The sequence below is a fragment of the Bacillus sp. GW823-FHT06A10 genome, from assembly GCF_058795375.1.
In genome coordinates, this window is record NZ_JBXAHT010000001.1 from 2,838,210 (window position 1) to 2,895,880 (window position 57,671).

The 57,671-nt window shown below is 35.9% G+C and carries 58 protein-coding genes (1 of these 58 only partly in view); 17 read left to right on the forward strand and 41 right to left on the reverse strand.

The genetic code is table 11. The annotated features are described in order from the left end of the window. Positions 1–113 precede the first annotated feature (113 nt). Positions 114–494, forward strand: a complete 381-nt coding sequence (locus AC1Q8M_RS14330; RefSeq protein ID WP_141532479.1) for an Hsp20/alpha crystallin family protein — start codon at positions 114–116, stop codon at positions 492–494. A gap of 48 nt (positions 495–542) precedes the next feature. On the opposite strand, the gene AC1Q8M_RS14335 is transcribed toward AC1Q8M_RS14330, so the two are convergent. Together AC1Q8M_RS14335 and AC1Q8M_RS14340 are read right to left on the reverse strand one after the other, a co-directional pair. Beyond that, entirely contained in the window at positions 543–1,781 is a 1,239-nt protein-coding gene (locus AC1Q8M_RS14335; protein ID WP_000676814.1) for an MDR family MFS transporter, read from the reverse strand. 66 nt (positions 1,782–1,847) lie between these two features. After that, on the reverse strand, positions 1,848–2,255 hold the full coding sequence (locus tag AC1Q8M_RS14340; RefSeq protein WP_000965149.1) for a hypothetical protein: 408 nt from the start codon (positions 2,253–2,255) through the stop codon (positions 1,848–1,850). A gap of 137 nt (positions 2,256–2,392) precedes the next feature. Between AC1Q8M_RS14340 and AC1Q8M_RS14345 the strand changes: the two genes are divergently transcribed. Further along, positions 2,393–3,595 (forward strand): serine-tRNA(Ala) deacylase AlaX, encoded by a 1,203-nt coding sequence (locus tag AC1Q8M_RS14345; RefSeq protein WP_000400374.1) that lies wholly within the window; start codon positions 2,393–2,395, stop codon positions 3,593–3,595. Positions 3,596–3,639: 44 nt separating this feature from the next. Here AC1Q8M_RS14345 and AC1Q8M_RS14350 read toward each other — a convergent pair whose 3' ends face one another. Then, on the reverse strand, positions 3,640–4,083 hold the full coding sequence (locus AC1Q8M_RS14350) for an NUDIX domain-containing protein (RefSeq protein WP_098360614.1): 444 nt from the start codon (positions 4,081–4,083) through the stop codon (positions 3,640–3,642). A 104-nt stretch (positions 4,084–4,187) separates the two neighbouring features. Between AC1Q8M_RS14350 and AC1Q8M_RS14355 the strand changes: the two genes are divergently transcribed. Then, positions 4,188–4,769, forward strand: coding sequence for a DUF6434 domain-containing protein (locus AC1Q8M_RS14355; RefSeq protein ID WP_001247912.1), 582 nt, complete (start codon positions 4,188–4,190; stop codon positions 4,767–4,769). Positions 4,770–4,777: 8 nt separating this feature from the next. Here AC1Q8M_RS14355 and AC1Q8M_RS14360 read toward each other — a convergent pair whose 3' ends face one another. The 6 genes from AC1Q8M_RS14360 to AC1Q8M_RS14385 all read right to left on the reverse strand — a co-directional run bounded on the left by AC1Q8M_RS14360 (position 4,778) and on the right by AC1Q8M_RS14385 (position 11,310). Further along, on the reverse strand, positions 4,778–5,869 hold the full coding sequence (locus AC1Q8M_RS14360) for an acetyl-CoA C-acyltransferase (protein WP_001078010.1): 1,092 nt from the start codon (positions 5,867–5,869) through the stop codon (positions 4,778–4,780). Then, positions 5,862–7,325, reverse strand: a complete 1,464-nt coding sequence (locus tag AC1Q8M_RS14365) for an acyl-CoA synthetase (RefSeq protein WP_000513156.1) — start codon at positions 7,323–7,325, stop codon at positions 5,862–5,864. Before AC1Q8M_RS14365 ends, AC1Q8M_RS14360 begins: the two co-directional genes overlap by 8 nt. Positions 7,326–7,391: 66 nt before the next feature. Further along, positions 7,392–7,967, reverse strand: a complete 576-nt coding sequence (locus AC1Q8M_RS14370) for a biotin transporter BioY (RefSeq protein WP_001093335.1) — start codon at positions 7,965–7,967, stop codon at positions 7,392–7,394. A gap of 123 nt (positions 7,968–8,090) precedes the next feature. Continuing rightward, positions 8,091–9,704 (reverse strand): long-chain fatty acid--CoA ligase, encoded by a 1,614-nt coding sequence (locus AC1Q8M_RS14375; RefSeq protein WP_061660267.1) that lies wholly within the window; start codon positions 9,702–9,704, stop codon positions 8,091–8,093. Positions 9,705–9,873: 169 nt separating this feature from the next. Then, entirely contained in the window at positions 9,874–10,662 is a 789-nt protein-coding gene (locus tag AC1Q8M_RS14380) for a helix-turn-helix domain-containing protein (protein ID WP_090977375.1), read from the reverse strand. 444 nt (positions 10,663–11,106) lie between these two features. Beyond that, positions 11,107–11,310, reverse strand: coding sequence for a hypothetical protein (locus tag AC1Q8M_RS14385; protein ID WP_033693195.1), 204 nt, complete (start codon positions 11,308–11,310; stop codon positions 11,107–11,109). A 152-nt stretch (positions 11,311–11,462) separates the two neighbouring features. Between AC1Q8M_RS14385 and AC1Q8M_RS14390 the strand changes: the two genes are divergently transcribed. Then, positions 11,463–12,269 carry a GNAT family N-acetyltransferase gene (locus tag AC1Q8M_RS14390; protein ID WP_098366047.1) on the forward strand — a complete coding sequence of 269 codons (807 nt, stop codon included), beginning with the start codon at positions 11,463–11,465 and terminating at the stop codon, positions 12,267–12,269. 171 nt (positions 12,270–12,440) lie between these two features. Then, a complete protein-coding gene (locus AC1Q8M_RS14395; RefSeq protein WP_000160410.1) occupies positions 12,441–12,653 on the forward strand; it encodes a CsbD family protein in 213 nt (70 codons plus the stop codon). A 25-nt stretch (positions 12,654–12,678) separates the two neighbouring features. On the opposite strand, the gene AC1Q8M_RS14400 is transcribed toward AC1Q8M_RS14395, so the two are convergent. The 3 genes from AC1Q8M_RS14400 to AC1Q8M_RS14410 are packed head-to-tail and all read right to left on the reverse strand — an operon-like array spanning position 12,679 to position 14,236. Further along, the gene (locus tag AC1Q8M_RS14400) at positions 12,679–12,927 is read right to left on the reverse strand and encodes a DUF2164 domain-containing protein (RefSeq protein ID WP_000981066.1); all 249 of its coding nucleotides are present in this window, start codon (positions 12,925–12,927) and stop codon (positions 12,679–12,681) included. 19 nt (positions 12,928–12,946) lie between these two features. Next, entirely contained in the window at positions 12,947–13,399 is a 453-nt protein-coding gene (locus AC1Q8M_RS14405; RefSeq protein ID WP_000404003.1) for a peptidoglycan recognition protein family protein, read from the reverse strand. A 15-nt stretch (positions 13,400–13,414) separates the two neighbouring features. Further along, positions 13,415–14,236 (reverse strand): protein phosphatase 2C domain-containing protein, encoded by an 822-nt coding sequence (locus tag AC1Q8M_RS14410; RefSeq protein ID WP_002041632.1) that lies wholly within the window; start codon positions 14,234–14,236, stop codon positions 13,415–13,417. A 126-nt stretch (positions 14,237–14,362) separates the two neighbouring features. Between AC1Q8M_RS14410 and AC1Q8M_RS14415 the strand changes: the two genes are divergently transcribed. Then, a complete protein-coding gene (locus AC1Q8M_RS14415; protein ID WP_000251344.1) occupies positions 14,363–15,172 on the forward strand; it encodes a YitT family protein in 810 nt (269 codons plus the stop codon). Positions 15,173–15,191: 19 nt separating this feature from the next. Here the strand turns inward: AC1Q8M_RS14415 and AC1Q8M_RS14420 are convergent, their stop codons facing one another. Further along, entirely contained in the window at positions 15,192–15,563 is a 372-nt protein-coding gene (locus AC1Q8M_RS14420; RefSeq protein ID WP_000800772.1) for a VOC family protein, read from the reverse strand. A 234-nt stretch (positions 15,564–15,797) separates the two neighbouring features. Here AC1Q8M_RS14420 and AC1Q8M_RS14425 point away from each other — a divergent pair, with 234 nt between their 5' ends. Further along, complete coding sequence (locus tag AC1Q8M_RS14425; protein ID WP_000087652.1) at positions 15,798–17,330, forward strand: BA3702 family sensor histidine kinase; 1,533 nt, start codon at positions 15,798–15,800, stop codon at positions 17,328–17,330. Positions 17,331–17,374: 44 nt separating this feature from the next. On the opposite strand, the gene AC1Q8M_RS14430 is transcribed toward AC1Q8M_RS14425, so the two are convergent. From AC1Q8M_RS14430 to hutP, 12 genes are all read right to left on the reverse strand, one after another. Continuing rightward, positions 17,375–17,983 (reverse strand): alpha/beta hydrolase, encoded by a 609-nt coding sequence (locus tag AC1Q8M_RS14430; protein ID WP_000975455.1) that lies wholly within the window; start codon positions 17,981–17,983, stop codon positions 17,375–17,377. A gap of 24 nt (positions 17,984–18,007) precedes the next feature. Further along, entirely contained in the window at positions 18,008–18,946 is a 939-nt protein-coding gene (locus AC1Q8M_RS14435; RefSeq protein WP_098366048.1) for a ring-cleaving dioxygenase, read from the reverse strand. Positions 18,947–19,286: 340 nt separating this feature from the next. After that, a complete protein-coding gene (gene putP / locus AC1Q8M_RS14440; protein ID WP_000687592.1) occupies positions 19,287–20,765 on the reverse strand; it encodes a sodium/proline symporter PutP in 1,479 nt (492 codons plus the stop codon). A gap of 296 nt (positions 20,766–21,061) precedes the next feature. Then, complete coding sequence (locus tag AC1Q8M_RS14445) at positions 21,062–21,484, reverse strand: CcdC protein domain-containing protein (protein ID WP_098366049.1); 423 nt, start codon at positions 21,482–21,484, stop codon at positions 21,062–21,064. Positions 21,485–21,662: 178 nt separating this feature from the next. Next, positions 21,663–23,237: an FMN-binding glutamate synthase family protein gene (locus AC1Q8M_RS14450; RefSeq protein ID WP_000005147.1), complete on the reverse strand. Its 1,575-nt coding sequence runs from the start codon at positions 23,235–23,237 to the stop codon at positions 21,663–21,665. Between the two features lie 67 nt (positions 23,238–23,304). After that, entirely contained in the window at positions 23,305–24,432 is a 1,128-nt protein-coding gene (locus tag AC1Q8M_RS14455) for an alkene reductase (RefSeq protein ID WP_000204598.1), read from the reverse strand. Between the two features lie 563 nt (positions 24,433–24,995). Further along, on the reverse strand, positions 24,996–25,457 hold the full coding sequence (locus AC1Q8M_RS14460; protein ID WP_014482101.1) for a CarD family transcriptional regulator: 462 nt from the start codon (positions 25,455–25,457) through the stop codon (positions 24,996–24,998). 261 nt (positions 25,458–25,718) lie between these two features. Beyond that, positions 25,719–26,690, reverse strand: coding sequence for a formimidoylglutamase (hutG, locus tag AC1Q8M_RS14465; RefSeq protein WP_000399837.1), 972 nt, complete (start codon positions 26,688–26,690; stop codon positions 25,719–25,721). After that, positions 26,669–27,940 (reverse strand): imidazolonepropionase, encoded by a 1,272-nt coding sequence (gene hutI, locus AC1Q8M_RS14470; RefSeq protein ID WP_098360613.1) that lies wholly within the window; start codon positions 27,938–27,940, stop codon positions 26,669–26,671. The genes hutG and hutI overlap by 22 nt, the downstream gene beginning before the upstream one ends. Positions 27,941–27,952: 12 nt before the next feature. Beyond that, a complete protein-coding gene (hutU, locus tag AC1Q8M_RS14475) occupies positions 27,953–29,611 on the reverse strand; it encodes a urocanate hydratase (protein WP_000416938.1) in 1,659 nt (552 codons plus the stop codon). Positions 29,612–29,634: 23 nt separating this feature from the next. Further along, positions 29,635–31,152, reverse strand: coding sequence for a histidine ammonia-lyase (hutH, locus tag AC1Q8M_RS14480; RefSeq protein WP_000631871.1), 1,518 nt, complete (start codon positions 31,150–31,152; stop codon positions 29,635–29,637). A 103-nt stretch (positions 31,153–31,255) separates the two neighbouring features. Then, positions 31,256–31,696, reverse strand: a complete 441-nt coding sequence (gene hutP, locus AC1Q8M_RS14485) for a histidine utilization transcription antiterminator HutP (protein WP_000926516.1) — start codon at positions 31,694–31,696, stop codon at positions 31,256–31,258. Between the two features lie 196 nt (positions 31,697–31,892). Here hutP and AC1Q8M_RS14490 point away from each other — a divergent pair, with 196 nt between their 5' ends. Further along, positions 31,893–32,840 (forward strand): class I SAM-dependent methyltransferase, encoded by a 948-nt coding sequence (locus AC1Q8M_RS14490; protein ID WP_492334157.1) that lies wholly within the window; start codon positions 31,893–31,895, stop codon positions 32,838–32,840. A 13-nt stretch (positions 32,841–32,853) separates the two neighbouring features. Here the strand turns inward: AC1Q8M_RS14490 and AC1Q8M_RS14495 are convergent, their stop codons facing one another. Continuing rightward, a complete protein-coding gene (locus AC1Q8M_RS14495) occupies positions 32,854–33,426 on the reverse strand; it encodes a DJ-1/PfpI family protein (RefSeq protein WP_016512444.1) in 573 nt (190 codons plus the stop codon). After that, positions 33,423–34,010: an AAA family ATPase gene (locus AC1Q8M_RS14500; RefSeq protein ID WP_140157222.1), complete on the reverse strand. Its 588-nt coding sequence runs from the start codon at positions 34,008–34,010 to the stop codon at positions 33,423–33,425. The genes AC1Q8M_RS14495 and AC1Q8M_RS14500 overlap by 4 nt, the downstream gene beginning before the upstream one ends. A gap of 245 nt (positions 34,011–34,255) precedes the next feature. Between AC1Q8M_RS14500 and AC1Q8M_RS14505 the strand changes: the two genes are divergently transcribed. Beyond that, positions 34,256–34,552 carry a hypothetical protein gene (locus tag AC1Q8M_RS14505; RefSeq protein ID WP_000262400.1) on the forward strand — a complete coding sequence of 99 codons (297 nt, stop codon included), beginning with the start codon at positions 34,256–34,258 and terminating at the stop codon, positions 34,550–34,552. Positions 34,553–34,655: 103 nt separating this feature from the next. Further along, on the forward strand, positions 34,656–35,096 hold the full coding sequence (locus AC1Q8M_RS14510; RefSeq protein ID WP_000889372.1) for a DUF2621 domain-containing protein: 441 nt from the start codon (positions 34,656–34,658) through the stop codon (positions 35,094–35,096). A gap of 31 nt (positions 35,097–35,127) precedes the next feature. Here AC1Q8M_RS14510 and AC1Q8M_RS14515 read toward each other — a convergent pair whose 3' ends face one another. Both AC1Q8M_RS14515 and AC1Q8M_RS14520 read right to left on the reverse strand, forming a co-directional pair. Beyond that, positions 35,128–36,183 (reverse strand): hypothetical protein, encoded by a 1,056-nt coding sequence (locus AC1Q8M_RS14515; protein ID WP_098360611.1) that lies wholly within the window; start codon positions 36,181–36,183, stop codon positions 35,128–35,130. A gap of 51 nt (positions 36,184–36,234) precedes the next feature. After that, entirely contained in the window at positions 36,235–37,305 is a 1,071-nt protein-coding gene (locus AC1Q8M_RS14520) for a hypothetical protein (protein WP_139213268.1), read from the reverse strand. Positions 37,306–37,588: 283 nt separating this feature from the next. Between AC1Q8M_RS14520 and AC1Q8M_RS14525 the strand changes: the two genes are divergently transcribed. Next, positions 37,589–45,151 (forward strand): DUF7619 domain-containing protein, encoded by a 7,563-nt coding sequence (locus AC1Q8M_RS14525; protein WP_098360610.1) that lies wholly within the window; start codon positions 37,589–37,591, stop codon positions 45,149–45,151. A gap of 61 nt (positions 45,152–45,212) precedes the next feature. Here the strand turns inward: AC1Q8M_RS14525 and AC1Q8M_RS14530 are convergent, their stop codons facing one another. The 3 genes from AC1Q8M_RS14530 to AC1Q8M_RS14540 all read right to left on the reverse strand — a co-directional run bounded on the left by AC1Q8M_RS14530 (position 45,213) and on the right by AC1Q8M_RS14540 (position 46,683). Then, complete coding sequence (locus AC1Q8M_RS14530) at positions 45,213–45,719, reverse strand: CcdC family protein (protein ID WP_001028640.1); 507 nt, start codon at positions 45,717–45,719, stop codon at positions 45,213–45,215. Positions 45,720–45,809: 90 nt separating this feature from the next. Beyond that, positions 45,810–46,517 (reverse strand): cytochrome c-type biogenesis protein CcdA, encoded by a 708-nt coding sequence (ccdA, locus tag AC1Q8M_RS14535; RefSeq protein WP_001152676.1) that lies wholly within the window; start codon positions 46,515–46,517, stop codon positions 45,810–45,812. Between the two features lie 16 nt (positions 46,518–46,533). Continuing rightward, complete coding sequence (locus AC1Q8M_RS14540) at positions 46,534–46,683, reverse strand: hypothetical protein (RefSeq protein ID WP_002152557.1); 150 nt, start codon at positions 46,681–46,683, stop codon at positions 46,534–46,536. Between the two features lie 322 nt (positions 46,684–47,005). Here AC1Q8M_RS14540 and AC1Q8M_RS14545 point away from each other — a divergent pair, with 322 nt between their 5' ends. Both AC1Q8M_RS14545 and AC1Q8M_RS14550 read left to right on the forward strand, forming a co-directional pair. Next, the gene (locus AC1Q8M_RS14545) at positions 47,006–47,914 is read left to right on the forward strand and encodes an EamA family transporter (RefSeq protein ID WP_000947044.1); all 909 of its coding nucleotides are present in this window, start codon (positions 47,006–47,008) and stop codon (positions 47,912–47,914) included. 132 nt (positions 47,915–48,046) lie between these two features. Next, the gene (locus AC1Q8M_RS14550) at positions 48,047–49,192 is read left to right on the forward strand and encodes a M20 peptidase aminoacylase family protein (RefSeq protein ID WP_000253676.1); all 1,146 of its coding nucleotides are present in this window, start codon (positions 48,047–48,049) and stop codon (positions 49,190–49,192) included. 47 nt (positions 49,193–49,239) lie between these two features. Here the strand turns inward: AC1Q8M_RS14550 and AC1Q8M_RS14555 are convergent, their stop codons facing one another. The 3 genes from AC1Q8M_RS14555 to AC1Q8M_RS14565 form a co-directional block, all read right to left on the reverse strand. After that, complete coding sequence (locus tag AC1Q8M_RS14555; RefSeq protein WP_000482759.1) at positions 49,240–50,184, reverse strand: ABC transporter permease; 945 nt, start codon at positions 50,182–50,184, stop codon at positions 49,240–49,242. After that, positions 50,177–51,088, reverse strand: a complete 912-nt coding sequence (locus tag AC1Q8M_RS14560) for an ABC transporter ATP-binding protein (protein ID WP_000180622.1) — start codon at positions 51,086–51,088, stop codon at positions 50,177–50,179. The genes AC1Q8M_RS14555 and AC1Q8M_RS14560 overlap by 8 nt, the downstream gene beginning before the upstream one ends. A 90-nt stretch (positions 51,089–51,178) precedes the next feature. Continuing rightward, on the reverse strand, positions 51,179–51,754 hold the full coding sequence (locus AC1Q8M_RS14565; RefSeq protein ID WP_000050627.1) for a hypothetical protein: 576 nt from the start codon (positions 51,752–51,754) through the stop codon (positions 51,179–51,181). A 169-nt stretch (positions 51,755–51,923) separates the two neighbouring features. Between AC1Q8M_RS14565 and AC1Q8M_RS14570 the strand changes: the two genes are divergently transcribed. Then, positions 51,924–52,523, forward strand: coding sequence for a YgaN family protein (locus AC1Q8M_RS14570; RefSeq protein ID WP_016512443.1), 600 nt, complete (start codon positions 51,924–51,926; stop codon positions 52,521–52,523). 90 nt (positions 52,524–52,613) lie between these two features. On the opposite strand, the gene alsR is transcribed toward AC1Q8M_RS14570, so the two are convergent. Then, positions 52,614–53,516: an acetoin biosynthesis transcriptional regulator AlsR gene (alsR, locus tag AC1Q8M_RS14575; protein ID WP_000423235.1), complete on the reverse strand. Its 903-nt coding sequence runs from the start codon at positions 53,514–53,516 to the stop codon at positions 52,614–52,616. A 153-nt stretch (positions 53,517–53,669) separates the two neighbouring features. Between alsR and AC1Q8M_RS14580 the strand changes: the two genes are divergently transcribed. Both AC1Q8M_RS14580 and AC1Q8M_RS14585 read left to right on the forward strand, forming a co-directional pair. Then, positions 53,670–54,035, forward strand: coding sequence for a CidA/LrgA family holin-like protein (locus AC1Q8M_RS14580; protein ID WP_000872365.1), 366 nt, complete (start codon positions 53,670–53,672; stop codon positions 54,033–54,035). Next, a complete protein-coding gene (locus tag AC1Q8M_RS14585) occupies positions 54,032–54,709 on the forward strand; it encodes an LrgB family protein (RefSeq protein ID WP_000578965.1) in 678 nt (225 codons plus the stop codon). Before AC1Q8M_RS14580 ends, AC1Q8M_RS14585 begins: the two co-directional genes overlap by 4 nt. A gap of 12 nt (positions 54,710–54,721) precedes the next feature. Here the strand turns inward: AC1Q8M_RS14585 and AC1Q8M_RS14590 are convergent, their stop codons facing one another. Beyond that, positions 54,722–55,135 (reverse strand): NUDIX hydrolase, encoded by a 414-nt coding sequence (locus tag AC1Q8M_RS14590; protein ID WP_000442982.1) that lies wholly within the window; start codon positions 55,133–55,135, stop codon positions 54,722–54,724. Positions 55,136–55,276: 141 nt separating this feature from the next. Between AC1Q8M_RS14590 and AC1Q8M_RS14595 the strand changes: the two genes are divergently transcribed. Further along, the gene (locus AC1Q8M_RS14595; RefSeq protein WP_000625226.1) at positions 55,277–55,477 is read left to right on the forward strand and encodes a DUF3903 domain-containing protein; all 201 of its coding nucleotides are present in this window, start codon (positions 55,277–55,279) and stop codon (positions 55,475–55,477) included. A gap of 367 nt (positions 55,478–55,844) precedes the next feature. On the opposite strand, the gene AC1Q8M_RS14600 is transcribed toward AC1Q8M_RS14595, so the two are convergent. The 4 genes from AC1Q8M_RS14600 to AC1Q8M_RS14615 form a co-directional block, all read right to left on the reverse strand. Continuing rightward, positions 55,845–56,600, reverse strand: coding sequence for a sulfite exporter TauE/SafE family protein (locus AC1Q8M_RS14600; protein ID WP_000974667.1), 756 nt, complete (start codon positions 56,598–56,600; stop codon positions 55,845–55,847). A gap of 98 nt (positions 56,601–56,698) precedes the next feature. Then, positions 56,699–56,845, reverse strand: coding sequence for a BC1881 family protein (locus AC1Q8M_RS14605; RefSeq protein WP_000644411.1), 147 nt, complete (start codon positions 56,843–56,845; stop codon positions 56,699–56,701). Positions 56,846–57,084: 239 nt separating this feature from the next. Then, on the reverse strand, positions 57,085–57,633 hold the full coding sequence (locus tag AC1Q8M_RS14610; RefSeq protein WP_000943756.1) for a hypothetical protein: 549 nt from the start codon (positions 57,631–57,633) through the stop codon (positions 57,085–57,087). Positions 57,634–57,656: 23 nt separating this feature from the next. After that, on the reverse strand, positions 57,657–57,671 hold the final stretch of the coding sequence (locus tag AC1Q8M_RS14615) for an NERD domain-containing protein (RefSeq protein ID WP_098662177.1). Its footprint extends 1,005 nt past the window's final position; 15 of the gene's 1,020 nt are visible here — the last part of the coding sequence; its start codon lies off the right edge, out of view; its stop codon occupies positions 57,657–57,659.

The window sequence follows — 57,671 nt, forward strand, 5'->3', positions numbered from 1 at the left end:
CACATACCGTGCACATTCAACATAAAATGTTTGTATTTCATCATTTATTCTTCACCTCTGTTTCATTCATGCATAACATGATATGAATTGATATTTTACGGAGGGTGTCTTACATGGGCAAGAAAAAGAAGAATTGTCTTTTTCATGTTGATGGTTTCGAAGAATGGATGGATCAATTTTGTTCCGATTCTTATAGTAACTTTAGCTTTCCAAATCAAATTCACATCGATCTTTGCGAAACCGAAGAAGAATATATTTTGGAAACAGATGTACAAAATGTCACGGAACAAAATGTACTCATTAAAAAGTTAGAGACAGGCCTAGCTATATGCATACTTCATAAAAACATTTACTTACAACGAACAATCCCTTTACCTACTACTATCATTTATAAAAAGATGCTAGCCTGCTTAGAAAACGGATTTTTAGCCATTCATATTTCCAAAAATGAAGTTGCTGATAAGCATGAAAAAAAAGTTCTTTTTTCAAATTAAGAGTTAATATAATTCAAACTAAGCCCCAGTTGGTTACTGGGGCTTATGTTATTTCGCATGCATTTCTATATTAGAATTTCTATCATATCTTTTTTTCGATAAACCTTTTGTAACTAAAAGCACAGGAAATGCCACAGTTGAAAATATAGCTAGTGCTGAAAATACCGCAAACCCATTTTGGTACCCGTAGTAATCGAGAAGTACTCCTCCGAACCACGGACCTATTACTACTCCAATTCCCGAAAAGCCCATCGCACCGAAGTATGTTCCTTTTAGATGCGCAACAGCAATATCATCAATAAATACATCCGTCATCGAAAACATTAAGACTTCTCCAATTGTAAAAATAATTGTACAAACGGCAGCACCTAGCATAGATTCTACTATTCCAAAGCCAAATAATCCCCCGCTCACAAATAAAGTCCCAACCATAATTGATGTTAACGGTGTATACTTTTTGCACATTTGAATAACAGGGTATTGGATAATCACTACAACAATTGCATTTAAAGCGAGCATATATGAGAATAGCTTCACCCCATCCTCAAATATATGTGCATTTGCAAAATATTGAGATACTGTCGTCGTTAAATGGGAAAAACCGCAATTACTCAAAATAATACCGACTAAAGCAACTAAAAATACTATATCTTTTCGCAATATACGTATTGCATTTAGCATTGTAACAGTTTTTTCTGTACTCACTTTCTTTTTTTCCATTGGATACTTCTTAAATTGGAACGCTAATATAGCTGTATATAGAATATATACCCCAGCTGCTACTAAAAAAGGAATTGTTGATTTTGCACTTCCAATCTGTAATCCAACAATTGGTCCAATTGCAACTCCAACATTTATTGCACCGTATCGTAAGTTATAGACGAGTAACCGATACTCAGGCTTTGTTAAATCTGATAATAATGCTCTTGATGTTGGCTCAAAAAACGACCTACATAATCCATTTAAAGCGTTTAATAAAAAGAAACTTAAAACATGATCCGCAAGTGAAAAACCTATAAACACAAAAACCCAAACGATCATGGACCAGAGCATAATCGTTTTCCGGCCAAATCGATCTGATAAATTCCCTCCGATAAAACTAGCAAAAACACCAACAAGTGCACTCGTTCCGATAATAGCACCAGTCATTCCAGCTGATACACCTTTAACAGTCGTTAAATAAATCGCTAAAAAAGGGATACTCATTGAAGTTGCAAACCTAGCAAACAATGTACCTAAAATAATACTCATTCCAAGCGGATGAATATGCTGTAACTTCCCCTTCATCGTTAAACCTACTCTCTCTATTTTCACAAAAAAAGAAAGCAAAGGATCTGCTTTCTTTTCCTTTTTCTATACTTGAGCTGTTGATACCCGAGTTGTTCTCGTTATGTCCATATCAATTCCATATGTGAACTGTAATTCTTTACACACATCTTTAATTAAGATTGCGACATTATACTTTTCATTAAATTGTAAAACTATGTTTTCTACTTCTTCATATGTATACTTATATTCCCCTGTAATGACACTTTTTAGATCAAAGCATTCGTTAATACAAAGTTGTACAAGTAGCTGGTCATATTTCTCTATTACATCTTCTTTCTTCCAAAGTAACTCTTTTACATATAATCGATCAAACTTCACACTTTCTCGATTACAATCCGTTAAAATCCGGGTCATTTCGTTTAATTCTCGATATAATTCGGAAATATTTCTACTTAAACTAAGCAGTTTATCTACGCCGTTTTCATATAACATATTTATTCCACCCCCGCATTTTCTTTCCCTTATTATAGCAAGAAAATTCTAAAAATAGTTTCTTTCTTCTGAAATATTAGGAAACTAATTTCAATTGCATTACAATGAAACTAGTTAATGCGAGGGGAGAAAGAAAATTGGAGCACAAATTATATTACACTGACGCTTATAAGCAAGACTTTACTACTAAAATTATAAAGCAAGATTATGATAAAGACGGTAACTTATACGTTGTTTTGAATGAAACAGCATTTTATCCGACAGGTGGCGGACAACCATATGATACTGGTACATTAAATGATATCAATGTAATCAATGTAGAAGAGATAAACGGAGAAATTCGTCACTACATTGCAGAACAATTACATACAGAAGACGTAGAAGGTAAAATCAATTGGGAGCGCCGTTTTGATCATATGCAACAACATGCAGCTCAGCACATTTTATCTGCTGCTTTTTGGGACCATTTTAACATGCCTACAATTGGATTCCATCTTGGTAAAGAAACAGTAACAATTGATTTAGAAACAGAAAATCTTCATGCAGAAACGGTTGAAAAAGCAATACAAATTGCAAACAAAATTGTTTTTGAAAACCATCCAATCCGCATCCAGTGGATGAACTTAGAAGAAGCGAAAACGTTGCCCCTTCGTAAAGAACCGACTATGACAGAAAATATACGGGTTGTTATTATCGAAAACTTTGACTACAACGGTTGTGGTGGAACGCATCCGAAACGAACTGGTGAAGTTGGTCCTATTCAAGTACTAGGATGGGAGCGCAATAAAGGTGGTATACGCTTAACGTTTATCGCTGGTTGGCGTACACTTAAATTAATGGGACAACAGCAACAAATTATGAAAGATGTTTCTAAACAATTAAACAGTAGCGAAACTGATATTCCAGCAAAAGTGGCGCAACTGCTTACTTCTCAAAAAGAAAACGAAAAAGCAATACAAACAATGAATGAAAAATTATTATTTGCAGAGGCAAATGAACTACTTCTACAGCCTATAAAAATTCATGCTGACATACTTATTTCTAAAGTATTTACAAATCGTTCTATGCAAGAAATCGCAAAGCTTTCCGCTATTATTACAGAACAACAAGAGCATGCAATTACGTATTTCGTCATCGAAAATGATGACAAACTACAATGTATTCTCGCTTGCGGAAAATCAGTATCACTCGATATGAATGCTCTTTTAAAAGACGCTCTTCCTACAATCGAAGGAAAAGGTGGCGGAAATAAGAAGAGTGCTCGCGGTGGCGGGAAAGCAATTATGAGCGGAGATGAATTTTTAAATCAGCTTGTTTCTTCTTTACAGTCGGCGGTGTAAAGCATTTTTAGTAAGGATAGCTAATAGCTATCCTTACTCTATAGTTACAGGCCAATATTTTGTTTCAATCCTTGGTAACTCCCTGCATTTGAAAAACCTTCACTTATAAGAGTTATAAAAGTTTCCGAAAAACCATAATGACTTAAATCTTTAATCGGCACCATTTGCACATCATGAATTGGATTATGATCAAATTCATTAGAGGGTAACATAATTTCCCCTGTAAGCTTTTCAAGTAGAAATGTAATATGTAATAAAGATGGACTGGCATCCAGTTTATCACAAACATAGAGTAGCTTCTTAATTTTAACTTCTAATCCCGTTTCTTCTCTCATTTCTCTAATCATCGCCTCTTCTAACATTTCACCATTCTCCACTCTTCCTCCAGGTAAAGACCAATTCCTATTAGCAACTTTTTGCTTTACTAGCAATAATTTTTCACCTTCAATTAAAATTCCCGTAACACGAACTTGCATTACATTTTCCATATGTAATCTCCTCTTCCCATTATATTTACAAATTAACCCTTCCATAAAAAGAACATACGTTTTATAATTGAAGAAAATTATGGAAGAAAGTAGTTGTTACATTCATGCGTCCAACTTTAACAAAGTCTATATCACTTGAAGATTTCCAAAACTATTATTGGTTAAAAGCAGAACTCCAAACATTTTGTCGTGAGAATGGGTTGCCAGCTAGTGGCTCTAAGATCGAAATAACCGAGCGTATCTCACATTATTTAACTACTGGTAAAATATTAAAAAACAGCTCTGTTCAAAAGGTGAGTAAAGCTTCCCTATCCTATAAAGACCTTTCTCTTCAAACGATTATTACTAACAATCACCGCTGTAGCGAAGATGTTCGTGCTTTTTTCAAAGAAAAAATCGGAACAAACTTCCGCTTTACAGTAGCTCTTCAAAAATTTTTCAAAGAGAATGTTGGAAAAACATATGAAGACGCGATAGCTTTTTGGCATGAAGAAAACGAACGAAAAAAAGACCCTACATACAAAACAACTATCGGTACACAATTTGAATACAATCGCTTTACTCGTGACTTTTTCGAAGATCCAAATAATAAAGGGAAAGCAAAAGCTGATGCGATTGCTGCTTGGAACGAAATGAAAGCGAAGCCTGGTAGCAATATTTATGTTCCTCAAAAAGTAGAAAACTAGTTACCTCGCTAGTCTTCTACTTTTTCAAATAATAGCGCAATCCCTATCCCGCCTCCAATTCCTAATGTAGCAATTCCATATTTCATAGACTCTCTTTGTGCCTGATAAAACAAACGTGTTACAAGCATAGCACCAGATGCACCGTACGGATGACCGAGCGCAATTGCTCCACCATTTACATTTACTTTTTCGTACGGAATTTGTAACTCTTTTGCGCAAGCAACAACTTTTGAGGCGAATGCTTCATTTATTTCAAAATAATCGATGTCCTCTACTTTTACATTCATTTCGTTTAATAATTTGTTCACCGCAAATATCGGACCAGTCCCTGGAAGCTTGGGATCCACTCCCACTACAGCACTACGAACGAAACGAAGTACAGGCTTGTATCCTAACTTTCGGGCTTGTCCCTCTTCCATTACAAGAACAGCACATGCCCCATCATTTACACCGCATGAATTACCTGCCGTTACTGTTCCATTTTGTAAAAATGCGGGCTTTGTTCTTTTAATGATTCGTTCATAATTCATTTCTGGCTTTATAGATTCATCTAATAATCCATTAAAAGAAAATATTTCATCATGTATATATCCTTTTTCTAACGCTTGCAGTGTCCGCTTATAACTAAGACAAGCATACTCGTCTTGCATTTCTCTCGTTATATTATAACGCTCCGCAACATATTCAGCCGCTACTCCCATGTCAGGATCACCAATTGTTTCAGGTGAAAATCTTGCTCTTTTTTGAAAAGGTGACGTACTTGTACTCTCTACTCCCCCGGCGATATAACACTTACCTGCCCCGCCTTGAATGAGATGACACGCAGTTCGAATTGCTTCTAAACCAGAACCACATTGCCGATCAATCGTTACACCAGGAATATGATAGCCAAGTCCCACCTCTAAAGCAGATAATCTCGCAACATTCCCTCCTGGCCCAACAACATTACCTAATATGACATCATCTATTTCCCTCTCAATCCCTTTACTTAAAAACGTAAGAAGCGGCGTTGTTAATTGCTGAACTTCATACTCTTTTAACATCCCATTCTTCTTACCAATAGGTGTTCTTTTCGCCTCTACAATAACTGCTCTATTCATATATTTTCTCCCGGTTTTCAATCATACTTTTTGCTTCCATACGAGCGATTTTCCCACTATTTGTATAAGGTATTCCATCTACAAAATGCCATTCTTTCGGTATTTTAAAAGAGGATAATCTCTGTAAGCAAAAACTCTTTAATTGTTGTTTCGTAGCACTTCCTTTTACGATCGCGACGGGCTTTTCACCCCAGTAACTATCTTTCACACCAATTACAACTATTTCATCAACAGCTGGGTGTTCATGTAATACACTTTCTATTTCTTCTGGATAAATATTGATTCCTCCAAATAAAATCATATTCTTCTCTCTACCAACAATATATATAAAGCCTTCTTCATCTTCATAGCCTACATCTCGCACTGTCATCCAACCTTCTGCATTCAACTCCCGTGTTAAAACCCCATCTATTATGTATCCCATAAAAAACTGATCACTTTTCACATAAACAGTTCCTATTTCACCTTTTTGTACTTCTTCGCCTGCTTCATTACATATTCGAACTTGCACATTATGACAAGGTTTTCCTACTGAATTTGGCCTTCTTTCGCTTTCTGCATCGACTAGTGCTGTTACAAAACTTAACTCTGATGCACCATAAAATTCATATCTTTTCGCATAAGGAAATATATTCTTTATTTTTTCTTTCGCTTCAGCTTCCCATTTCGCTCCTGACGAAATAATTTTCACTTTATTTTCTATTAATCTACTTTCTTTATATAAAGATTCAAGCATTGTCGGAACTGTATACATAACTGATATATTTTCAGTTTCTAACTTATCTAATACTTGATTTGGAAAGAACTTTCTCATAATGTGCACTGTTTGTCCTACATATAATGCACTTATTGCCCCGTATAAGAAAAGAGAATGAACGAGCGTCCCAGCTATTAAAATCGAATCCTCCCTTTTCATATGAAAATCATGTACATTACAATCAAAACTATGAACCCACGATTGTTGTGCACGTAAAAATGCTTTTGCTGTTCCTGTTGATCCTGATGTAAATCCCATATAAAAAGGAGCATGTTGTACACTTTCTACAGTGGAATATGTAGGAAGATATTTCTCTATCATTCTTTTCCACTCATCAATTTCAATTACTCTTCCTTCTTCATCCAATAGATCATTCACCTTATATCGTTCTGTCACAATCATATCCGGATTACTAATTTCAATTCTTTCTCTGAGCTCATCTTGTTTCCACTTTATATCTAACGGAACACAAACCCACCCGGCCATAGCGGCACCAGAAAATAGTTGTAAAAACTCTATACGATTTTCTAATAGGATTGCTATCGTTTTATTCTTCGATTTTTTTTCATTTAACCAGCTTGCTACTTTACAAACTGATTCAAACCACTCTTTATATGTTAAAACTCTATCATTTTCCTTTATCGCTATTTTATTTGGTTGTAAAGAGGCATGCTTTTTATATTCTTTTGTAATCCCCATATGAGACGTCCTTTCTTTGCAATAATAATAAAAAGAAACACGCAATTAACGTGTTTCTTCCCTTTATCATCCCGCATTTGTATATTTTCCATTCTTTAAAGCGGGCGTAATAATATGTTTCAATGAACGATGTAATTTTGTTACGAGAACTGCCGCAATAATTGCTTTTATACAATCCCCTGGTAAAAACACAGCACTCACTTTCATTGTCTCCCATACAGAAACTTCCATTAAGAACGCTTGTACAGTAATACCAAATACATAAACTACGAAAATACCACCAATTATATTAATACATAATACTTTTATAATAGAAACTTCACGTAAACGCTCAATTAAATAACCAATAACAAACGCCCCAATGATGTAACCAAGTAAATATCCTGCACTTGGTCCAACAAATACACCAAGGCCACCGCGTCCACCAGCAAGCAATGGTGCTCCAACTCCTACAATAAGTAAGAAAATAAGCTGACTTAACGCACCTAGACGTGATCCTAACAACCCACCCGCAAGCATAACACCGAGTGATTGCAATGTAATTGGAACTGGTGTAATAGAAAGAGCAATCGGAGGTATTAACCCTAACACTCCCATAATAGAACTAAATAAAGCGACGAAAACTAAATTTTTTGTATTCATATTTGCTTCTCCTATTTGTAAACTTAAAATTGTTTTTAGATAACATATCACAAAAATTATATTATCTTTCCACTCCTCTTTTGTCAACCGTTAATGTATTAGAGTTTACAAATAAAAGTTCACTTATTTCTCTCTATGCAAATGCTCCAGTTCTTTCCGAAGCGCCTGTTTTAAAAACTTCCCAACAGATGTTTTCGGTATTTCTTCCATAAAGACAATATCGTCTGGCAACCACCACTTCGCAAACTGTGGTTTTAAAAACTCATATATTTCTTCTTTTGTAACCGTACTATTTTTCTTTTGAACAACGCAGGCAATTGGTCGCTCTTGCCACTGAGGGTGAGGAACTGCAACGACAGCCGCTTCAAATATAGCATCATGTGCCATTAAAGCATTTTCAAGATCGACCGAAGAAATCCATTCTCCCCCGCTTTTAATAACATCCTTCGTACGGTCAACAATTTTCACGCAACCTTCCTCATCCACTGTGACAACATCACCAGTATATAACCATCCATCGCGAAAACCTTCGACAGTACGATCATCGTTATAATAGCTTTCAGCGATCCAAGGTGCTCGTAAACATAATTCTCCCATCTCAGTACCATCCCACTTCACTTCACCATTTGTACCGACTACTTTCATCTCGACACCAGGTACAAGATATCCTTGTTTAGAGCGAATTTCTAGTTGCTCTTCATACGATAATTCCGTTTCATAACTTTTTAAACGTGCAAGTGTTACGAGTGGACTCGTTTCAGTCATACCATATGCATGTATGAACGGAACATTATGTTTCTGTTCAAATGCTTTAATAACACTTTTCGGCGCCGCTGCACCTCCGCATAGTATTCTCGTCATACTAGATAAATCGTAACTATTATTTTCTAACTCTTGTAATACGCCGAGCCAAATTGTCGGCACACCCGCAGCTAACGTCACTTTTTCTGATTGAATCATCTCTAATAAAATTTTTGGAGTAAACATCGGTCCAGGAAGAACTTGTTTTGATCCAAACCAAGTAGCCGCAAAAGGAAGTCCCCAAGCGTTCACATGAAACATCGGGACGATTGCCATTGCTGCATCACTTTCCGATAAAGCAGCTGTATCCGCTAAACCGAGTGCCATACAGTGTAATACAGTACTACGATGCGTATATACAACACCTTTTGGATTTCCTGTAGTCGCTGACGTATAACACATACCAGCAGGTGTATTTTCATCAATATCTTTTACAAATTGGAAATTTGGATCACCTTCTTCTAATAGCTTTTCATAATGATATACAGGCTTCAGCGTCGTATTTGGGAGTTTATCTTTATCAGTCATAATAATGTAAGCTTGTACAGTTGATAATTGTGATTGAATATTTTCAACAAGCGGTACGAGATCTTCATCTATAAGTAGAATTCGGTCTTCTGCGTGCTGAATAATGTATGAAATATGTTGAGGAGATAAACGAATGTTAATTGTGTGCAAAACAGAAGCAATACCTGGAATAGCAAAATACGCTTCCACATGTCGATGATGGTTCCACGCTAACGTTCCTACACGTTCACCTTCTTTAATTCCAAGCTTTTTCAACGCACTGGAAAGTCTTCTCGTCCTTTCCCCTAACTGCTTATACGTTAATGTCGTAATGGTATCATGTGTGCGAGAAACAATTTCTTTCTTTGAGAATAACTTTTCTGCTCTTTCCATCATAGAACTAATTGTTAGCGGTACATTCATCATCATATTGGTTATATCCCCCTTTAAAGCGTTTTCATTTTTTCGTTTATTATAACAGACTTCCGCAAATGATTACGACATTTTTCTATATTTTCTGAATTATTTCTTTGGAAATAATTCAGAACGATAAAAAACATGTTTTGAATACATTGATTCGAAACATGTTTTTTATTTTTTATAAACTATCTACCATTTTCCTTACTTTCTTTTTCAATTTAAAAATAAAACGATTACTGTATTCCTTATTTTCTACTAAAATCCGATACGTCTCTAACACCCCTAACACACGAACAAAAAGATAAACTCCGATAGCAATAAGTACAACACAATAAGGATAATACTGTACGAGTTCTCCTGAAGTAATTCGTTTTTTCTCAAATAAAAACGGTATCGCTCCTGCTGCAATAAAACAAAATCCAACGATCACTACTGCCGTATACTTCTTCTTAATAGTCGCATATCTTTTGGTCAATTCTTTTAGAAAGTTTTGATCAAATAGTAGTTCTTCCTTTTTCAATACATTGTATCGACTCTCTTCTATCGTTACAGGTGCCATCATTGCTCCGATTCCAAGCACTGCAATGATAATGACAAGAAACGTAGACATTGTTGCATTTTCTTTAAATAATAAGTACGGTATTGTAGATAAAATAAGCAAGCTAAATCCTAATGCAATATATTTAGAAATTTTTTGTCCATACACTACATACCCTTCTGCCATTTCCTTACTTACATAATAACTATTTTCCTTTTCGTTACTTTGCTCAGCAGTTTCTTTTAATAAATAGTCAAGTGATACTTCAAATACATTTCCAATCATTATTAACTTTTCAGTTTCAGGAAAACCTTGACCGTTTTCCCATTTACTAACCGCTTGCCTTGTTGTGTTTAATTTTTCAGCTAATGCTTCTTGAGAAAGGCCCTTTTCTTTTCTTAATTTAAAAAGCTTTTCACCAAATCCCATATGTGTGTCCCCCTTTGTTATCTTACCTAAATTGTATGTAAACATTGCCTTTATCTCTATCTTCCCGCGGTTGCACTTTGTCAACTTACGGTTGCGAATGTGTTATATAGTGGTTTTGTATACGATTTAGCTATTATTCTTCTATGATTATGGCGTTAATAAACCACCCTCTCCTAATAACCATTTATAACAATTAAAGGTAATTATTGTTATAAAAAAACAAAAAAACTCCTTTATTTAAAGGAGTTTTAAATATGAAATATTCCAAGAGGAGCTGTTTTTTCTTCCTCCTACTGCCTCACAATTTCTTCTATATATTTTTATGTGTCATATAACGAACTATGTACAGTATATGTTTTCATCTCTTTATCTGAGGCATACTCATATATATATATGTAAAATATTACTCTTATTAACTTTTCTAATAAAGTCACTACTCAATAATCATAACGGCTTCTGCTTAAACTTTTCATAATGTCGTACTTTTAATGAAAGGATATTCCCGCAATCTGTACAAATATAAGCATCCACCGGTGAAGATGTGAACATCGTTTCCTTTTTCCGTATTTGTGCATATCCGACAAACTCACCTTCTCCTATGTTTTGAGAACCACAATTAGAGCATGTCTGCACGGTTTTTTGTTTCATGAGAGCACCACCTTTAATCTGTTTCCACTCCCTTCGACAGCTCACTTCCATTTCCCTTCCAAAAAGCCTCTTATTCTCTCACATTTCAACAGGAATCTCAAAACAAAAATCGTATATGTACTATGAAATATATTTATTAACGGAGGAATTTTATGACTACTGTTATGACACTCGATATAGCAACAGAAATTGAAAATGCAGAAATTGATATGCTCTCTTCTAGATTAGAGAGACTACAAACAATAAGCGGAAACCCAATGCAAGTGCAAATGAAAAAATTCGGTAGCGCCACTGCCTTTTCATCAAAAATAATTGCTGGTCCTGCTTTTAATACGGTAAAAGGTATTACAAATGCAGATGCGATTGATGCAATCATTTCTTATTATGAATCACTACAAATCCCTTGTCGTTTTGAAATTACCCCAGCACAAGGTACAACTAAATTATTTCAATACTTATCTCAAAAAGGGTTTTATCAATCTAACTTCCATACTGCTTTGTATAGTATACCGAGAGAGGGTTCATCACTTCTTCCTTCTAATATTACAATACGAAAACTAAAAGAAAATGAGTTTGATATTTTTGCAAACATTTATGTACATGGATTTAATATGCCATCCTTTACAAAAGATAGCGTGCGCCAAAATAATGAAATTCTTTACAATGAACCAGGATGGCATTTTTTCATAGCTGAAGTTCAAAATATCCCTGCTGGTATTGGTGTCCTGTATATAAATAAGGGTGTCGCATCATTAGCTGCTTCTGCTACTTTGCCAGAATTTCAGCGTAAAGGCTGTCATACTGCATTAATTCAAAAACGAATTAAGACAGCTATTGAATCAAATTGTACTTTAATAGTTGGACAAGCAAGGTTCGGTAGCGGCAGTCAAAATAACATGGAACGTGCCCACATGAAAATTGCTTATACAAAATCAATATGGACCGCAAAAGACATATAATTTACTTTATTTCTCCTTCCGTTACATTTTTAAACATTTTATGACAAATCCTTTTCTATCCTATTAATCATTTGAATATTCAAACTAGATTTGTTACGATATTACTAGATACATCATTCAACTTGCAATATGAAAAGAGAATTCTAATCAAACTACAAGGAGGAGAAATGTATGACTAAACATGATCATGGTTTAAAAGAAAAAGTAGAAGGTGCCATTGATAAGGTAAAAGGTGAAGTAAAAGAAGTTGTTGGGAAAGTAACTGACAATAAGAAATTACAAGCTGAAGGAAAATGGGATAAGGTGAAAGGCACTGCTAAAGATACAGTTGGTAATGTAAAAGAAAAAGTACATGAATATAAAGAACACAAGAAAGAAAAATAAAAAAAGAGCCCATCGGCTCTTTTTTTTATTTTCCTTCATTCTTTTCTAGCACGTATAAATCTTCTTCCATATTCGTTAATTTCTCACTTACAAGCTTTCTTGCATCTCCAATTGCTTGATTATATGCAAACGGTCCAACTAATTTAATCATTTCTTCTATTAAACGCTCTGCTTGGAAACGTCCAATTTCATCTAAATCTTCTTCCATAAAAAATTGCTGAATTTGTGCTACAAGTTCTTCTTTTTTATCATTTGGTATTTTTATATTCATCATCGTTGTTACTCCTCTATATTTAAGATAGTATCTTCCTTAACTCTACCATAGAAAAACGATTACCAGGACAGCTTTTTGTAACTCCTTCTAACTCTCTATGACCGAGTATATTTTCTTTCTTTATAGCAAATTGCTTCATAAACAGTTTACATAAAGAATATAATGCATTCACTTGTGCAGGAGTTGGATCGTATTTATCGAAATTTCCCGTCATACATATTCCAATTGTATGGCGGTTATGGTCTTTCGCGTGCGCTCCAATATGTAAACCTCGTCCTTCCACTACAGTTCCATCCTTTTCGATAAAATAGTTGTAACCAATTCCGCTCCACCCCCTTACAGTTTGATGAAATTCATGCGTTTTATACACGTCCCATCCATCTTCAGCTGTATGGTGAATAATCAGTTTGTTTACTTTTTCTAAAGAAACTAATTCATCTTGAAATGTTAGATTGACACGTTTAATTTCCATTTGAACTGCCTCCTCTTAAAAATCAATCATAATAATCGTTTTATCATCTGGCCTTATTCTCTTTTCCGCTTCTAGCTCTTCAATAATTGCTATATATTCGTTTATACTATTCTTTCTTATATATGCAACAGTTTGTTCTAATGACCAATCTGGGTGAAATAACCCGTCTGAACAAATAAAAATCCCACTCACTTCATCTGTATGTAATTCACCATGTTGTAAATAATGTATCGCTTCTTTCATTCCATTTGCAACTGAATAACCATTTGGCATATTTGCAAGATAACGATTGTATTTTAACTGTTCTCGAACATCTTGAAAAACATATTCTTCTGGTACAGATAACCCTTTTTTACGATCTTCTTCCCTCTTCTTTTTTGCTCTTTTACTAATTCCTTCAACTGTGTCTTTCGTTAATACTTGCATCGTTCCATTTTGAAAAGTTGCGACAATCATACAGTCCCCAAGCTGCGCATATTCAATTTTCTCACCAACTATTTGGACTGCCGCGATACATGTGCACCACAAATGCTCTTTTTTTCTCGTGTCTACTTCATATTCTAACATTTTGCTTTGCAATGCTTCATTTGCTTTGGCAACTGCAAATTGTAAACTATGATTCTCTCGTAATGCAGTAAAATAACTTGCAAATAAATGCGAAGCGATGTATGCTCCATTATGTCCCTTTTCATCACGAAACGGGACAAGTGGTGTTGCACCGTCACATACACCATAAATCTTTTTTTCTTTATTACAAAAATAAGAATCCTCACATTCTTGCTTCAACGGGCTTTTCTGTTGATATGTTTTTATCTTCACAACTGTATCCCCTTTCAAATGATAAAATACTCAAATTCTTTTGATTAATCTAATTTACCTAAATAAACTGTTTTTACCCAAAACTTTCAATATCATATATAATCTTGAAATAATATGAATTTTTCAGTGAAGGACGGGAAAGAAATGGTCAGATTCCTTGGTGTTATTATCGGTTCTATTATTATTGCGGTTGCCTTTAATCTTTTCCTTATCCCCCACAAAATTTTAAGTAGTGGAATTGGCGGAATTGCTATTATTTTAGGGATTGTAACCCCTGTAAACACAGGCATTATTAACTTTGTATTAAACTTACCTATCCTTATTTTAGGGTACATAGGTCTTGGAAAAAAAGTAATTTTTAACACAGTTGTCTCTGTAGTTGTATTATCTGTTGCATTATACTACGTTCCAGTAAAAGTCGTAGCAACAGACCCATTGTTATCTTCTATCTTCGGAGGTGTCATCGCCGGAGCTGGTATTGGTCTTGTTTTTAACTGTAATGGATCCACTGGTGGATTTGATATTATCGGTATGCTTTTATCCCGCAAGCGAGACATTAAACTTGGCGGATTCCTTATTATTTTAAATGCAGTCGTTGTAATAATCGCAGGATTCTTCTTCACCTGGGATGTTGCACTTACAAGCTTACTTTCAATTTATGTAACTGGTAAAGTAATTGATGCTGTTCATACAAAACATCGTAAAGTTACACTTATGATTGTAACAAATGAAGCAGAAAAAATGAAAAAACAACTTCTTTCAACTGTTGTACGTGGAATAACGTTACTTGATGGCGAAGGTGCTTATTCAAGCGAGAAAAAGCGTGTACTTATGACCGTCGTTTCTCGTGAAGAATTAGCAAGTATGAAACTAACAATTTCTGAAATCGACCCGAATGCTTTCGTTAATATTACAGAAACTGTAGAAGTGTTAGGACTTTTCAGAAGAAGTTAAAGACTAGGTGGGAATCCACCTAGTCTTTATTTTGCATAAATTCAATTCGGTTTCCAAATGGATCTGACACGTAAAATCGAATTACATCTGGCCGTGCATAATCATCAATCACTTTAACACCTTGCTCTATAAGTGTTTGCTTAAATTCATTAATTTCATTCACATAAAAAGCTGGATGAGCCTTTTTAGCTGGTGTAAAGTTCCGCTCGACACCAATATGGATTTCTTGATTTCCGCATTTAAACCAACATCCACCTCGTTTTTTCAACTCTTCTGGCTTTGGAATTTCTTCCATACCAATCGTATTCCCATAAAAATCACGCGCCTCTTCTTCACACCCTACAGGTGCAGCTACTTGCACGTGATCAATCCCTTGAATATAATTTTTCATTTTCTCTCCCCCTCCTCTACCCTAATGTTATACGGAAAACAGCCGTCTGTAACTTACAAAAGGTTTATAAAACAATATAAGCTCCCCTTATTACCATCCTGCATTCACCTTGCAAAAAATAAAAAAAAAAATTTATTCTATAACTTCCATTTTTTATAGAAATACACATTACATCTATATTATAGTTATGAATAGACAAATCTTTTTAGATGCTATTTGTACGGAGGAACTATTATGAGTCGTAAAAAATATTCACCAACTCAAAAAAAACGTCATCCGAACATTTCTAGACGTTTGCGAAACCATATACAAGATCGTTCATTAACAGAAATGTACGCATCTCTGTTCGAACACAATCCTGATAGTATTATTTCATTAAATTTAGAAGGAGTTATTCTACATATAAATCCTTCTGCCGAAAGAATATTAGGTTACACTTCTTTAGAATTAGAACAGAAAAATATTACCTCTATTTTAGAAGCCCATATTTCTGAGCAAGTATTACAAAATATAAAGAATACTGAAGCGGATAATCAACAAGAGTATATCTTATCTATTTATCATAAAAATGGATTCTTATTAGATGTTGTGACAAAACTAGTTCCTATTTTTGTTCAAAATCGTCTTACTGGCGTATATGCTATTATGAAGCCGCTTGAAAAATCAGAAAGAATTGAGAATATGCTAAAAGAAAGTGAGAAGAGATTACGTACATTAGTAAACTCCATGCCTGCGTTTGTTATATTTAAAGATCATGAAGGGCGCTGGCTTGAGGCAAATGATTACGCACTTTCTTGCTTCAATTTCCATCATGTACCTTACCACGGGAAAAAAGATAGCGAACTCATTCAATATAATGAAGCATACCGAGAAGCTTTTTTACATTGTGAAGAAATCGATGAACTAGCATGGCAACAAAGACAAATTCTTCATGGCGAGGAATTTATTATACATAGAGATGATTTCGATCTAATCTTAAGTATATCAAAAGTTCCGCTTTATCATCCTGATGGTTCTCGCAAAGGTCTTATCGTGATGGGGAGAGATGTTACTGAGCTAAAAGAAACTGAAAAGTTACTACGAAAATCAGAGAAGCTCGCAGTAGTCGGACAACTGACAGCTGGAATTGCCCATGAAATTCGAAATCCACTCACTTCTCTAAAAGGTTTTCTAACGTTGCTCCTCCCTGAAATAAGTGAGGAGCAGAAATGGTATATCGATGTTATGTTAAGTGAGATTTCACAAATGGAATCCATCACGAGTCAATTTATGGCGATGTCTAAGCCACAAGTATTATCTATCCAAACTTGTAACATACAAACTTTAATTGAAGAGGTAGTTACATTTATTTTACCGACTGCAATTATGCATAGCGTTCATATCATCATGGATCATTTTGATTACGTATATGATATTCAATGTGACGGTAACCAATTAAAACAAGTGTTTATAAACATATTAAAAAATGCGATAGAAGCAATGCCAAATGGCGGAAATATTTTCATCCAAACAAAACCATTAGAGGATAATTTCATCTTAATACGAATTATCGATGAAGGTTGCGGCATTCCTGAAGATCGTATCTCCCGTCTAGGCGAACCTTTTTATAGTTTAAAAGAAAAAGGCACAGGACTAGGATTAATGATGTGTTACAAAATAATTGAAGAACATCATGGTAGATTACACATTTCAAGCGAATTAAATAAAGGTACGATTGTTGATATTGAGCTACCACTTTCTTCATCTCATCTTGCAATCCAATCTTAAATAAAAAAGAAGCATCTGCTAATCGTTAGCAGATGCTTCTTTTTTTAAAATGCTTTGTCATACCACTCTTTTGCTTTTTCTACTTCACCCATCGTTAATTGATGCCCTCGATTTTCCCAATGCATTGTTACATTCGCATTTGCATTTTCTAATAGTACCTTCAATTCCTCTGACTCTGCTGATGAACAAATTGGGTCATTTGTCCCAGCAGCAATAAACACAGATTTCCCTGCTAAATTTGCTAATTGCATTCCTCTTCTTGGTACCATTGGGTGATGAAGCACAGCACCTTTTAATGCATTTTCGTAATGGAATAATAAGCTTGCTGCGATATTTGCCCCATTCGAATAACCGATAGCTACAATGTTATTTCTATCGAATTTATATTCTTTAGCCGCTTCATCTAAAAATTCATTTAATTCCTTCGTACGGAAAATTAAATCCTCTTCATCAAAAATGCCCTCTGCTAATCGGCGGAAGAAACGCGGCATCCCATTCTCTAACACATTTCCCCTAACGCTTAATACCGACGCTTCCGGATCAATTATTTCTGCAAGTGGTAGTAAATCTAATTCATTACCACCTGTGCCATGAAGTAATAACAACACTGGTTTTGACGTATCTTTTCCTTTTTGAAAAACATGTTTCATCATAATCCTGTTCCCCCTTCAATCACTTTAATCTAAATTTCTCACTTCAAATGGTAAAAGCGTTTGTTCAATCTGTTTTCTATGTTGTTCATATTGTTCCGGTAACTTTAATTCCTCACCCATCGTCTCTAACGATTCATCATGAGCGAAACCAGGAGGATCTGTTGCAATTTCAAATAAGATTTCACCATGTTCTCTAAAATAAATCGCGTTAAAATAATTTCGATCTTGTACAGGAGTTACGTGATATCCAAAACGCGACACATGCTCTTTCCAGTCTAGCTGATCAGCATCGTCAATCGCTCTCCAAGCTATATGATGAACTGTACCAACGCCTATTTGGCCACGACCGATTGTTGATAATTTCAAATCAATAATATTTCCAATATCAGCAGAAGAACGGAATCGAACAAATTCACCCTCTTCTCCAATTTTCTCAAGACCCATAATATGTTCTAACAATTCAGCTGTTTTTTGAGGCTGTGCAGATAAAAGAACAGCACCTCCAAACCCTTTAATTGCTACTTCTGGTGTAACTTCTCCAAAACTCCAATTATTTAATTCGCCTGCTTCTCTTTCAACTAATTCTATATGCAAACCATGCGGATCATCAAATTCTAAATACTCCTCTCCAAAACGAGTCATTTTCGTATACGAAACATCGAATTTTTCTAATCTATTTTCCCAAAACTCCATTGCACCTTTTGGTACAACGTAAGACGTAATTCCTACTTGACCATCCCCAATAATACCTTGACGAGCACCTGCCCATGGGAAAAACGTAATAATTGTTCCAGGTTTTCCTCCTTCATTTCCAAAATAAAGGTGGTACGTACCTGGATCATCAAAATTCACTGTTTGTTTCACTAAACGTAACCCTAATACACCAGCATAAAAGTCTACATTTTCTTGTGGATGCCCTACAATCGCTGTAATGTGATGGATTCCCATTGTTTTCTTTTCCATTTCTTCCACTCCTTTTTTATTTCATTATAAAAATTCTTTTACATTTAAATTCATTATTCATTTTGTCCATGCTACAAAGTAAAATCCGTCATTATAATTTTATCTCGAATTCGAGATATCGATTATAAAAATACACATTAACTTCCAGCTTGTCAATTCATCTCAAATTCGAGATAGTTTTTAAAAAATATTTACTCCATTTAAAATCTTTATTCAAAGTACAAATTAACTTGAACTCAAATTTATTATAAGTTACTTACTTTTAGTTGTCAACAAGTTCCTTATTTTCATTTTAAATAAAAAGAGAGTAAACGCCAGTTTCGTTTACTCTCTTCGCTAATCATTTCGTTTCTTCTTCCAATATTGCTTCCATCTCATTAAATTCACGATGAACTGCCTTAACGGGTTCTTTCGTTAATAAACTTACAACGATAACAGTTAATAAACTACAGAAAAATCCAGGTACCATTTCATACATAATTGCTTTTAAACTTGGAATTTTTACCCATGCTATAACAACTACTGCACCAACAATCATACCTGCAAGAACGCCCCATTTATTCGTTCTTTTCCAATATAAACTTAATAAAATGGCTGGTCCGAACGCTGAACCAAATCCAGCCCAAGCATAACCTACAAGTGTTAAAATTGTATCACTTGGATGATACGCTAAAACAACTGCGATCATAGCTACTACTAATACTGACAATCTACCGATAAATACAAGTTCTTTGTCACTTGCATTACGACGGAAAAATGTTTTATAGAAGTCTTCCGTTACTGCACTTGAAATAACAAGTAATTGTGAGGAAATACTACTCATAATCGAAGCCAAAATAGCTGATAATAAAAATCCTGTAATGTACGGATGGAATAAAATATTGGAGAATGTTACAAAGACCATTTCTGGGTCTTGTAATGTCGCATTATTTTTAGCATAATAAGCGATACCAATTAGACCAGTAAGCATTGCACCTATAATTGAAATCGTCATCCAACCGATACCGATTCTACGAGAAGTCTTTAAATCTTTAATAGAGGTGATTGCCATAAAACGAACAATAATATGCGGTTGACCAAAATACCCAAGTCCCCATGCTAAAAATGAAATAATGCCAAGTATTGTGGTCCCTTTAAACATATCTAAATGCGATGCATCGACTTGTTTAATCGTATTAAATGTTTCTGTTACACCACCGACATCCGTAAAAGCAACAATTGGCACTAGTACAAGCGCAATAAACATAATACAACCTTGTACAAAGTCCGTCCAGCTTACGGCTAGAAAGCCACCGAATAGTGTATACGCAACAACGACACCCACTGTTACAAATAAACCAATTTTATAATCTAGGTTGAAAGAATTTTCAAACAAACGTCCACCTGAAACTAAACCAGCCGACGCATAGAATGTGAAAAATACTAAAATGACGATAGCGGAGACAAAACGAAGTATTTTCGTACGATCTTTAAACCGATTCTCTAAAAAGTCTGGAATCGTAATTGAATCATTTGCCACTTCTGTATACGTTCGTAAACGTGGGGCAATGATTAAATAGTTTGCATAAGCACCTATTAATAAACCTATCGCAATCCATACACTTGATAATCCTGTTGCATACATCGCACCAGGTAATCCCATTAGCATCCAACCACTCATGTCAGAAGCACCAGCTGATAAAGCTGTAACTGCTGGACCGAGTCCCCTTCCACCTAACATATAATCTGATAAATCGGATGTCTTCTTATAAGACCAATATCCGATATACAACATACCTGCCATATAAATAGCAAGCGAAACCATAATTTCAATCTTCACCAAATCTCTCCCTTATTCCATAAGCCATTCAAAATTTCGAAAAATGACTTTTTCTATTTTCTTGTTTTCGCTTATGGTTCCCTACCTTAACAAACATTTTTTGTTCTTTCAAGTGAACGAGCACTTTTTATTACATATGAAAACCTTTATAAACGCCTTTATCCCAGTGGATTACAATGATTTTTCAAGAAATTAAAGTAATAATATTCAGAAATTAAACAGTGTTTTTTCACACCTTATTTTTATTCGTTTACCCGATAAATTTTAAAAGAAAAAGCCATACAAGTGTATGACTTTTAGCTTATTGACGTCTCAATTTTCGCTTTCTCTACATATACTTTACGAAATTTCATATAGCATCCAATACGCCAAGGTACTATATAACAAACCGCAAGAGTATAGAAAAGAATGCCGATTGACTTTGGATCTAAACCTTGTAAATGTCTTCTAAAATAAGCACGTAAAAGAACGATAACTAAAAATGTAGCAATAAAAGCGATACTTTTTTTTGCATAAATTTGACCATCTTCTCTGACTTCATACCCACTTAAAATAATAAGTGGAATTGACAATAACAGTCCGATCCCAGCAGCTATACCAATTTGCCAATCAGCAAGTTGTATCAGTGCAGCATATAAAGAAAAACCTGGTAATAAGAAAAATAATGGCAATAGTAGTTGTCTTCCTTTATTATTAATTGGTCGATTCATAGAGCGCATGCGTCTAAATATAACGAGCCCTATGACGAGTAAAAAAAATTGTAATACTGTAAGAACCTTGCTGCAAGTGAATCTCTCCCTAAAAATAGTCATTTTTAAAAATACTTCCCTATTATACTCCTAATTTTTCCAAAAATATGATTATTCCTTTAAAAAATCTTACATATCAAATATACTTTTAGGTTTGATTTACTATAGGAAACAATTCCGAAAGAGGAACTACTCTCCCCACCTCGTCTTTAAACACAATATGCTCTCTAGTTAAATGGCGCGGGCTCTTCACTCCCGCTGCCGCTGCTAATGAAAATAAACTATATCTCATACTAATAATATAATTCATGACTCGCCACTTCTTCTCATACGGATCTAACGCTTTTTGATAATGCGGATTCGTCGTGGCTACACCAGATGGACATTGGCCAGAATTACATTGAAGGGCCATAATACAGCCGCTTGCCATCATAAATCCGCGGGCTGAACTTACAGCATCCGCTCCAATCGCTAAAGCAATCGCCACTTTATCTGGTGTGATTAATTTACCCGATGCAAATACTTTAAACTTGTTACGGACACCATAATAATTTGCTGTATCGATAAATGTAAGTAATGCTGGAATAAGCGGCAGTCCCATACAATCTGCCATCGATTTATACGTTGCCCCTGATCCGCCTTCTGAACCGTCTATTGTAATAAAATCTGGGTAAATATTTAGTTCTTTCATTGTTTTTATTAAATCTTCCAAAGGCTCCTGCTGACCAATTACAATTTTCATTCCAACTGGTTTACCGCCGCTTTCTTGCAACTGTTGAATAAAACAAAGTGTATCCACTGCATTCTTTAAAAATGAAAATCGATTCGGTGAATTAATCGTCTCTCCCTTTCGGACGTTGCGAACAAAAGCAATTTTCTCATTTACTTTTTGTCCCTCTAGATGACCACCACGTATTTTAGCACCTTGCCCAAATTTCAATTCGAATGCTCTAATATTACTTTCTTTCGCTTTCTCCATGAATTTTCCCATTGAAAAATTACCGTCCTCATCACGGTACCCAAATAACCCTGGACCAATTTGCGCAACGATATTCGCTCCTGTATGTAAATGTTCTGGAATAACGCCACCTTCACCAGTATTAATCCACGATCCGCCTGCCATTTTCGCTCCAAAACCACTCGCTAAAATATAATTTTCTCCAATCGCGCCGTAAGAAGTCGCAGATGCTCCAAACATGCCATGTAGTTTCCACGGATATTTACGGTTTTCACCGACTATAATTGCATCATCTTCTTCGTACAGCCAAAGATTCGTTGTATCCGCTGTCAATTTTTCTCTTCTTGAAAATAACCCTTCTTTATGAATCATGTACTTTTTACCTTCCCGCTCTTGCGAAAGATTCACACTTAATTCCTCAGTTAATATCGGAAATAATGTATTAGCAATATAATAGCCAGAAGCTTCAAAATCTCGTTTTGATCCAAAACCAAGTATTTCAGAGCGATATTTCGCTAAAAACATAACACTTTGAAAATCATAACGTGAGAAAGGCTTTCCATCCGTATCATGATCAAACCAATATTGTCGAAATTCAGGCCCTATCTTTTCCAGTAAGTAGCGCATTCTTCCTAAGTACGGATGTAACTTTAAAATAGAATGATGTGTTCGTTTTTTTATAAAAAATGTAATGATAAAAAAGATGATTAAAAGCAACATTAAAAATAGTAATATACTAATAATAACGAGTAGCGTTTCACTCATCCCGCTTCCCCCTATGAAATCCCATAATAAAAGGAGAACACTCGGTGTGCTCTCCTTTTATCTTTATTCATACTAACGTAGCAAGATGCTCTTTCGCGTCATATTCAACTAAACTTTCAGCATGTTTAATTCGATGAACAAAGTCTGGATTAGCAATTAACGGTCTGCCGAATGCCACTACATCAATTGTTCCTTCTTGCAACGCTTCTTCGGCCTCTTTCGGATTTAAATTACCAACCCCAACAATCGTACCATCCCAATATTTTCTTACTAGTTGATGAAAATTTTTTCCGTCAGCAATCTCTTGCGTATAATTCATCGTTGAGGGATGGATCATCGTTAATCCAACTTCTTTGAACATATTTACGAACGTTTCAATTGCAAGCTCAGGGTTTTCCCACATATAAGTAGGATTATCGCCTTTGAAAGCAGAGAAGCGAAGAAGTGTTTTATTAGCTCCAACAGCTTCTATTACAGCCGCCGTTACTTCTTTCATAAACGTTAACCTTTGTTTTAAATTACCGCCATATTTATCTGTTCGCTTATTCGCAAACTCATACGTAAATTGATCGATTAAATATCCGTGTGCACCGTGAATTTCTACTCCATCAAATCCAGCTTCGATCGCATTTTTCGCAGCTTGTGCGTATTGACCGATTACTTCTTGTATTTCTTCTAACGTCATTGCTTCTGGCGTATCAAACGGTTTACGAAAGCGTGGAACATTTCCCTCTGCAGCGATAGCAGATGGTGCTTGCGGCATTTGACCACCAATTATTTCATGATGACTCATACGCCCAACATGCCATATTTGAGCAATAATCGTCCCGCCTTCTTTATGTACTGCCTCTGTAACAGGTTTCCAAGAATCGATTTGTTCTTGTGTATAAATACCTGGTACTCCCGGGTTCCCTTTTGCTCTCGGACTAATGACAATTCCTTCTGTAATAATTAGTCCAATTCCATCCGCAGCACGTTTTCTGTAGTACTCCACTACATCAGCACCAACTACTCCAGTTTCATTATCTGCAAAGCATCTTGTCATCGGTGCCATCGCTATACGATTACGAAGAGACCAAGCTCCAATTTGAATTGGATCAAACAACTTTGTTTCTTCAACGTTTTCAAAAGATCCACCAGCGTTTACATTTGTTCCTTCATAAATACTCGCTGCTTTATTACTTGAACTTGTCATTTTTCTTCCCCCTAAAAAATCTTACTATAATCGCATCATACTTACTTTTAGATAGTAACGTCAATTTTTACGACTTTACAATAAAAAATTCGAATATCAAAAAAATAAAATACTATAAATAATATTAAAAAGGTTTCCTTAGAAGGAAACCTTTTTTGTTGACCATATATGGCTGTCAATTCGTTTATCTCTTTAATATAAAAAATACCTTATCAATAGAAGTGAATATGGTTCAGTATTCTTCTAAAAATAATAACTTATATACCTAAAACAATGAAAGCCCTACCTCTCTTTCATCCTTACGGCTCCTCGTCCGTGCCAGTGTGAATCAGGATTGCAAAAATCAAGTAACTATTTTATCGAAGTATTCAATTAAACTTCGAACATTCATAAATGAAATTAAAAAATAAAAATGGATTTGATTGTAGTAATAACAATAGAGGTAATGCTCTAAAAGTGGTTTGAAAGAGTTGAATGTCTTTGAAATGATAAAATTTCTATAATTATGTTCCCAAAAAATTCAAGATCTTTTTTGGGATATAATACATTATTTGTAATGAACCTTAACAAAAGCTTTTTATCTGATTTTCTGTGATACCTTCAATTAATCCCAGTTCACTAATCAAAAATTCATATGCGTTATCTAACATCTTCTTTTCGCTTGCATTAAGTGCTTTTTCTTTCTGTATACGCATTAAATCGCGCACAACTTCAGCACCTTCTTGCATTTTACCCGTCTTTATTTTATCAGTGTTCAATTTATACCTTTGTTTCCACGTAAGTAATCTATCTGATTCCCCATGTTGAAAAATATCCATTATGTGTGCTAATGCGGTTATATCCGTCACTGGTCGTATATTCGAATTCAATATTCTCCCTGCTGGAATCATTAGTTCCATATTACTAGCCGACATTTTTATAACATAATACTGTTGTTTTTCTCCTGAGACTTCCTTCTCTTCTATGGCTTTAATTATACCTGCTCCCTGCATTGGATAAACAATGTTATCGCCAATTTGAAACAAATAATCCACCTCCATATATGGTAACCTTCTCAAGCTTAACACACTTTTAGTTTTTTAGCAAAATTTTTATTTTATCATAAAATTATTTTACACGTCAATACTTCGAAAGCAAGAAATTAAATTTACATAACACACTATAAAAACCCGCAATTTTATTAACGGTTCCACCCACATTCATTCTCTTTTAACATAAAAACACATTACTACATTTGAGTAGTAATGTGTTTTTGATAAGGCATAGATAAAGATCTACTTTTCCGTCTATATACTAACCTGCTTACTAACTATTTCCCTCGCTAAAAGAAAACTCATAATCACTTGCGCTGCTACTCTACTCGTCATATCCCTGAAATCAAGAGTTGGATCAATCTCTACTATATCCATCCCTTGAACGAGCGGTTCTTTACCAAGGAATTCAATCGCATCTAGTAAAGTCGTACTATCCATTCCACCTGGCCCAATTGCTGGACAACCTGGTGCAAACGCTTGGTCTAGTACATCCATATCAAGAGAAATATAAATAGAAGTCACACCTTGTTTTCTTAACACTTCAATACTTTCCGTGATAATATCTTTTATTTCTCGCTCTCGTACGTCTTTCATTGTATACACTGTTACGCCATGCTCTATTGCATATTCATGGTACGTATGTGCGTTAGAAAAATTACGAATTCCAATTTGAACAAGTTGTTTCCCTGTAATGACATCATTTTCTAGTAAACTACGGAATGGTGTACCATTTGACGGGCCTCCATCATCTAAATTACGCAAATCATGATGAGCATCAAATTGAATAATCCCGACCTTTCCTTTACTGTTTGCAAAGCCTGTTATACTCGGAAAACTAATCGAGTGGTCACCACCAAGAACGATTGGTATCATGTTCGGATTTACTTTCGTTACATGACCAACTGTTTTCGCAATTCGGTTATGACTTTCTTTTATATCCGTCACATGCATCGTAATATCGCCGCAATCATATAAGACACTTTCTTTCATATCGTGTTCTTCTGTAATTGCATATGTGCTGTATGCATCTAACATCGCTCGAATTGTTTTTGGAGCAAAACTTGCTCCTGAATGACTAATAGATGGTTTAGAAAGGGGTGCTCCAATTAAAGCAGCACCGAATATTTCTACGCCTTCCTCCCAATCTTTAATCATCTCACTCCATTTTGTCACTTCACGATCAATAAACTTTGCATTTTTCTTTAAATAGTGGCCGTGCTCCACGATTGTTCACCTCTTGTATATGCAATATTACCATTCTTCCATACTGTATTCACATGACTTACGCCGTAATGATACGGTACGTAAGCATAATTGTAAGCATCCCATAAAACTAAATCTGCCTTACGACCAACTCTAATTTTCCCAGCTACATCACCACGGTTAATGGCATATGATGAGTTAACCGTTACAGCATTCCAAACTTCTTCTGGTGTCATTTTCAGTTTTAGCATCGCAATGCTCATAATAAGCTGAATATTTTCAGTTGGACAGCTACCTGGGTTAAAGTCTGTAGCTAACGCAACTGCAACACCTTCATCAATCATTTTACGACCGCGAGCAAAACTTTCTTTATTTAAATAGAAAGTTGTTCCTGGTAATAAAGTGGCTACTGTATTAGAGTTTGCAAGCATTTCAATTCCTTTATCAGAAGCGCCAACTAAATGGTCTGCTGATGCTGCACCGATTTCTGCCGCTGCTTCCGCACCACCAAGAGGGTCGATTTCATCTGCATGAATTTTCACATCAAAGCCAAGCTCTTTCGCTTTTAATAAAAACTCTTTTGACTCTTCGACAGAGAACACACCTGTTTCACAGAAAATATCAACGAATTCCGCTAATTGCTTCTCTTTCATTTCTGGTAGTAGTTCTAACATCCATTGTAAAAATTCTTTCGATCTACCTTTATATTCTTTCGGAACTGCATGAGCACCTAAAAATGTGGAAACTAAATCGATCGGATGCTCTTTTTGTAATTGTGCAGTTGCCTCTAATTGTTTCCATTCCGTCTCATCATCTAATCCGTAACCACTCTTCGCTTCTACAGTTGTAACTCCGAAAGATAACATACGGTCTAAATGGAATTTCGCTTTTTGAACAAGTTCTTCTTTCGATGCTTGTTTCGTTGCATTTACAGTCGAAAGAATGCCTCCGCCTTTTTCTAAAATTTCTAAGTACGGAACTCCTTGTAATTTTAGTGCGATTTCATTTTCACGAGATCCACCAAATACAAGATGAGTATGCGGGTCAACAAGACCAGGAGAAACCATTTTCCCGCCGCAATCAATAACTTCTTTCGCTTGTAATCCTTTCGCTTCTTCCGCTGTTCCAACGAAAGTAATTACATCGTTTTCAATTCCAACCGCACCGTTTTCGATAACAGGAAGCGTGTTCATCGCTTCCCGTCTTAACAAGCCATCTTCTTGATCCATTGTTAGTAATTGACCAATATTTATTAGTAAAGTGTCCAGCATGTTTTCTCCTCCTTATTTCATCATTGGAATGTTAACGCCTTTTTCTTTCGCAGTTTCCACAGCTAAGTCATATCCAGCATCCACGTGACGAACAACACCCATACCAGGGTCAGAAGTTAATACGCGCTCAATACGTTTTGCTGCTGCTTCTGTTCCATCTGCAACGATAACCATTCCAGCGTGAAGTGAATAACCCATACCAACGCCGCCACCGTGGTGAACAGATACCCAGCTTGCACCGTTTACACTGTTAATTAATGCATTTAAAATTGGCCAGTCTGCTACTGCATCACTACCATCTTTCATCGCTTCTGTTTCACGGTTTGGAGATGCTACTGATCCGCAATCTAAATGGTCACGACCGATTACGATTGGTGCTGATAATTCACCATTTGCCACCATTTCATTAATAATGCGACCAAATTTCGCGCGCTCACCGTAACCTAACCAACAAATACGTGATGGAAGACCTTGGAATTCAACTTGCTGACGAGCCATACGAATCCAGTTACATAAATGCTCATTATCAGCGAACTCGCGTAAAATTACTTCGTCTGTTTTATAAATATCTTCTGGATCACCAGAAAGTGCTACCCAGCGGAACGGTCCTTTTCCTTCACAGAATAATGGACGGATAAACGCTGGAACGAATCCTGGGAAATCGAAAGCATTTTTCAAACCTTCATCGAAAGCAACTTGGCGAATGTTATTTCCATAATCAAATGTAATTGCGCCTTTTTCTTGCATTGCAAGCATTGCTTCTACATGTTTTGTCATACTTTCTTTTGATAATTGTACGTAACGTTCTGGATCTTCTTCACGAAGTTTCGCTGCTTCTTCTAACGTATAACCTACTGGAATATAACCGTTTAATGGATCATGAGCTGAAGTTTGATCCGTAACTAAGTCAGGGATAATATTACGATTTACTAACTCAGGTAAAATTTCTGCTGCATTACCTAATAATCCAATTGAAATAGGCTCTTTCTTCTCTTTATACTCGTTTGCAATAGCCAATGCTTCTTCTAATGATTCTGTATACTTATCACAATATCTCTTTTCAATACGACGATCGATACTACGCTTATCTACATCAATCGCAATGACAACACCGCCATTCATCGTTACAGCAAGAGGTTGTGCACCACCCATACCACCTAAACCAGCAGTAAGTGTTAATGTACCTTTTAATGAACCGTCGAAATGTTGACGAGCTGCTTCACCAAATGTTTCATATGTTCCTTGTAAAATACCTTGTGTTCCAATGTAAATCCAGCTACCAGCTGTCATTTGTCCGTACATCATAAGACCTTTTTTCTCTAGTTCTCGGAAGTGATCCCAATTCGCCCATTTTGGTACTAAGTTTGAGTTCGCTAACAGAACGCGCGGCGCGTCTTCATGTGATTTAAAAATGGCAACTGGTTTTCCTGATTGAACAAGTAACGTTTCATCGCTTTCTAACGTTTTTAATGAATCTACGATTGCATTGTAGCTTTCCCAGTTACGAGCTGCACGGCCAATTCCGCCATATACAACTAATTCTTCTGGTTTTTCAGCTACCTCAGGATCTAAATTGTTCATTAACATTCGAAGTGCTGCTTCTTGCACCCAACCTTTCGTTTGTAACTCTGTACCTCTTGGTGCGCGAATTGTTTGTTGTACTTTTTCCATTTCAATCTCTCCCTTTTCTCATTTTATAGTGCTGCGTTTACATCTAATCTTTCTTTTATCGAATAATTCGTTTTTAACCAATGTGCAATATTTTCAATATCAGTTGAGAATATGCGGTCATTTGTAATAGAAGGTACTTGTTGACGGCCTTGATGGTAGAAGCTCTTCGTCACTGTACTCATGTTTTCAATACCACGATATTCTGCTGCTTGCATTGCACAAATCATCTCAATTGAAAGAACACGTCTTGCATTTTGAATGATCTGATGTGCATGGCGTGAAGCAATTGTTCCCATACTTACATGATCTTCTTGGTTAGCAGAAGACGGAATTGAATCTACACTCGCCGGATGTGCTAACGTTTTATTTTCAGAAACAAGTGACGCTGCAGCATACTGCATAATCATTGCACCTGACTGCAGTCCTGGTTCTGGACTTAAAAATGGTGGTAAATCATTTAATTGCGGATTTACTAAACGCTCAATACGGCGCTCCGAAATATTTGCAAGTTCCGCCATTCCTACTTTTAAGAAGTCCATCGCAAACGCAATCGGTTGACCGTGGAAGTTACCACCTGAAATTACTTTTTCCCCGCCATCAAAGATTAGCGGATTATCTGTTGCGGCATTCATTTCAATTTCTAATTTTTCTTTCACATAATTCAAAACTTGCCAAGAAGCACCGTGTACTTGCGGGATACAACGAAGTGAATAGGCATCCTGTACACGTAGTTCTCCTTGTTTTGTTGTTAACTTACTATCATGAAGAATGTCACGAATTCTGCTTGCTACATCCACTTGCTCTTTATAACCACGTGCTTTATGAACATTTTCATCAAATGCATCAATAATGCCTTGTAACCCTTCAATTGTCATCGAAGCAATTAGTTCAGCTTGATACGCCGTTGCTTCTGCTTCTATATAAGAAAGAACTCCTTGCGCTGTCATCGCCTGCGTACCATTAATTAATGCAAGACCTTCTTTCGCTTCAAGTTCAATTGGCTCAAGCCCTTCTTCTGTAAGAGCAACCATTGCATGAACGCGTTTCCCTTTATAGAACACTTCACCTTCGCCTAATAATACGAGCGCGAGATGAGATAAAGGCGCTAAATCTCCACTTGCACCAAGTGAACCTTGTTGCGGAACGACTGGATGAATTTTACGATTTACAAACTCAAGAAGCATATTTACAACAAGCGGCCTTACGCCTGATACTCCTTTAAGCATCGTGTTTGCTCGTAAAATTAACATTCCGCGCGATACTTCTTCTGGGAATGGATCGCCTATCCCACATGCATGTGACTGAATTAAATTATGCTGAAGTGCCTTTACATCATCTTTTTGGATAAGCACATCACTAAATTTTCCAAATCCAGTTGTAATACCGTAAACGACTTTTCCGTCTTCTACGATTTTCTCAACTACTTCGCGGCATTCTGCTACCTTTTGCATACTAGTTGGACAAGCTGTTACACCTTCTCCTTCAAGTAATAACCTCTTCATTTCTTCAACTGTCAATGTATGTCCTGTTAACGTAATCATCATTTTTCCTCCTTAAAAAGGCAAAAGGGGACCTTATCTTTTTAAGACAGACTTCTGTCCTAAAAAAGTAAGGCCCCCTTCTAACTAATAGACTATGGGCAAATCATATGTGATTAATTCCTAAACCAATCGCCTCATGCTCAGATCCTTTTACAGGTGCACCAATCGTTCCATAAAGCGCAACAGCAACCCATTCGCCTTCTTTTTTTCCGTCGTATGGTGTACCGCGCACAATCGCAAACCGAAGTCCTACTGTACGAAGAACGTCTGCTAACTGAATTTGACCTCTCGTCACTCCGTACAAAGCTTCCATAATTGCATGATAAAGTGCATGTGTTTCTCTGTAAACGTCTGTTTCAATAACTTGGTTGCTCTTAGCCGCTGTTTCCATTGCTGCGACAACCTTTTGCGAATTCATCGAACCCACTTTCCCCGTACAATACTTCCAACCTTTTGGAATGGATAATACAGGACTTTCATTTTCATCCGCAAGTGCCAACAGCATGGCCATACGACCAATTCGATGTGTTCCTTGAAGAAGCATGTGACTCTCTCATTTCTTTTGAATTATTTGAATATTACTTAATTTAAGAATATATGAAAACGTTTAAATCGTCAATAGTTTAAAATCATATTCAAATATTTTTTTCATCCCCATAATTTTGTGTACACAAATGATTTACACAAAATTTCCAGACGTGCTATAGTCTCACTAACAGATGCAAAGGGGCGAAATTTCAGTGACAAAACGAAAAGATATTCATTTTCGAATTGAAGAGAAATTACTTGAAAGGTTTGAATTAGCACTCCATTACGAAGGTTTAAAGAAAACAAATGTATTAACGCACGCAATTCAGCAATTTTGCACGAAAGTGGAATGCGAAAAGATGAATGATGTAAAACGCCAATACAACGTAAGTAACCATTTACAAACACGTATTAATACGCATAAACATTATGAAGAAAAACATGTGAATTTAGATGAAGTCGTCATGGATCATTTACAACTTCAAGGAGATGAAAAAATATTAGAGGTTGGGTGCGCTAACGGGAGTTTCCTTTCCCTATTACAAACTAACGGTCATACAGGACATTTAACAGGTTTGGATCAATCGAAAACGATGCTTTCTGAAGCTACAATAAAAAATAGCATAATTGAGTGGAGACTAGGTAACGCTGGTAAACTTCCTTTCGAAGCTAATTGCTACGACTGGATCGTCGCAAGACATATGTTATACCACATGAAAGACGTCGAAAAAACAATCCAAGGATTCCATAAAGTAATACGTCCTGGTGGCTCACTTTTAGCTACAACAAATTCTGACGTTACATTACCTCGTATAGTTGAAATGTGTAACCGCATGTTAGACGCATTTGATTTACCGAAAACAACATCATCAGTCACTCCATTTTGTTTAGAAAACGGTAAAGAGATATTACAATCCGTTTTTCCAACTGTTGAAGAAACAGTTATTCATAATGCGCTCGTTTTTCATCATGCTACTCCAATAGTAAACTATATTTCTAGCATGTTTCCGTCGCTAAATATACCTGATAATGCATATCTTCACGCGGAAATGAAGGAATGGCTAAAAGAAGTAGTAGAAAATGAATTGTCACTTCATAACGGTATATGGCGCGATCCGAAAACGTTAGCAATTTATCGATGTCAAAAAGAAAAAAGCTAACATTTGCTAGCTTTTACACGTTTTCTCGTAAAAGTTTCTCCATTACTACATTGCCTTTACCACCATAAAAATCTGTATTATGTTCGTCTGCCACTCCAAAATAAGAGGCAATTGCTATTCCGAATGGTACAAATGCATGCCCTTGTGCTGTAATGATATTTGAGTGTTGCACAACTTCTTTATATACGAAATTTTCTATTGGAAAACAATCGAACTTTTGATAATCTATAGTCGCAGTATAAGAAATCCCCTTAAATAAGCCCGCTTTTGCTAGCGCATACGGTCCAGCGCAAATTGCCGCCACTAATTTTTCTTGTTCATGAAATTGACGAATGATTGAAAAAAGAGATTTTGCATCTTCCAACTGTACTTCTTCTCCACCTGGAATAAGTATCCCCTCATACTCATCTACACATACTTCACTTACTTCTATATGCGGCTGCACTTGCAACCCAGTTTCACTTATAATCAATTCTTTTGTTAAGCCCGCTGTTATGATTTCATACTTCGTTTTCAGCAATGCCGTTGCTACTGTTATCTCAAACTCTGCAAATGTTGGGTATACAAATAAAAGTATTTTTTTCATAGCCCTCTCTCCTTTAACCAGTACATAAAATATACCTCTAGATCGTCCACTGTTAATCTATTCGTATCCAAATAAGTTACAGGAAATTGTTTATACCAATCTTTTTCCGTTTCTACTAATTTAAATTGCTCCTCAAATGTACTTCGTTTTCTTGTCCTATCGTTATTTTTTCTATCATATACATTCTTTTTCGTCACATCTAAATAAAAAATGGCATCTGAACGACATTCTCTTAATTTATATAATTCACCTTTCAATTCAGCTTCTATATCCCACTCTTCCCCTATAATCGTTGGATAAAAGAGTGTAAAAAACTCAATGTCTTCTGGTCCGCGATCAAAAATTACGACTGAACCTTTCACATTTTGAAACTCCTTAATTTTTGCTTCGATAAACATTTTTTGATTTATGATAAACCCTTCTTTTGAATTCATATCCAAATTTAATCGCTTTCGCTTTTCTACAATTGGATAAGGATTTTCATATATAACCGAAAGCCCACATCTCTCTAACCTTTTAGCCAATGTTGTTTTTCCGCTAGCCATCGGCCCTTGCAGTGAAATTACGTATACCATACCTCTCATTCCCTTACACTTTAGTACACCTATAATATACAGAATTTTTAAAACTCTCAACATTATATATATCATCTTGTTTCTTATTCCTATCTAACTTATAATAAAAAATAGAGATTATGACGGACGCATCAATAATGTAAGCTTGGAAATCCAAGCTTACATTATTTTTTGCTTTCCCTTTTCGAATAAAAAGAGTATACTAGATTAGAACGTATGTTCTTAATGATTACATACAGTAAGGAGATAGAACAATGGTATACGACACAAAAGCAATTTCTTGGAATGAGTCTTTAAAACAACTTCAACGCCGCTATACAAACAAACAAGTTGACCGAAAAGAATTTGAGGATATTGAACTGATGGAATTCTTCCGCGATAACGACTACATTTCTTTACCTACACATATAAGCGGCCTATCAAAAACACGTTTTACTTCTTACTCTATTTTCACAACTGAAGATAAAGATCGTAAAGTTGGCACACTTATTATTGAGTATGTTGAAGACGATAATAATAATTTATGTGTTGAACAACTATACTTCGTTTAAACTATAACGCTTGGTCAAAATGACCAAGCGTTCTTGCTTTCTATGAATCTCACTGTATATAATATGAATAAAAGAAAACCGCTATCATTAAGGGGGGATATGCTTGCTCGAAGGATGGTTCAGTTGGTTCATTGTATTATGGACGGTTATTTTATTAGGGCTTATGTCTATCGGTGGATACTTTATGTTCAGAAAATTTTTAAAACGATTACCAAAAGAAGACGGCATGTCCATTTTGGATTGGGAAGAACACTACATAAATAAAACGAGACATTTATGGGCTGACGAACAAAAACAATTGTTAGAAGAGCTTGTAAGCCCTGTTCCAGAACTATTTCGCGATGTTGCAAAATCAAAGATTGCTGGAAAAATCGGGGAACTTGCATTACAAGAAAACGCCTCTCAAATTACACAAGACTTAATTATTAAAGGATATATCATTGCCACACCAAAGCGTGATCATAAATTTTTAATAAAAAAACTACAAGAAAAAAAGATTGATTATTCTAACTATCAATCTTTACTAACAAAATACCCCTCATGAAAAAAAGATTGCTAACTTATAGCAATCTTTTTTAACTTACCGTTACAGATTTTACGGCTGTTAATCTAGCTTCTGCCAAATCTATTTGTAATCCGACCGCACTCGTATAAATCGTATCGCCTGTACCTGTAATGTTGACTTGTGTAGATGTCGTATTTGGTGCAATTGATCCTGTTGCATTTACATTTGTAATATCAAATTCAGCTCTCGCATTTGCATTTGTAGTTGTCCCCGAAAAATTCCGATCTGCAAAACTACCAATTGTATTTAAATTCCCGTTAATATCATTCACTTGCCCTCTAAAAAAGTTCCCCGATGGATTATTCGGTCCCGTTAATGTCACAGAGTTCAATTGAAAGTTATCACCTGTAAAATTTGGATCACCATTCACCGCCATTACAAAAGCTCTTGCTGTCACCGTCCCTGTAGCCGGTGTGAAAAATCCAGAAAGTATTTGTGGTGTACCTGATAATAAAAAACCTGGGAATAAACTCACATTTCTCATCGGGTATGAGGAATCACGATATACAACAATCAACGACCATCCTGCACCATAACCAACTGGCTGACGCGTAGGTAATCTTGTTAGGCTATATCTACCTGCTGCTCGATTAGGTAACCCTTGTAGTAAAGATGTAACGTCTGCCGCTCTGTTATATACATTGGCTATAAAAGGTAAATTCGTCCCTTCTGATGACCATGCCGAATTAATTGTAACTTGTGTACTCGTTCCATCAGGCGTAACTAGATTTGGAGGATTCGCATCAACAACAGCAGTTGTAACAGCCGTATCCAATCCACCTGACCAAACAAGTAATGCAAAATCCACAACCGCCGTAGCTGGAACAATAGTAGTTGACGGATTTAATTCAGCCCATGATCCATCTAATGTCCAATCATTTGTCGTACCTCCAAATGTATTTGGATCAGTTGATGAGGGTACTCCTCCAAAAGTTAAGTCAGTATTTAATGTAATAAGTGCATTGTAAGCAAAATTTGTATTTGCAGTACCACGCATTCCCATCGTATTGCCTGTGTGCATCATAAATAAGTTATCATTTTTACCGTAAGCTTGAACAAAAGCCAATAGAACTCACTCCTATTAGGATAAAAATTTTTATTAACTTTTCCTATTATTTCAACTTACAGTTACTGATTTTGTAGCTGTTAAACGTGCCTCTGCTAAATCTATTTGCAAACCAACAGCACCAGCGTAAATATAATCGAATGTATTTGGGATATTAACCGTAGTAGAAGTGGATGCAGCTGTTAATACGCCATTTGCAGGTACATTTGTCACATCAAATTCCGCACGACGGTTAGTCGCAGAAGTACCAATTGGCATATTTCTATCCCCAAAACTTCCAACTGTATCTAAATTTCCTAAATAATTATTTACCTGTGAAGCAAAAAAGTTGTTTATTAAATTATTAGGTCCTGAAAGTCCAGTACCATTTAAGTTAAATCTATCACCTGTCGCATCTGTATCACCATTAATTGCCATTGTAAATACACGAGCAGTAACCGGCGATACAGCTGGAGTGATGAAATTTGAAATCGTCGCTGTCTCACCCAATGTAGAAATAAGTAAACCAGTATATAAACTAACATTCCTGACAGGATATAAATTATCACGATACACAACAACTAATGCCCATCCTACTCCTGTCCCTTGCGCTGGTGGATTTGCCGTTGGTATTCTCTCTACAAAATAATCTCCTGTTGCTCGGTTCGAAAGTCCCTGTAAAATACTTGTTACATTTGCAGCACGTGTATAAATGGTACCTTGAAATGTGCCGCTTGATCTAGTCTCTCCCCATGTTGGAACACTCGTAATTGTATGGATAACTCCATCTGGCGTTTGAAGAGTAGGCATATTATTATTTACCACTGTCTCTGTCACAGTTGCACTCAATGTTCCTTGCCATACTAGCATTGCAAAGTCTACAGTTGCTGTTGCTGGTACATCTGTTAATGAAGGATTAAGCCTTGCCCAAGAACCATTTAATGTCCAATCATTTGTCGCTCCTGCAAAAGTTAATGGATCTGCCGAAGAAGGAACTCCTGCAAAGCTTAAACTTGTATCTCTTGTTATTAATGCATTGTACTGATAAGCCGTCGCTGTTGTAATACCACGCATACCAACTGTATTCCCTGTGTGTGCCATAAATAAAGAGTCCGTTTTCGTATATGTTTGTACAAAAGCCAATAATTCCACTTCCCTTCCATATAAAATAAATATTTATTCGCTATTTCATTTAATGCGAACAAGGAAAAAAAGTTACATTTGTATACGTAACGCAAAGAATAATTTGGGCAAAAAAAAAGCCTTTGCCTATTCCTATCCATATAAATTTGAATAGGATGCAATGACGAATTCATTTTATACTAATATTTTCACATAGTATTGTTTCTGGATGATTAAAATAATACTGTTTGTAAATATTCTATTCCTTGACCGGATTTAAATTTATACAGAAAGGACGAATCTAATGGCAATAGCAACAATAGGAAGTCGTTTAACCTATACAATCGTTGTCCAAAATACTGGAACACTTCCTGCCCAAAACGTTACATTTACAGACCCCATACCAGCTGGCACCACTTTCGTTCCAAACAGTGTAACTGTTAATGGTACTCCAACAGCTGGGGATCCCTCAGCTGGAATTCCTATCAATAATATTCCAGCTGGTGGTTCTGTTACAATTACTTTTCAAGTAGATGTAACAAGTATTCCTGCCCCACCTATCGCCAGCAACGTAGCATCATTTGGATATGAATTTCAACCTGCACCTAACGCACCCACTATCACACGTACAACAACAAGCAATATAGTTGATACAGATATTTTCACAGCTAATGTCGCATTAACAAAAGCAGTAGATAAAACAATTGCTACGATCGGTGATACGATTACGTATACAATTACTGCTACAAATGAGGCTCCATTAGCCGCTAATAATGTTATCATTACAGATACACCTCCTGCCGGCACATCGTTCGTACCGGGTAGCGTTACAGTGAATGGTACTTCTACTACAGATAATCCTGCTACGGGAATAAATGTAGGAACGATTGCTGCAAACGGGAATGCTACAATTACGTTTCAAGTTCGGGTTAATACCCTTCCTACACCAAACCCTATTCCAAATAGTGCAACTTCAAGCTTTCAATATAACCCACCAAACCAACCACCAATTAACAGAAACTCTACAAGTAATATAGTCGAAACACAAATTAATGCTCCTATCATTAATCCGGCTAAAAGTGCAAACCAACAAATTGTGAATATTGGTGACATCATTACGTATACGATCACTATACCGAATAATGGTAATATTTCAGCAACAAATGTTTCTATCACCGATCCTATCCCCACTGGCACTACTTTTATTCCAAACAGTGTTACAGTTAACGAAGCTACACAATCTGGCGTAACACCAACAAATATTCCGCTAGGTACGATTCCTGCTGGTCAAACTACAACTGTCACATTTCAAGTTCAAGTCACTTCTCTTCCGGCTAATGGAACGATTACTAATGAAGCAAATATAACATTTACATCGCAACCAAATCCATCTGAACCCCCAACAACAACTACGACCACACCACCTCCAACAGCTACTTCTGTACGAACTGCAATTGTAAACCCTACAAAAACTGCTAGTCCACAAATTGCTGATATTGGTGATATTATTACGTATACAATTACTGTACCAAATACAGGAAACATCGCTGCGACGAACGTTATTGTAACTGACCCAATTCCAAGTGGTACTACATTTATTCCGAATAGCGTCACAATTAACGGCACTTCACAACCAGGGGTAAATCCTGCTGGCGGTATACAAATCGGAACAATCGCTGCTGGTGCAAATGCTATAGTTACATTCCAAGTTCAAGTTACCTCTCTCCCAGAGAATGGCTTAATCCGAAATATCGGAACCACAACATTTACGTATCAACCCGATCCAACAAAACCACCTATTACAACAACAAACCCTACACCACCTACCACTACTCCTGTTAATACCGCTATTACAAATCCTGTTAAAACGGTGGATAAAACTGCTGTTGATATCGGTGATGTTATTACGTATACGATTACTTTTACTAATGATGGTACAATCCCTGCTACGAATGTAGTTTTTAATGACACAATTCCTGCTGGGACAACATTCATTCCGAATAGCGTAGTCTTAGATAATGCTCCCGTTCCAAATTCAAATCCAGCACTAGGAATTCCAATTGGAACAATTAATCCTGGTGAAACGAAAACACTCTCGTTCCAAGTTCTTGTTACACAAGTACCTGCTGGCGGCGTTATTACAAACGAAGCTTCAACGACATATACGTATCAGCCAGATCCAACAAGGCCTCCTGTTACAACAACTGAACCAACAGCACCTACTACAGTCGCTGTTAATACCGCTACAGTTAATCCTACAAAATCTGCTAATCGTACTTTCGTTGACATTGGTGATATTATTACGTATACAATTAGTTTACAAAATACCGGCACTGTTTCCTCAACGAATATTGTACTAACCGATCCTATCCCAAACGGGACAACATTTATTCCAAATAGCGTCACGATTGATGGTGTCTCACAACCTAACAGTAACCCTGAAAATGGTATATCAATCGGCACTTTAAATCCAAATCAGACAAAAACAATTACATTCCAAGTTCAAGTTACAAGCGTGCCACCAAATGGCCTTATAGAAAATCAGGGTATTGTATCATTTAATCATATTGTTAATCCAAATGAACCTCCTGTTACAAAGACAACCCCAACTCCTAAAACAGAAACTCAAGTTGGCACTGTTGTTACTACACCTACAAAATCTGCAGACAAACAAGTTGCTGATATAGGAGATACAATTACCTATACGGTCAATTTTACAAATAATGGGACAGTTCCAGCTACAAATGTAGTCGTTACAGACCCTACACCTAACGGGACTATTTTCGTTCCAAATAGTGTTACGATTGATGGCGTTTCGAATCCTGGTTCCGATCCAGAACTCGGAATACAACTTGGCACTATTTCTGTCGGAGAAACAAAAACAATCACCTACCAAGTTGTCGTTACAAATTTACCACCTGACGGGATAATTAGAAACCAAGCATCCTTCACTTATCAATATCAACCAAATCCGAGTGAACCTCCCGTTACAACAACTACTACCACTCCAAGTGTGAACATCCCAATTAACAATCCGAATCCGACCACTACAAAATCTGCCGATCGACAAATTGCTGATATAGGAGATACGATTACTTTTACTGTAACATTCCAAAATAGAGGAACCGTCCCCGCTACAAACGTTATTGTAAAAGATACACTTCCATCTGGTGTTTCATTCGTTCCAGGTAGCGTTGTTGTGAATGGAACATCACAAATTGGAGAAAATCCCGAAATTGGTATACCAGTTGGCACTGTAAATCCTGGTCAAAGTATTACAGTTACGTTCCAAGGTGTAGTAACTAGCATCCCGCCCGGGGGAATCATTAGAAATCAAGCAAATATAACATTCACATATGAGCCAAATCCGAATGAACCTCCTGTTACGCCAACTATTACAACTCCTGAAACAGAAACAGCAGTTAATACTGCAACACTAAATCCACAAAAAACAGCAGATCGTTCCTTTGTTGCACTGAATGATATCATTACCTATACACTCTCATTCCAAAACACCGGTACTGTCCCTGCTACGAATGTAACAGTCATGGATTCTATCCCTGCTGGTACTATATTAGTTCCAGACAGTGTTACGATTAATGATATTCCTCAACCAGGAACCAATCCATCATCAGGAATTTCACTTGGAACTTTAGCACCATCCGAACGAGCGACCATTACTTTCCAAGTACGAGTAGTAAACATCCCTGCTAGTGGAGAAATACGCAATCAAGGAAGTGTAACATTTAATTATCAACCGGATCCAAACTTACCTTCAGTCACAAAAACAGAAACGACCCCTGAAACAACGACTCCTATTCAAACTGTAGTCATAAGCCCAACTAAAACCTCAAACCTTACATTTGCAGAAATTGGTGATATCGTAACTTATACTGTCACTTTTACAAACCAAGGAACTATACCTGCTACAGGTGTAACAATTACAGACTCTTTGCCACCTGGTACAACTTTTGTTACCGATAGTGTTACAGTAAATACTATCCCTCAACCTGGTGTAAGCCCCCTTACAGGCATTTCTGTCGGTACTGTTACCTCTGGCGAAACTGTCACGGTTACGTTCCAAGTACAAATAAATGCTATTCCACCTAACGGAAAAATAGAAAATACAGCAGTTGTAACCTATATTTCTCAACCTAACCCTAGTGAACCACCTATTACAACGACAGAAACCACTCCTACTGTTACCTTACCGGTTCGTACCGCTAACCCGAATCCACAAAAAACAGTAGACCGTGAGTTTGCAAGTATTGGTGATACACTCACTTATACAATCACCCTTCAAAATTCTGGTAATATACCTGCAACTGATGTCATTATTACAGATTCTATCCCTACTGGAACTACATTTATTCCTGGAAGCATTACGATTAACGGTATTTCACAACCTGACTTGACCCCTGAAACAGGAATCCCAGTTGGCACATTAAATCCTAGACAAATAGTGACTGTCACTTTAGAAGTACAAGTAACTGCTCTACCACCAAATGGTATTATCTCAAATGAAGCAAATGTCACTTACACCTCTCAACCAGACCCTACTCTTCCGCCTATTACAACAATCACACCTACTCCAATCGCAGAAACAATTGTACAAAATGCAGAGTTAGAATCAACTAAAACAGTAGATTTATCAGTTGCTAACATTGGAGATGTACTCACGTATACAATCACTCTTGAAAATATCGGAAATATTCCTATGACAAATGTATCTGTCATTGATCCACCACCAGTAGGTACACAATTTATTATGGATTCCGTTACAGTAAATGGTATTTCACAACCAGGTATTGATCCAAGTATCGGAATACCTATCAGTACCATACAACCGAATCAAATAGTAAACATCACATTCCAAGTAACGATTACAAATATACCGCCTAACGGGGTTGTTACAAATGTTGGTTCAGTCAACTTTACATCTCAGCCTAATCCAAATGAACCTCCTATTACAGAAACAGAGACAACACCACCAGTTAATACTGAAATCATTAATAGTATTATTAATCCATCGAAAACAGCTGATCGAAACAACGTTGATATAGATGATATTATTACGTACACCGTTACCTTCCAAAACTTACAAACTGTACAACTGACAGACATCGTTTTTACAGACCCCATCCCAACAGGAACTACTTTCATTCCAAATAGCGTTACAATTAATGGTGTACCAACTAGTAATCTTGACCCAGCTCTTGGCATCCCTCTGGGCACATTAAACCCTAGTCAATCAGTTGTTTTAACATTCCAAGTTCGCGTTGTTTCCATACCACCTAACGGAATTATTGTAAATGAAGCTACTATCACCTACACATTCCAACCTAATCCTGGAGAACCACCAGTAACAGTAACTACTCCAACGCCCCCTACTACTACAAATGTCAACACAGCAACAACGAATCCTACAAAATCCGCTGATAAAGTATTTGCTTTATTAGGTGACACAATCACTTATACAATCTCCTTACAAAATACAGGAACTGTCCCTGCCACGAATGTACTTGTAACCGATCCTATTCCAGCTGGTACTACTTTCATTCCAAATAGTGTAATGATTAATGACGTGCCACAACCAGGTACCGTCCCTAGTTCTGGAATTCTTATCGGTACATTAGAACCTAACACCTCAGCCGTCGTAACTTTCCAAGTACAAGTAACATCGATACCGCCGACAGGTTTTATTGAAAATGAGGGCACCGTTTCATTCCAATATCAGCCAGATCCAAACTTACCACCTGTATCTATTACTACACCTACACCTGCTACAAAAACTCGAGTAAGTGAAGTTACCATTAACCCTAACAAGCAAGCAAACCCTCAAATAATCAATCTCGGTGATACTATCACATATACAATCACATTCCAAAATGTAGGAAATATTAATGCGACAGATGTCATTATGACAGACGCTACTCCAGCTGGAACCAATTTCGTACCGAATAGTGTTACTGTAAATGGTGTTTCTTTACCTGGTGTAAATCCAAGTAGTGGTGTAAATGTCGGAACAGTAACTCCAGGACAAATTATTACATTAATTTATCAAGTTACTGTAACAACATTGCCACCAGACGGCATTATTACAAATACAGCAACTGTCACTTACACATTCCAGCCAAACCCTAGCGAACCCCCTATTACCATTACAGATCCTACTCCAACTGTTGAAGTATCCGTTATTACACCTACACCTAACCCAAATAAACTAGCAGACAAACAAATTGTAGATATAAATGAAATCATAACGTATACCGTAACCTTCCAAAATCGTGGATCAGTCCCTGCAACTTCCGTTATCATTACCGATCCATTAGTAAATAGTCTAACATTTGTTCCAGGTACCGTTATAATAAATGGTATTCTGGATCTTGGAGCAAATCCTGTAGCGGGTATACCTGTAGGTACAGTCAATCCGAACGATACAATTACGGTTCAATTCCAAGCAAGAGTAACAAGTGTACCACCTGGTGGTATCATTCGAAATCAAGCAACTGTTACTTTCACATATGAACCAGTTCCTGGTGAACCTCCTATTACCATTACAGACCCTACTCCAATTAACACAACGAATGTAAATACAGCTATATTAAATCCACAAAAAAGAGCTACGCCGGAAACAGTTACACTAGGTGATATTATTACGTATACGATTTCACTCCAAAATACAGGTACCATTCCTGCTAATAATATTGTTGTAACTGATACAATTCCTGTCGGTACTTCGTTCATTGAAGATAGTGTTACTATTAACAATGTGCCGCAACCAACCGCAAATCCGTCCACAGGCATTCCTATTTCAACACTTGCTCCTTCTGAATCCGCAACGATTTCTTTCCGCGTCCTAGTTACTTCAATTCCACCAAGCGGAGAAATTCAAAACCAAGGTAACGTTTCCTTCCAGTATCAACCTGATCCTACTAAGCCACCTGTATCCGTTACTACACCTACTCCTGCTACAATTACCCCTGTAAACGTTGGGACTATCAATCCGATAAAAACCGCTGATAAATCCATCGTTTCAGTAGGTGATACGATTACATTTACTATCACATTCCAAAATGAAGGTACGATTCCTGTCACTGACATTTCTGTTACTGACTCACTTCCTGTCGGCACATCATTCATTCCAAATAGTGTCACAATTAATAACATTCCCGTTCCAAACGCAAATCCATCCACAGGCATTTCAGTCGGAACTCTTAATCCAACAGAATCCGTAACTATTTCATTCCAAGCACAGGTTGTTACACTTCCAGCTAATAGAATAATTACAAATATCGCGTCCATTACGTATACTTCTCAACCTGATCCTACTAGACCACCTATCACAACAACGACAACAACACCACCAATTACGATAGAAGTAAACCCTAATGAGCCAAACACATTTATTAAGACCGCAAATGTAAATCGTGTAGAACTCGGTGACTTCATCACATATACACTTACCTTTACTAACAATGGCGCTACTCCTTCAAATAATGTACTCATTACTGATTCACTGCCTCCCGAAGTTACTTTCTATCCGAATTCAGTAACAGTAAACGGAGTAATACGTCCTGGAACTAACCCAACTATCGGTATTATTATTGGAACTGTTAATCCAGGTGAATCCGTTGTTGTTAGGTTTATCGTTCAAGTAACAGCAGAGCCACGAGACGGTCTCATTCGCAATACCGCTCGCATTCGCTATACACTACGACCTGACCCTACTAAACCACCAATTTCCGTTGACGAAACTTCAGACCCAAACATCATTACGTTTATCGGTCCATTCGTATCACCAAATTTAAATTGTTTTTTTGATGGCACACGGTTTATACGCCGAGGCTGGGACAGTGAGTGTTAGCACTATAAATAAAAAGACAGCGCCTTTAACGCTGTCTTTTTATTTGGTACATATACAGTTTTTAAGTTAGCTTCATATCTTTTTCATTATAAAAACCATCTTCTTTTTCCATTTCCTTTTGTAATTTCGTAAAGGAACGATACATTGCAATTCTCCATGACACAATCATCGCAAACGCAAGTAAGAAGAACATGCCACTAAGTTGTCCTAAATCAAGAGATTGACTTAAGTATGTTTTAAATACAATCCGCACTACAAGTAATCCAATTAATATGAAAACAAAGGCTTTTGAACGCTTCAAATAAATCTCTTGTCCTCTAATTTCAAATTTAGATGTTTTAATAAGAAAAATAGAGAAAATCAAACCGACACCAATTGCTTCTAACATTTCTGCTGGAGTTAATCGAAATTCAGGAAAAACATACATCAATGCGCCCGTACTCATAAAAAATGGTGGAAGTATAATTTTTTTCAATGTTGCAGGTTTCTTAGCTGCTTTTAAACGAATAAACATCGCACCGACAGCCATACAAACAGCAACGATACTGGATAAAACAACTATGTTCATATTTTCTCATCCTTTTTTGTGGCTATATGCAAAATATACTTTCATTATATGCTTTTCCGTTAGTATTTCCAACATTTTCGCAGAATAATACTAAAAACCGGTAAAACCACCAAATAAACTTGAGAAATATACGATAATTTTCGTCATCCAGTTAAAGTATAGGAAGACACCCATAACAATCATAATGTATCCTCCGACTTTCATGAAGGCCATACTATTTCTTTTAATCCAAGACATTTTCGTAATAAAGAATGACAGTACGAAAAACGGGATTGCAAATCCAAGTATGTAAGCAATCATGTATATCATTGCTGATTCTGGATTTGTTGCTGCTAATCCAATTACGGACACTAGAATTGGTCCGGTACATGGCGTCCACCCTGCTGCAAAAGCTAATCCAATTAGTACTGATCCAAAATAGCCACTTGGACGATTTTTAAATGTAAATTTACGGTCTTGCATTAAAAATTTCGGCTTAAACACTCCGACAATAATTAAACCGAACACGATGATAAAGATACCACCTAACTGTCTGATTAAATCTTTATAGTCAGTAAAGATTCCTCCAATAAAACTTGTACCAAATCCAATTGCAATAAATATAATTGAAAATCCAAGTAAGAAAAACGCTGTATGTATCATACTTCTTTTGCGAAGCATTGCATTTTCTTCTTTCAATTCAGAAACCGACATACCTGTTATGTACGATAAAAATGCCGGATAAAGCGGTAAGCAACATGGGGAAATAAATGATAAGAACCCGGCGCCAAACGCTAAAAAAATACTAATATCTTGCATCATTCCACTCCTCTCCCTAAATATTGTAACAAAAACACATAAAAATACTATGAACAATTCGTGAAATCACTTTTACAACGTGGCAATAAGAAAAAACATATTTTCTCACAGTTTCTAATAAAACGTTTTCATTTCCTTCTATTATATAGAAAAAACTCAAATGCATTATGAAACTCCTTTAATTGTTATTAACATAACAAAGGTAACATAGTTTCTCAAATAATTAGCACGCTACTAGTACGCCTATTTACATATTTGTTTAAAAATTATTTTTTTCAAATGCTGTCTCTATACAATGCAAAGTTGATTTTATAATACTTCTACTATTAATAATTTCAAGATTATGCATAAATATCATACTTTTATTATTATTCTATAAAATGTCATACTTTTCTTTCATTTGACCCTTTATTTCTAATTTTGTATACTTCCCTCTAGTTATATATTTTCGATACGGAACAACTTCATATAGATGGGAGGAATTTTTCATGCTTCGTTATTCTCTTTTAGTTTTATTAGGAGCGTGTAGTTATGGAATTTTAGCTATTTTTGTTAAGCTTGCATATGCAGAAGGATTTTCACTTGGAGAGGTAATTGGCAGCCAATATTTGTTCGGTTGGATTATTTTGCTTGCTATTACACTTCTATTTTCTAGACATCGCGTTCCTTTAAAGCAAGCATTACTTTTATTCGTTGCAGGAACATCTGCAAGTTTTACCGGAATTTTTTATTATGCTTCATTAAAAACTGTACCAGCTTCTATTGCAATTATTCTTTTATTCCAATTCGTTTGGGTCGGAATTATCATTGAAGCAGTCGCAACAAAAACTTTACCTTCAAGAGAAAAAGTTATTTCTGTTATTTTCTTACTTGTAGGGACATTTTTATCCAGTGGTTTACTAGAACAATCAGCAGGTGCTTTCGATACGACTGGAATCATTTTAGGTTTATTATCTGCTGTTACATTCGCAACATACATTTTCGTGAGCGGAAAAGTTGCTGTTGAAGTACCTTCATTACCGCGCGGTGTTCTCTTAATGACTGGTGCTTTAACTTTAGTCATGATTGTATTCCCACCAACATTTATTTTTAATGGTGCCATTTCTCAAGGTCTTTGGAAATACGGTTTAGGATTAGGAACATTTAGTATCGTCATTCCATCTATTGCCTTTACAATCGGGATTCCAAAAATCGGTTCTGGCTTAGCGACTATTCTTGGTGCAGCGGAACTACCAGTTACAACAATTATGTCCGTATTCGTTTTAAAAGAGGCTGTACTATCTTCACAATGGTTCGGTGTATCACTTATATTAATTGGGATTGCAATCCCGCAAATTGCATACGCAATGCGTGGACGTTATCGTAAACATCCTACGCATAAAAAAGTCGCAGCATAAAGTGAAACTTTAATTAGTTGAACCAATCGGGCTTTTATGGGATAAACGAGAGAGGATTTTCATTTGAGAATCCTCTCTTTTATTGTTGTATACTTATGGTAAATATTTTGCTGAAGAAAGAAGGCATACTACATGGTATCTATTTCAAATCAACTAAAAGAAAAACTTATTTCCATCCGTCGACATTTACATGAGTATCCAGAACTATCATATGAAGAGTTCGAAACAACAAAAGCAATAAAAAATTGGTTAGAAGAAAAAAATATTACTATCATTGATTCCAATTTAGAAACAGGAATTATCGCTGAAGTGTCTGGTAATAAAAACGGACCAATTGTAGCAGTTCGTGCTGATATTGATGCCCTTCCTATTCAAGAAGAAACACATTTGTCCTATGCATCTAAAGTACGAGGGAAAATGCATGCTTGTGGACACGATTTTCATACAGCTGCTATTTTAGGTACTGCTTTCTTATTAAAAGAAAGAGAATCTTCCCTAAATGGAACGGTTCGCTTCATATTCCAACCAGCTGAAGAAAGTAGTAATGGCGCTTGCAAAGTTATTGATGCTGGACATTTACGTAATGTGCAAGCGATTTTCGGCATGCATAATAAACCTGATTTACCAGTAGGTACAATTGGCATTAAAGATGGTCCACTGATGGCTGGAGTTGATCGATTTGAAATTGAAATTCACGGAGTTGGTACACACGCGGCTGTACCAGATGCTGGCGTAGATCCTATTGTCGCATCCTCTCAAATTGTGATGGCACTGCAAACAATTGTAAGCCGAAATATAAGTTCATCTCATAATGCGGTTGTTAGTGTTACAAATATTCATGCAGGAAATACGTGGAACGTGATTCCTGAAAAAGCTACGTTAGAAGGAACGATTCGCACGTTCCAAGCTGAAACACGTGAAAAGATTCCAGCACTCATGGAGCGTATTATTAAAGGTGTATCTGATGCATTAGGTGTAAAAACGAAATTCCGTTTTTATTCAGGTCCTCCTGCTGTTCACAACGATAAAGCTCTTACAGACTTATCTACTCAAGTTGCCACAAAGATGAATCTTAATATCATCTCGCCTAGTCCGTCAATGGCTGGAGAAGATTTCTCATTTTACCAACAGGAAATACCAGGTTCATTCGTCTTTATGGGAACGAGCGGTACACATGAATGGCATCATCCTGCTTTTACAATTAATGAAGAGGCACTGCCTATAAGTGCAGAATACTTTGCTTTACTAGCCGAAAGAGCACTTAAACAATTCTCATAAAAAAAGCCGTTCAAAGTGCATCTCAGCACCCTGAACGGCTTTTCTTATTAAGTTAAATCACGTTTTAAAAACACAGTATATGAAATACATAAAAATACGAACAAATAAAGTAGTAACATACATGATGCAAACGGGAATGTTACTCCATCAATAAAACTTCCATTCTTTGAAATACTATATAAATCTGTGTTTGCTGGCAATAAATATTTCGCCCAGTTATATCTAGTGGCTGCTAATAACGCAATATTGCCTGATAAAGCAAGGAATAGTGAAATACCAATTGCACCTCCACTAGATCTCGTTAACACAGAAATCATAAATGCAAACGATGCATACACAACCGTTGGTAACCACGATAAAACATAATATTTACTTGCTTCCACAAAAATATTTTGTTTTATTATATTTCCATCTTGGAAAATAAACTCACTCCATGCAGGCTGTTGGAATTTATAAATAACAAGTCCACATAAAGCGGAGAAAATCATATTAAATATAAACAATAAAGCTGCAAATATAACGATTGCTAAAAACTTTGCTGTTAAAATTTTAAATCGACTCGCCGGACGGATTGTTAAAAATTTATATGTTCCCCAGCTATATTCATTCGCAAAAATTGTACTTGCATACACGAGGATAAATGGGAGCAAAATTGGAAATACGATAAAACCTGTATCTCTCATGAAAGAAAGTGGAGAACTGCTTGCCGGTGCTGTATCTGTATCTAAATGCTTCATCTTAAGCTGGTATTCTTTTACAAGCTCATCCCCTGATTTTTCTGCTAAAATAGCTTCTTTTTTCATGCCAAGCTTTTTCTCAATTTCTACAGTACGTTCTGTATAATCTACTTTCCATCCTTTTGTTTCCGGTTCAAAATACTTTACCGTAACCCACCCTAATCCGATTATTAATACTGCAATAACCGCAAATGGAATAATCGTTCGCTTCCGCTTAAATATTTTATACAGTTCGTTATATACTAAATTAAACAATATCTTTTCCCCCTGTTAATTCTAAAAATTGCTCTTCTAACGTTTTTCTTTCTTCATATACACGATACACTTGAATATTTTTCTCAAGCAATGTACGAATAACATTTGGGATTTCTTCATCTTTTACATTAATAAGTAATTCATTATCTTTTACTAAAACATCATGCCCTAATATTTCCGCTGCTTTATTCGCATCATCTACACGTATACGGATCGTCTCCATCTCTTCGCTTTGGCTATGCTGAATATTTTGCGTAGCCACATATTCCCCGTGCTGAATAATGATAACTCTGTCACACATTAATTCAACTTCTGAAAGTAAGTGACTTGATACAAGTACAGCTTTTCCTTGTTCATGTGCAATTTTTTTTATGTACATTCTCATTTCATGTATTCCACTAGGGTCTAATCCATTTGTCGGTTCATCTAGTATCAACACGTCTGGATCGTGAATAAGCGCCTGAGCGATTCCTAAACGTTGTCTCATGCCGAGTGAATACGCTTTTACTTTGCGATCAATTACTTGTCCCATCCCTAACAATTTCACTACTTCATCAATACGTTCTTCGGTCACATTACCATTCATTCGTCCGAAATATGTTAAATTTTCATACCCGCTCAAAAAAGGATAAAATTCGGGTGTCTCAATTACCGCCCCAATTTTCGCAGCGGTTTTTTCAAATTGCTGTTTCACAGATTGACCATCAATCCATACTTCACCTTCTGTCATACGGATCATACCAACCATCATTCTCATTAAAGTCGTTTTTCCAGCACCGTTTGGTCCGAGTAAACCGACAACCTCGCCTTTTTTCACTTCAAAACTAATATTTTGTACAAGTGTCTTTGAGCCGATTCGCTTCGTTAACCGATCGACTTTTACAATTGATTGTTCATTTGTCATTCTATACAACCTTTCCTTCCTATTCTTTGTCAGGTCTTTTCACTGTAACATGATTATTTTTATGTGTAAAATTGAAAAAAGCATGATTTCTCATGCCCTTTCTTTTAATCGCAACGAATTTTCATCTTTTAAACTTCGAACAAATCGATAACATTGCATCATCGTTATTAAAACGACAGTCATCATAATTATACTAATAATTACAACTGCATATATTGTAATTGGCGCACTATTTACTCCTTGTATCCCTGCGATTTTCATAAAGATAACCGTAAATAATTTTAAAAATAACATCCCATTAACTAATCCAAAAACAAACGCTGCTCCATAAATGAATAATTGCTCCTGACATAATAAACATAGTACTTCTTTTCTTTTTATATTTTCTGCTACATAAGATGTAAACTCCTCTCTCCTCACTAGCAAAAGGGAGTACATCATTTTATATGTAGTAAAAATACATATGAAAATTAGTACAATAAACAGTGTGTAAAAATACATTTGAAATACAAATGCATCCCCTACTTTCAAAATAGCTCCTTCATTAAATTGTAACGATATCATAAAAAACAAAATCATAGTACTCATAGCAATCCACATAAATTGCTTCATCCTTTTGGTAGCAAATGTTCTAATATTTTTTCTCGCTAACCGACATAAAGACATAAAATTCTTCCCCTACCTTATTACATACGCATTCTATACTACTAGTGTATAAAAATATGACATTTTAAACATCGCACTACAATCGGAATTTCTTCTAAGTCTTTAGTCCTAGAAAACGAAATGATAAAAAATCACATTTAGAATATAATTGTAAAAAGGAGGAGATTGCATGCGTATAAAATTACTATCAATCTTGTGTTTATTATTACTCACAAGTTGTAGCCAAATAAAAAACAATGAAGTTGCCGTTGTTGAGCCATACAAATTAACAAAAGAGCAAGCTTCTATTTTACAAATGACTCCTTTTCAAGAAGGAAATAGCATGTTTTATAACGTTACTCTTAAAAATGATAAAGATGAAATAAATGCTACAATTGATTATTATAACAATGGTAAAAAAACAAAAGAAATTGCTAATATAGCTACCTCACATTTTTCAAAAAAGAAAGTAAAGCTTTCTTTTTTACCACCACATTTCCAATTCGATAAAGATATACAAGAAAAAAGGCAGTGGTATCTGAATATTGAAGGTGGTTCAACACTTGTTCCTGAAGAAGCGCCACCAAGCGTAAATAGCTCTGCAACTACTACAATCCAATCTATAAAAAATTTAAAATACAATCAAAAAACAACTTTAGCTGCTGTAATCCAAACCAGTAAAGAAACTGTAAGCATTCCTACCATTGATGAAGAAACAGGTATTGATCTACTCTTAAAAGAAAATGAACACGTTTATCTATTTAGTATCGAGCTAAAAAAAGAACAATAAAGCGGAAATGCAACTTAAGTTGCATTTCCGCTTTATTGTTTAATAAGGTGTACTTTTATGAATTTGAATTAAATCCATATTCTGTTACTACTATTGCTCATCTTCTACTTCTATTCTTTTCTTCTCTCTTGCAATTTTTAAAAACTCTAGTAGCTCTGGATTACTATTCATTTTTTTGTAAGCCACTGACATTTCTGCAACAAAATTAGAATCATATAACTCTTTATATACAACTTCTGTTTTATATAACTTATTTGCCGACACGGGTATTACTGTAATTCCAATCCCTGCTGCTACAAGCCCCATAACTGTTTGATACTCTGTTGCTTCTTGTACAATACGCGGACTAAATCCAACTTCTCTGCAAAGAGATAAAATTGTATCATACAAAGCTGGCCATACTGGTCTCGTAATAAATACAAACGGCTCATCTCGTAAATCTTCTATATGTATTTCATCTTTCTCTGCAAGTGGATGTGCCTTTGGTAAACATAAGGTGCAAGATAACCTTTGAATTGGCTCTAATTCTAATAATTGTGTTGGAATTGGTGGACGTAAAAAGCCAATATCGATACGGTTATCATGAAGTGCATGAACTTGATCTGGTGTTGACAATTCATGTAATGCAACAGACACTCTCGGAAATTTTTTTCTATATTCCCTAACAATTGATGGTAAAATATCATATATCGCCGCACCTACAAAACCAATTGAAAGTGATCCTACTTCTCCCCTTTGCGCACTTTGTGCAACTTCTACTGCTTTTTCAATTTGTTCAAACGCCTTTTTTACTTCTTTTAAAAACATTTCTCCTGCTTCTGTTAGTTCAACCTTTCTTTTCGTTCTTGAAAATAATGTAACTCCCATTTCTTTTTCTAATTGCTGTATTTGTTGACTAAGTGGTGGTTGTGTCATTTGTAAACGAGCAGCCGCCCGTCCAAAGTGTAACTCTTCTGCCACAACAACAAAATATTGCAAATGCCGTAATTCCATTTTTGGACACCCTTTTCACTTTCGATTAATATGTCTAATATATTAATAACATATAATTTATATATTAGACAAATATTTTGAATGAACGTATAGTAGAAATTGTTAATTCTTTTTTACAATTTTTATGTAAAAAAAGAAAGAGGTGGTTACTGTATGAAATGGTGGAAGTTAAGCGGACAAATTTTATTACTATTTTGTTTCGCTTGGACAGGTGAATGGATTGCAAAACAGGCACACCTCCCAGTTCCAGGAAGTATAATCGGTATTTTTTTATTATTAATTTCATTAAAATTTAACCTAGTTAAAAAAGAATGGATACAGGACGGAGCAGATTTTTTATTAAAAGAACTTATTTTATTTTTCATCCCTTCTGCAGTCGCTGTCATACGTTACAGAGATACACTAACACAATATGGAATCGATCTCATTTTAATTATTATGATTAGCACTCTTTGCGTTACCTTAGTTACAGGACTTTTAACAGAATTGCTACTAAAGCGGAAAGGATCAACGCAATGATCGGATTTCTTTGTTTACTATTAACACTATTCACATATTGGCTATCAAAAAAAATGTATCAACGTTGGAATTGGAGTCTACTTTCTCCTCTTCTCGTCTGTCCCATTATTTTAATTGCTTTATTGCTCGGATTAGATACACCTTATGAAACATATGAATCTGGTGGTCACTGGTTAACTGAATTATTAAAACCCGCAACAGTTGCTTTTGCATGGCCAATCTATAAATACTTTGATTTATTAAAGAAACATGGAATGGCTATCTTACTTAATGTCATTGTCGGTTCGTTTTTATCAGTCATTACTTCAGCACTACTAGCAAATTATTTTCAAATTGATTCATCACTAGAACATAGTTTAGCGCCACATATCGTAACAACACCAATCGCAATGGCTATTTCAGAAATGATTGGTGGTATGTCACAATTAACTGCTGTATTTGTCGTTTTAACTGCCTTAACAGGAGCATTGCTCGGCCCTTCTCTCATACGTATTTGCCGTATTAAAACAGCAATCGCAAAAGGTATTATGTTAGGAACAAGCGCAAATGGAACCGGTACATCAAAAGCATTCGAAATCGGTCCTGTGGAAGGAACAATTGCAAGTTTATCTATGCTTTTAACAGCAGGCGCTAGTTTAGTTATCGTTCCGCTTTTCTTGTCTTGGATACATTAAAGAAGCAAGTATTTACATACTTGCTTCTTTATCTATATATTGGCACAGCAATTCATAATCCTCTGGAAAAGCTAAACACAATTGTTCAACTTCATGTATCCCTTTCCAAGCAATTTCATGTATTAACTCATCAGGGTCTTGGATTTTCATATTACCGCCTATTTGTTTAACAAAATAATAATGGACATACACTGGAACACCGTATGTAATACCCTCTTTTTCATATATTTTATTTACAACTTCCACATTGTAACCTGTTTCTTCCCAAACTTCCCTGATACAACATTCTTCTAGTGTCTCTCCCTTTTCAAGTCCTCCACTTGGGACAGACCACCTTTTTTCTTCTCCCTCTTTGCCCTGCAGTACCATTAAAACTTCATTTCTTTCATTTACACATACCGCTGCACTACCTATCCATCTCTCCATAAACATCCCTCCCCTACTAAAATTCGCCTTCTTTATTATTTTCCCCTTGAAAAAAAGAGGAAATAATAAAACAATGACGAAAAGTTACATCAACTTCATAGACAATCCCTTCTTAGAAATTAAAACTGGAAGGATGAAAATATGATTTCTAATTATGTCGTGGAATGTGTCTTTTGTGAAGAAAATCGAAAACCTCGCCAAGCTATTGTCACAGTTCCCGCCACTACTCAGCTACTAGCCCTTGAAAAAGTGCGCGCGGAATGCAAACGTCGCTTTGGAAAAACTGTATTATTGCAAACAGAAATTAAAGAAGAAATAATTTTCGAACAAAAAGAAAGCTGACCATAAATTGGTCAGCTTTCATATCCGATCATATTTTCACATGAAGATTAGGGGCATCCTCTTTAAGGATCGGGATTTTCCCATTATGTACGTTCCATAATGGTCATCGAACAATATATTTCTATGCAATTAACTATTGAATAGAATAGGGCAAAACTTGTTCGCATTTTTAGAAAAGGGATAGGGATATAATTCAAGTAGTACTTCGAATACTCGAACTTTACACTCATAATATTAAAACAAATCCTTTTATATGGGAAATATGAATTACCTATATAATTCATTCGTAAAATATATTAATAGTTTGCTATATTAATTTTATCCCGCTATTTGTAGGCAGTAACCCCCTGCTGATTATAATTTCACTTTATTCCATCAATAGCATACAACCAGCTAAAACCGGTGTCATAATCATCGAAAACCTCAAAAGCGTTCGCGGTGCATAATTTGTAAACTTCGCGCCAATGTATGCCCCTAACATGGTCCCAATCAATACTTGTAATAACAATATATAATCTAAATATCCTTCCGAACTATATCCTATCCCGCCTCCAATTGCAATCGGTAATATAACAAGCATTGTTGTCCCTACAGATTGCTGAATCGTAAGTCCCAATAGAACCATTAATCCAAGTTGAATAAACGGTGCAGAACCAATCCCAAATGAACCAGCCATCATTCCAGTAACTAATCCAAGGCATACACATTTCAACAAGTAGTTCACGGAAAACTCTTTATGTTTATATAAAGACGACTTTTCTTTGTTTTGGAACATAATTAATTTAATAAACATAAAAATTGCCGATAAAAATAACATCCCAGCTGTAAACCAATGAAGAAGATGTGCTGGTATAAGTGAACCAAATTTAGAACCAATATAAGAGCCAATTGCGCCAAATCCCCCAACAATCCCGCCTATAATAAGTGCAACATTACCTTCACGGTAATGACTTACAACACCTGATAATGTCGTAAATGCCATTGCAGTTAAAGATGTTGCAAGAGCAACATGAATAGGGATTTGGAATACTAAAGTGAGTATCGCGATAATAAACCCAGCTCCTCCAGCTCCAACAAATCCTAATAAAATACCCATTACTAACATTGTTATAATTATTGCCACAGACTTTCCCTCCAGTAACACAATTATCCATCATATTTATCCTTACATACAAATAAAAAGCATCCTAGATGGATGCTTTTTATTTCAATGATATGTACTTAATCTTGATTAATCAAAATAACTGCTGGACCAGCGACCACCACTCCAGCTACTTCTATCTTTTCAAATTCCTTTACTGTAATAGAGATAACTCCTTCTCTTTCCATCAATTCTTTACTCAGGACATCAGTCGGGATTGCTTTCACCGTCTTACCTCCTTTTCATTTATACAATATGATAAAGTGAAACTTTAATGAGTGGGGTTTTTGTCCGTACTTATTAATTATTATCCCTCACCAATCGGACTAATAATCACCCAATGCATCTATATATATGCATCACCTCCGCTTTCATTCCTTATTCCACTCAAAAACCTTCTCCCCCTTCCGTGACATATTGAAAAATAAAAAAGAAGCTATAACATATAGCTTCCCTCTACGTTTCTTTAATCTTTATGCACCGTATATTCCATGACTTTTCCATCTCTATCAAATTGGAAAACAAGCTGTTCGCTATCTATTGGAATAAAGCCACGTTCAGTCCCAAGATAATACAAAGTGGTAACTCCTTCTTCCCCACTTCTCGTTTCCGTTGGAGCTCCTAACAATTGGATAATTTCTTCATTTGATTTCCCTATTAATTTATATTTTTGTAATAGATCATCTACCACATGTACCCGCTTATCTGCATGATTTAACCATCTATTTTGATTAAACTTTGATGTATATTCATTTACACTTAGTTGTACAGTGCACACTATTAATGGTATGAGTGCTACTATTAAAACCCCCAACATTTGCTTCTTTTCTTCATTACGATTTTTAGAAACATATAAAATAGCCCTTTGAATCATGACTAATAAAACAAATGGTATGAATACTACAAAAATGCTCCTTACACTTAAGGGTATATGGACCATATCAATGACGAATATAAATACAATGTACATTACTATATACAAACAAAAATAGACATACAAAATGCCACGTAGCATAGCGTTCAGAAAGATCTCCCCTTTTAACTCACTATATA

Coding starts and splice junctions, on each gene's coding strand:
- AC1Q8M_RS14430 (WP_000975455.1), bottom strand. CDS start 17,983: ATGATGAAACATGTTTTTCAAAAAGGAAAAGATACGTCAAAACCAGTG.
- AC1Q8M_RS14370 (WP_001093335.1), bottom strand. CDS start 7,967: ATGAATACAAAAAATTTAGTTTTCGTCGCTTTATTTAGTTCTATTATG.
- AC1Q8M_RS14540 (WP_002152557.1), bottom strand. CDS start 46,683: ATGCATTTGAGTTTTTTCTATATAATAGAAGGAAATGAAAACGTTTTA.
- AC1Q8M_RS14390 (WP_098366047.1), top strand. CDS start 11,463: ATGACTACTGTTATGACACTCGATATAGCAACAGAAATTGAAAATGCA.
- AC1Q8M_RS14355 (WP_001247912.1), top strand. CDS start 4,188: ATGCGTCCAACTTTAACAAAGTCTATATCACTTGAAGATTTCCAAAAC.
- AC1Q8M_RS14435 (WP_098366048.1), bottom strand. CDS start 18,946: ATGGAAAAGAAAACAATGGGAATCCATCACATTACAGCGATTGTAGGG.
- AC1Q8M_RS14500 (WP_140157222.1), bottom strand. CDS start 34,010: ATGAGAGGTATGGTATACGTAATTTCACTGCAAGGGCCGATGGCTAGC.
- AC1Q8M_RS14415 (WP_000251344.1), top strand. CDS start 14,363: ATGGTCAGATTCCTTGGTGTTATTATCGGTTCTATTATTATTGCGGTT.
- hutI (WP_098360613.1), bottom strand. CDS start 27,940: ATGCTGGACACTTTACTAATAAATATTGGTCAATTACTAACAATGGAT.
- AC1Q8M_RS14590 (WP_000442982.1), bottom strand. CDS start 55,135: ATGGAGAGATGGATAGGTAGTGCAGCGGTATGTGTAAATGAAAGAAAT.
- AC1Q8M_RS14330 (WP_141532479.1), top strand. CDS start 114: ATGGGCAAGAAAAAGAAGAATTGTCTTTTTCATGTTGATGGTTTCGAA.
- hutU (WP_000416938.1), bottom strand. CDS start 29,611: ATGGAAAAAGTACAACAAACAATTCGCGCACCAAGAGGTACAGAGTTA.
- AC1Q8M_RS14375 (WP_061660267.1), bottom strand. CDS start 9,704: ATGATGATGAATGTACCGCTAACAATTAGTTCTATGATGGAAAGAGCA.
- AC1Q8M_RS14395 (WP_000160410.1), top strand. CDS start 12,441: ATGACTAAACATGATCATGGTTTAAAAGAAAAAGTAGAAGGTGCCATT.
- AC1Q8M_RS14450 (WP_000005147.1), bottom strand. CDS start 23,237: ATGAGTGAAACGCTACTCGTTATTATTAGTATATTACTATTTTTAATG.
- hutH (WP_000631871.1), bottom strand. CDS start 31,152: ATGATTACGTTAACAGGACATACATTGACAGTTGAAGAAATGAAGAGG.
- AC1Q8M_RS14560 (WP_000180622.1), bottom strand. CDS start 51,088: ATGACAAATGAACAATCAATTGTAAAAGTCGATCGGTTAACGAAGCGA.
- AC1Q8M_RS14405 (WP_000404003.1), bottom strand. CDS start 13,399: ATGGAAATTAAACGTGTCAATCTAACATTTCAAGATGAATTAGTTTCT.
- AC1Q8M_RS14495 (WP_016512444.1), bottom strand. CDS start 33,426: ATGAAAAAAATACTTTTATTTGTATACCCAACATTTGCAGAGTTTGAG.
- AC1Q8M_RS14525 (WP_098360610.1), top strand. CDS start 37,589: ATGGCAATAGCAACAATAGGAAGTCGTTTAACCTATACAATCGTTGTC.
- AC1Q8M_RS14380 (WP_090977375.1), bottom strand. CDS start 10,662: ATGGGATTTGGTGAAAAGCTTTTTAAATTAAGAAAAGAAAAGGGCCTT.
- AC1Q8M_RS14360 (WP_001078010.1), bottom strand. CDS start 5,869: ATGAATAGAGCAGTTATTGTAGAGGCGAAAAGAACACCTATTGGTAAG.
- AC1Q8M_RS14340 (WP_000965149.1), bottom strand. CDS start 2,255: ATGTTATATGAAAACGGCGTAGATAAACTGCTTAGTTTAAGTAGAAAT.
- AC1Q8M_RS14505 (WP_000262400.1), top strand. CDS start 34,256: ATGGTATACGACACAAAAGCAATTTCTTGGAATGAGTCTTTAAAACAA.
- AC1Q8M_RS14365 (WP_000513156.1), bottom strand. CDS start 7,325: ATGGGGATTACAAAAGAATATAAAAAGCATGCCTCTTTACAACCAAAT.
- alsR (WP_000423235.1), bottom strand. CDS start 53,516: ATGGAATTACGGCATTTGCAATATTTTGTTGTTGTGGCAGAAGAGTTA.
- AC1Q8M_RS14595 (WP_000625226.1), top strand. CDS start 55,277: ATGATTTCTAATTATGTCGTGGAATGTGTCTTTTGTGAAGAAAATCGA.
- AC1Q8M_RS14335 (WP_000676814.1), bottom strand. CDS start 1,781: ATGAAGGGGAAGTTACAGCATATTCATCCGCTTGGAATGAGTATTATT.
- ccdA (WP_001152676.1), bottom strand. CDS start 46,517: ATGCAAGATATTAGTATTTTTTTAGCGTTTGGCGCCGGGTTCTTATCA.
- AC1Q8M_RS14545 (WP_000947044.1), top strand. CDS start 47,006: ATGCTTCGTTATTCTCTTTTAGTTTTATTAGGAGCGTGTAGTTATGGA.
- AC1Q8M_RS14420 (WP_000800772.1), bottom strand. CDS start 15,563: ATGAAAAATTATATTCAAGGGATTGATCACGTGCAAGTAGCTGCACCT.
- AC1Q8M_RS14565 (WP_000050627.1), bottom strand. CDS start 51,754: ATGTCTTTATGTCGGTTAGCGAGAAAAAATATTAGAACATTTGCTACC.
- AC1Q8M_RS14445 (WP_098366049.1), bottom strand. CDS start 21,484: ATGCGCTCTATGAATCGACCAATTAATAATAAAGGAAGACAACTACTA.
- AC1Q8M_RS14585 (WP_000578965.1), top strand. CDS start 54,032: ATGATCGGATTTCTTTGTTTACTATTAACACTATTCACATATTGGCTA.
- AC1Q8M_RS14550 (WP_000253676.1), top strand. CDS start 48,047: ATGGTATCTATTTCAAATCAACTAAAAGAAAAACTTATTTCCATCCGT.
- AC1Q8M_RS14580 (WP_000872365.1), top strand. CDS start 53,670: ATGAAATGGTGGAAGTTAAGCGGACAAATTTTATTACTATTTTGTTTC.
- hutP (WP_000926516.1), bottom strand. CDS start 31,696: ATGCTTCTTCAAGGAACACATCGAATTGGTCGTATGGCCATGCTGTTG.
- AC1Q8M_RS14530 (WP_001028640.1), bottom strand. CDS start 45,719: ATGAACATAGTTGTTTTATCCAGTATCGTTGCTGTTTGTATGGCTGTC.
- AC1Q8M_RS14570 (WP_016512443.1), top strand. CDS start 51,924: ATGCGTATAAAATTACTATCAATCTTGTGTTTATTATTACTCACAAGT.
- AC1Q8M_RS14385 (WP_033693195.1), bottom strand. CDS start 11,310: ATGAAACAAAAAACCGTGCAGACATGCTCTAATTGTGGTTCTCAAAAC.
- AC1Q8M_RS14425 (WP_000087652.1), top strand. CDS start 15,798: ATGAGTCGTAAAAAATATTCACCAACTCAAAAAAAACGTCATCCGAAC.
- AC1Q8M_RS14610 (WP_000943756.1), bottom strand. CDS start 57,633: ATGCTACGTGGCATTTTGTATGTCTATTTTTGTTTGTATATAGTAATG.
- AC1Q8M_RS14400 (WP_000981066.1), bottom strand. CDS start 12,927: ATGATGAATATAAAAATACCAAATGATAAAAAAGAAGAACTTGTAGCA.
- AC1Q8M_RS14350 (WP_098360614.1), bottom strand. CDS start 4,083: ATGGAAAATGTAATGCAAGTTCGTGTTACGGGAATTTTAATTGAAGGT.
- AC1Q8M_RS14455 (WP_000204598.1), bottom strand. CDS start 24,432: ATGACAAGTTCAAGTAATAAAGCAGCGAGTATTTATGAAGGAACAAAT.